General features: G+C 66.3%; 56 protein-coding genes (1 of these 56 only partly in view). 28 read left to right on the plus strand and 28 right to left on the minus strand.

The window, feature by feature from the left end; genetic code table 11:
* The first annotated feature begins 183 nt into the window (after positions 1–183).
* From mog to MHZ91_RS23465, 3 genes are all read left to right on the plus strand, one after another.
* The gene (gene mog, locus MHZ91_RS23455; protein ID WP_239215963.1) at positions 184–816 is read left to right on the plus strand and encodes a molybdopterin adenylyltransferase; all 633 of its coding nucleotides are present in this window, start codon (positions 184–186) and stop codon (positions 814–816) included.
* A 137-nt stretch (positions 817–953) separates the two neighbouring features.
* Positions 954–1,292, plus strand: a complete 339-nt coding sequence (locus tag MHZ91_RS23460) for a hypothetical protein (RefSeq protein ID WP_175125859.1) — start codon at positions 954–956, stop codon at positions 1,290–1,292.
* A 5-nt stretch (positions 1,293–1,297) separates the two neighbouring features.
* Positions 1,298–2,164: a peptidoglycan DD-metalloendopeptidase family protein gene (locus MHZ91_RS23465; RefSeq protein ID WP_239215965.1), complete on the plus strand. Its 867-nt coding sequence runs from the start codon at positions 1,298–1,300 to the stop codon at positions 2,162–2,164.
* 77 nt (positions 2,165–2,241) lie between these two features.
* Here the strand turns inward: MHZ91_RS23465 and MHZ91_RS23470 are convergent, their stop codons facing one another.
* From MHZ91_RS23470 to MHZ91_RS23500, 7 genes are all read right to left on the minus strand, one after another.
* Positions 2,242–2,529: a hypothetical protein gene (locus MHZ91_RS23470; protein WP_175125861.1), complete on the minus strand. Its 288-nt coding sequence runs from the start codon at positions 2,527–2,529 to the stop codon at positions 2,242–2,244.
* 159 nt (positions 2,530–2,688) lie between these two features.
* The gene (gene infA, locus MHZ91_RS23475) at positions 2,689–2,952 is read right to left on the minus strand and encodes a translation initiation factor IF-1 (protein ID WP_056570934.1); all 264 of its coding nucleotides are present in this window, start codon (positions 2,950–2,952) and stop codon (positions 2,689–2,691) included.
* Positions 2,953–3,486: 534 nt separating this feature from the next.
* Positions 3,487–4,026, minus strand: a complete 540-nt coding sequence (locus tag MHZ91_RS23480; protein ID WP_175125862.1) for an SRPBCC family protein — start codon at positions 4,024–4,026, stop codon at positions 3,487–3,489.
* A 36-nt stretch (positions 4,027–4,062) separates the two neighbouring features.
* Complete coding sequence (locus MHZ91_RS23485) at positions 4,063–4,515, minus strand: GFA family protein (protein WP_191575995.1); 453 nt, start codon at positions 4,513–4,515, stop codon at positions 4,063–4,065.
* Positions 4,516–4,780: 265 nt separating this feature from the next.
* Positions 4,781–5,287 carry a GAF domain-containing protein gene (locus tag MHZ91_RS23490; RefSeq protein ID WP_218343139.1) on the minus strand — a complete coding sequence of 169 codons (507 nt, stop codon included), beginning with the start codon at positions 5,285–5,287 and terminating at the stop codon, positions 4,781–4,783.
* Positions 5,284–6,258 (minus strand): tripartite tricarboxylate transporter substrate binding protein, encoded by a 975-nt coding sequence (locus tag MHZ91_RS23495; RefSeq protein ID WP_175125865.1) that lies wholly within the window; start codon positions 6,256–6,258, stop codon positions 5,284–5,286. The genes MHZ91_RS23490 and MHZ91_RS23495 overlap by 4 nt, the downstream gene beginning before the upstream one ends.
* 57 nt (positions 6,259–6,315) lie before the next feature.
* The gene (locus tag MHZ91_RS23500) at positions 6,316–8,151 is read right to left on the minus strand and encodes a gamma-glutamyltransferase family protein (protein ID WP_239215967.1); all 1,836 of its coding nucleotides are present in this window, start codon (positions 8,149–8,151) and stop codon (positions 6,316–6,318) included.
* A gap of 111 nt (positions 8,152–8,262) precedes the next feature.
* Between MHZ91_RS23500 and MHZ91_RS23505 the strand changes: the two genes are divergently transcribed.
* Positions 8,263–9,231, plus strand: a complete 969-nt coding sequence (locus MHZ91_RS23505; RefSeq protein WP_239215968.1) for a LysR family transcriptional regulator — start codon at positions 8,263–8,265, stop codon at positions 9,229–9,231.
* A gap of 186 nt (positions 9,232–9,417) precedes the next feature.
* A complete protein-coding gene (locus tag MHZ91_RS23510; protein WP_175125868.1) occupies positions 9,418–9,852 on the plus strand; it encodes a hypothetical protein in 435 nt (144 codons plus the stop codon).
* 42 nt (positions 9,853–9,894) lie between these two features.
* On the opposite strand, the gene MHZ91_RS23515 is transcribed toward MHZ91_RS23510, so the two are convergent.
* Both MHZ91_RS23515 and MHZ91_RS23520 read right to left on the minus strand, forming a co-directional pair.
* The gene (locus MHZ91_RS23515; protein ID WP_218343143.1) at positions 9,895–10,281 is read right to left on the minus strand and encodes a hypothetical protein; all 387 of its coding nucleotides are present in this window, start codon (positions 10,279–10,281) and stop codon (positions 9,895–9,897) included.
* A 137-nt stretch (positions 10,282–10,418) separates the two neighbouring features.
* Entirely contained in the window at positions 10,419–11,732 is a 1,314-nt protein-coding gene (locus MHZ91_RS23520; RefSeq protein ID WP_218343144.1) for a dicarboxylate/amino acid:cation symporter, read from the minus strand.
* A gap of 271 nt (positions 11,733–12,003) precedes the next feature.
* Here MHZ91_RS23520 and MHZ91_RS23525 point away from each other — a divergent pair, with 271 nt between their 5' ends.
* Positions 12,004–12,903, plus strand: coding sequence for an SMP-30/gluconolactonase/LRE family protein (locus MHZ91_RS23525; RefSeq protein WP_175125871.1), 900 nt, complete (start codon positions 12,004–12,006; stop codon positions 12,901–12,903).
* A gap of 216 nt (positions 12,904–13,119) precedes the next feature.
* Positions 13,120–14,184 (plus strand): class II fructose-bisphosphate aldolase, encoded by a 1,065-nt coding sequence (fba, locus tag MHZ91_RS23530; RefSeq protein WP_239215970.1) that lies wholly within the window; start codon positions 13,120–13,122, stop codon positions 14,182–14,184.
* A gap of 105 nt (positions 14,185–14,289) precedes the next feature.
* On the opposite strand, the gene MHZ91_RS23535 is transcribed toward fba, so the two are convergent.
* Positions 14,290–14,742, minus strand: a complete 453-nt coding sequence (locus MHZ91_RS23535) for a GFA family protein (RefSeq protein WP_239215972.1) — start codon at positions 14,740–14,742, stop codon at positions 14,290–14,292.
* Between the two features lie 243 nt (positions 14,743–14,985).
* Here MHZ91_RS23535 and MHZ91_RS23540 point away from each other — a divergent pair, with 243 nt between their 5' ends.
* The 6 genes from MHZ91_RS23540 (at position 14,986) to MHZ91_RS23565 (ending at position 19,677) form a co-directional block, all read left to right on the plus strand.
* Positions 14,986–15,867, plus strand: coding sequence for a phosphoribosylaminoimidazolesuccinocarboxamide synthase (locus tag MHZ91_RS23540; protein WP_175125873.1), 882 nt, complete (start codon positions 14,986–14,988; stop codon positions 15,865–15,867).
* Positions 15,868–16,053: 186 nt separating this feature from the next.
* Positions 16,054–16,212: a DUF5993 family protein gene (locus tag MHZ91_RS23545; RefSeq protein ID WP_175138208.1), complete on the plus strand. Its 159-nt coding sequence runs from the start codon at positions 16,054–16,056 to the stop codon at positions 16,210–16,212.
* A gap of 10 nt (positions 16,213–16,222) precedes the next feature.
* The gene (locus MHZ91_RS23550; protein ID WP_239215974.1) at positions 16,223–16,789 is read left to right on the plus strand and encodes a disulfide bond formation protein B; all 567 of its coding nucleotides are present in this window, start codon (positions 16,223–16,225) and stop codon (positions 16,787–16,789) included.
* Positions 16,790–16,898: 109 nt separating this feature from the next.
* A complete protein-coding gene (purE, locus tag MHZ91_RS23555; protein ID WP_175125876.1) occupies positions 16,899–17,420 on the plus strand; it encodes a 5-(carboxyamino)imidazole ribonucleotide mutase in 522 nt (173 codons plus the stop codon).
* Positions 17,421–17,425: 5 nt separating this feature from the next.
* The gene (locus MHZ91_RS23560) at positions 17,426–18,616 is read left to right on the plus strand and encodes a 5-(carboxyamino)imidazole ribonucleotide synthase (protein WP_175186257.1); all 1,191 of its coding nucleotides are present in this window, start codon (positions 17,426–17,428) and stop codon (positions 18,614–18,616) included.
* 11 nt (positions 18,617–18,627) lie between these two features.
* Positions 18,628–19,677 carry an L-threonylcarbamoyladenylate synthase gene (locus MHZ91_RS23565; RefSeq protein ID WP_239215976.1) on the plus strand — a complete coding sequence of 350 codons (1,050 nt, stop codon included), beginning with the start codon at positions 18,628–18,630 and terminating at the stop codon, positions 19,675–19,677.
* A 26-nt stretch (positions 19,678–19,703) separates the two neighbouring features.
* Here the strand turns inward: MHZ91_RS23565 and MHZ91_RS23570 are convergent, their stop codons facing one another.
* Genes MHZ91_RS23570 through MHZ91_RS23585 form a run of 4 tightly spaced genes read right to left on the minus strand, consistent with a single transcriptional unit; the run spans position 19,704 to position 22,929 of the window.
* Entirely contained in the window at positions 19,704–20,531 is an 828-nt protein-coding gene (locus MHZ91_RS23570; protein WP_175125879.1) for an IclR family transcriptional regulator C-terminal domain-containing protein, read from the minus strand.
* Positions 20,531–21,172 carry a 3-oxoacid CoA-transferase subunit B gene (locus MHZ91_RS23575; RefSeq protein ID WP_175125880.1) on the minus strand — a complete coding sequence of 214 codons (642 nt, stop codon included), beginning with the start codon at positions 21,170–21,172 and terminating at the stop codon, positions 20,531–20,533. The genes MHZ91_RS23570 and MHZ91_RS23575 overlap by 1 nt, the downstream gene beginning before the upstream one ends.
* Before the next feature lie 25 nt (positions 21,173–21,197).
* Positions 21,198–21,878: a 3-oxoacid CoA-transferase subunit A gene (locus MHZ91_RS23580; protein ID WP_175186261.1), complete on the minus strand. Its 681-nt coding sequence runs from the start codon at positions 21,876–21,878 to the stop codon at positions 21,198–21,200.
* Between the two features lie 43 nt (positions 21,879–21,921).
* Positions 21,922–22,929: a tripartite tricarboxylate transporter substrate binding protein gene (locus MHZ91_RS23585; RefSeq protein WP_239215978.1), complete on the minus strand. Its 1,008-nt coding sequence runs from the start codon at positions 22,927–22,929 to the stop codon at positions 21,922–21,924.
* Between the two features lie 354 nt (positions 22,930–23,283).
* On the opposite strand from MHZ91_RS23585, the gene MHZ91_RS23590 reads away from it, so the two are divergent.
* From MHZ91_RS23590 to MHZ91_RS23610, 5 genes are all read left to right on the plus strand, one after another.
* On the plus strand, positions 23,284–24,306 hold the full coding sequence (locus MHZ91_RS23590) for an amino acid ABC transporter substrate-binding protein (RefSeq protein ID WP_063953202.1): 1,023 nt from the start codon (positions 23,284–23,286) through the stop codon (positions 24,304–24,306).
* Positions 24,307–24,493: 187 nt separating this feature from the next.
* Positions 24,494–25,012 carry a sigma-70 family RNA polymerase sigma factor gene (locus MHZ91_RS23595; protein WP_105240177.1) on the plus strand — a complete coding sequence of 173 codons (519 nt, stop codon included), beginning with the start codon at positions 24,494–24,496 and terminating at the stop codon, positions 25,010–25,012.
* Complete coding sequence (locus tag MHZ91_RS23600) at positions 25,009–25,971, plus strand: FecR domain-containing protein (RefSeq protein WP_239215980.1); 963 nt, start codon at positions 25,009–25,011, stop codon at positions 25,969–25,971. The genes MHZ91_RS23595 and MHZ91_RS23600 overlap by 4 nt, the downstream gene beginning before the upstream one ends.
* 96 nt (positions 25,972–26,067) lie before the next feature.
* Positions 26,068–28,476: a TonB-dependent siderophore receptor gene (locus MHZ91_RS23605; protein WP_239215982.1), complete on the plus strand. Its 2,409-nt coding sequence runs from the start codon at positions 26,068–26,070 to the stop codon at positions 28,474–28,476.
* Positions 28,477–28,674: 198 nt separating this feature from the next.
* A complete protein-coding gene (locus MHZ91_RS23610; protein WP_239215984.1) occupies positions 28,675–30,234 on the plus strand; it encodes an acetolactate synthase large subunit in 1,560 nt (519 codons plus the stop codon).
* Positions 30,235–30,289: 55 nt separating this feature from the next.
* Here the strand turns inward: MHZ91_RS23610 and MHZ91_RS23615 are convergent, their stop codons facing one another.
* From MHZ91_RS23615 to MHZ91_RS23650, 8 genes are all read right to left on the minus strand, one after another.
* Positions 30,290–31,000 carry an ABC transporter ATP-binding protein gene (locus tag MHZ91_RS23615; protein WP_175125886.1) on the minus strand — a complete coding sequence of 237 codons (711 nt, stop codon included), beginning with the start codon at positions 30,998–31,000 and terminating at the stop codon, positions 30,290–30,292.
* Positions 31,000–31,761 (minus strand): ABC transporter ATP-binding protein, encoded by a 762-nt coding sequence (locus MHZ91_RS23620; protein WP_175186265.1) that lies wholly within the window; start codon positions 31,759–31,761, stop codon positions 31,000–31,002. Before MHZ91_RS23620 ends, MHZ91_RS23615 begins: the two co-directional genes overlap by 1 nt.
* Positions 31,754–32,884, minus strand: a complete 1,131-nt coding sequence (locus MHZ91_RS23625) for a branched-chain amino acid ABC transporter permease (RefSeq protein WP_239215986.1) — start codon at positions 32,882–32,884, stop codon at positions 31,754–31,756. The genes MHZ91_RS23620 and MHZ91_RS23625 overlap by 8 nt, the downstream gene beginning before the upstream one ends.
* A 30-nt stretch (positions 32,885–32,914) precedes the next feature.
* Entirely contained in the window at positions 32,915–33,796 is an 882-nt protein-coding gene (locus tag MHZ91_RS23630; protein WP_175138223.1) for a branched-chain amino acid ABC transporter permease, read from the minus strand.
* Between the two features lie 33 nt (positions 33,797–33,829).
* Entirely contained in the window at positions 33,830–34,990 is a 1,161-nt protein-coding gene (locus tag MHZ91_RS23635) for an ABC transporter substrate-binding protein (protein ID WP_175125890.1), read from the minus strand.
* 54 nt (positions 34,991–35,044) lie between these two features.
* Positions 35,045–35,869 carry an alpha/beta fold hydrolase gene (locus tag MHZ91_RS23640; protein WP_239215987.1) on the minus strand — a complete coding sequence of 275 codons (825 nt, stop codon included), beginning with the start codon at positions 35,867–35,869 and terminating at the stop codon, positions 35,045–35,047.
* On the minus strand, positions 35,866–37,425 hold the full coding sequence (locus tag MHZ91_RS23645; RefSeq protein ID WP_239215988.1) for a benzoate-CoA ligase family protein: 1,560 nt from the start codon (positions 37,423–37,425) through the stop codon (positions 35,866–35,868). The genes MHZ91_RS23640 and MHZ91_RS23645 overlap by 4 nt, the downstream gene beginning before the upstream one ends.
* An 80-nt stretch (positions 37,426–37,505) precedes the next feature.
* On the minus strand, positions 37,506–37,979 hold the full coding sequence (locus MHZ91_RS23650) for a DUF4863 family protein (protein WP_239215989.1): 474 nt from the start codon (positions 37,977–37,979) through the stop codon (positions 37,506–37,508).
* Positions 37,980–38,151: 172 nt separating this feature from the next.
* Between MHZ91_RS23650 and MHZ91_RS23655 the strand changes: the two genes are divergently transcribed.
* The 5 genes from MHZ91_RS23655 (at position 38,152) to MHZ91_RS23675 (ending at position 44,282) form a co-directional block, all read left to right on the plus strand.
* The gene (locus tag MHZ91_RS23655) at positions 38,152–39,060 is read left to right on the plus strand and encodes a helix-turn-helix transcriptional regulator (protein WP_175125893.1); all 909 of its coding nucleotides are present in this window, start codon (positions 38,152–38,154) and stop codon (positions 39,058–39,060) included.
* Between the two features lie 206 nt (positions 39,061–39,266).
* The gene (boxC, locus tag MHZ91_RS23660; protein ID WP_239215990.1) at positions 39,267–40,937 is read left to right on the plus strand and encodes a 2,3-epoxybenzoyl-CoA dihydrolase; all 1,671 of its coding nucleotides are present in this window, start codon (positions 39,267–39,269) and stop codon (positions 40,935–40,937) included.
* Between the two features lie 111 nt (positions 40,938–41,048).
* Complete coding sequence (gene boxB, locus MHZ91_RS23665; RefSeq protein ID WP_056570867.1) at positions 41,049–42,476, plus strand: benzoyl-CoA 2,3-epoxidase subunit BoxB; 1,428 nt, start codon at positions 41,049–41,051, stop codon at positions 42,474–42,476.
* 42 nt (positions 42,477–42,518) lie between these two features.
* Positions 42,519–43,769, plus strand: a complete 1,251-nt coding sequence (gene boxA / locus MHZ91_RS23670; RefSeq protein ID WP_175186271.1) for a benzoyl-CoA 2,3-epoxidase subunit BoxA — start codon at positions 42,519–42,521, stop codon at positions 43,767–43,769.
* Between the two features lie 69 nt (positions 43,770–43,838).
* On the plus strand, positions 43,839–44,282 hold the full coding sequence (locus MHZ91_RS23675) for a MaoC family dehydratase (protein WP_175125896.1): 444 nt from the start codon (positions 43,839–43,841) through the stop codon (positions 44,280–44,282).
* 13 nt (positions 44,283–44,295) lie between these two features.
* Here the strand turns inward: MHZ91_RS23675 and MHZ91_RS23680 are convergent, their stop codons facing one another.
* From MHZ91_RS23680 to MHZ91_RS23690, 3 genes are all read right to left on the minus strand, one after another.
* Positions 44,296–45,282 carry a TRAP transporter substrate-binding protein gene (locus MHZ91_RS23680; RefSeq protein ID WP_175125897.1) on the minus strand — a complete coding sequence of 329 codons (987 nt, stop codon included), beginning with the start codon at positions 45,280–45,282 and terminating at the stop codon, positions 44,296–44,298.
* A 170-nt stretch (positions 45,283–45,452) separates the two neighbouring features.
* On the minus strand, positions 45,453–46,646 hold the full coding sequence (locus tag MHZ91_RS23685; protein WP_056570859.1) for an acyl-CoA dehydrogenase: 1,194 nt from the start codon (positions 46,644–46,646) through the stop codon (positions 45,453–45,455).
* Positions 46,647–46,789: 143 nt separating this feature from the next.
* The gene (locus MHZ91_RS23690; RefSeq protein WP_175125898.1) at positions 46,790–48,472 is read right to left on the minus strand and encodes a thiamine pyrophosphate-binding protein; all 1,683 of its coding nucleotides are present in this window, start codon (positions 48,470–48,472) and stop codon (positions 46,790–46,792) included.
* Positions 48,473–48,637: 165 nt separating this feature from the next.
* Between MHZ91_RS23690 and MHZ91_RS23695 the strand changes: the two genes are divergently transcribed.
* From MHZ91_RS23695 to MHZ91_RS23710, 4 genes are all read left to right on the plus strand, one after another.
* Positions 48,638–49,564 (plus strand): LysR substrate-binding domain-containing protein, encoded by a 927-nt coding sequence (locus MHZ91_RS23695; protein ID WP_175125899.1) that lies wholly within the window; start codon positions 48,638–48,640, stop codon positions 49,562–49,564.
* A gap of 9 nt (positions 49,565–49,573) precedes the next feature.
* The gene (gene xerD, locus MHZ91_RS23700; RefSeq protein WP_239215991.1) at positions 49,574–50,557 is read left to right on the plus strand and encodes a site-specific tyrosine recombinase XerD; all 984 of its coding nucleotides are present in this window, start codon (positions 49,574–49,576) and stop codon (positions 50,555–50,557) included.
* A gap of 32 nt (positions 50,558–50,589) precedes the next feature.
* Positions 50,590–51,078, plus strand: a complete 489-nt coding sequence (gene ybaK, locus MHZ91_RS23705) for a Cys-tRNA(Pro) deacylase (RefSeq protein ID WP_175125901.1) — start codon at positions 50,590–50,592, stop codon at positions 51,076–51,078.
* Between the two features lie 134 nt (positions 51,079–51,212).
* On the plus strand, positions 51,213–51,791 hold the full coding sequence (locus tag MHZ91_RS23710; protein WP_175125902.1) for a DJ-1/PfpI family protein: 579 nt from the start codon (positions 51,213–51,215) through the stop codon (positions 51,789–51,791).
* 60 nt (positions 51,792–51,851) lie between these two features.
* Here MHZ91_RS23710 and MHZ91_RS23715 read toward each other — a convergent pair whose 3' ends face one another.
* The 3 genes from MHZ91_RS23715 to MHZ91_RS23725 form a co-directional block, all read right to left on the minus strand.
* Positions 51,852–52,175, minus strand: coding sequence for a multidrug efflux SMR transporter (locus tag MHZ91_RS23715; RefSeq protein ID WP_175125903.1), 324 nt, complete (start codon positions 52,173–52,175; stop codon positions 51,852–51,854).
* Between the two features lie 3 nt (positions 52,176–52,178).
* Entirely contained in the window at positions 52,179–52,844 is a 666-nt protein-coding gene (locus tag MHZ91_RS23720; RefSeq protein WP_239215992.1) for a glutathione S-transferase family protein, read from the minus strand.
* A 192-nt stretch (positions 52,845–53,036) separates the two neighbouring features.
* The gene (locus MHZ91_RS23725; RefSeq protein ID WP_239215993.1) at positions 53,037–53,483 is read right to left on the minus strand and encodes a MarR family winged helix-turn-helix transcriptional regulator; all 447 of its coding nucleotides are present in this window, start codon (positions 53,481–53,483) and stop codon (positions 53,037–53,039) included.
* A gap of 171 nt (positions 53,484–53,654) precedes the next feature.
* Here MHZ91_RS23725 and aceE point away from each other — a divergent pair, with 171 nt between their 5' ends.
* On the plus strand, positions 53,655–54,276 hold the start of the coding sequence (gene aceE, locus MHZ91_RS23730; RefSeq protein WP_239215994.1) for a pyruvate dehydrogenase (acetyl-transferring), homodimeric type. 2,066 nt of this gene lie beyond the right edge of the window; the window shows 622 of its 2,688 coding nt (coding positions 1–622); its start codon is at positions 53,655–53,657; the stop codon falls past the right edge of the window.

The raw sequence follows: 54,276 nt of genomic DNA on the forward strand, positions 1-54,276 counted from the left end.
GCCACTCCGGCCCGCCCCGGTCGCCCTCCGCTCAGACCCCGCCCGCGCCCGCCGCATGCCGCCCAGCAGAATGCCGCCCAGCAGAATGCGATAGCATCGATGTCGCGCGGCCGTCCCGGACCCCTGGCCCGCCGCACCGCCTGCCGCCGCCGCGGCGCTTCACCGCCGGATTTCCCCTTCGCCATGACAGACCTTGCCCGTATCGCCCGCAGCCACCCCGACGAACTCATCGTAGGGCTGGTGTCCGTTTCCGACCGCGCCTCCACTGGCGCCTATCAGGATCAGGGGCTGCCCGCGCTGCGCGAATGGCTGGCCGGCGCGCTGGTGTCGCCGTGGCAGGCGGTTGAGCGGCTGATTCCCGACGAGCCCGCCCGCATCTCCGAGACCCTGATCGAACTGGTCGACGGCTGCGGCTGCGACCTCGTCCTGACCACCGGCGGCACCGGCCCCGCGCGGCGCGACGTCACGCCCGAGGCCACGCTGGCGGTCGGCACCAAGGAAATGCCGGGCTTTGGCGAGCAGATGCGCCAGATCAGCCTGCGTTTCGTGCCCACGGCCATCCTGTCGCGGCAGGTGGCAGTCATCCGCGAAACGGACGGCCATGCCGCCCTGATCGTGAACCTGCCGGGCCAGCCCAAGTCCATCCGCGAGACGCTGGAAGGACTCAAGGGCGACGACGGCGCCGTGCTGGTGCCCGGCATCTTCGCCGCCATTCCGTATTGCATCGACCTCATCGGCGGCCCGTACACCGAAACGCGCCCCGAGGTCATCGCGGCCTTCCGCCCCAAGTCCGCTCGGCGGCCCGCGCAAGCGTAGCGCGGGCGACGACGCTGCATTGCCTTGCGCGGTGGCTGGCCGTTGCGGCACACCATGGCGGGGCCTCGCCCCGCCAAGACCGTGCGGTATAGTTGGCCGCCCCGATCAACCCCTGCTGACCGAGAGTTTTCATCGTCATGAAGGTTCGTACCATCCTGTCCCTTACCGCCCTGGCTGCCCTGACGGCCTGCGCCAATGTCAAAGACGTCCGCGACCGCGATCCCGTGTTCTACGGATCCACGCAGCGCACCGCCCAGGACTACACGCAATGCGTAGCGGAAGCCTGGAAGGGACTGGACGTCAACTTCGAACAGAAGCCGGTGCGCAACGGGTACGAGCTCGTCCTGCACGGCAGCCTGGGCGTCGAGGCCGTCCTGACGACCACGCACTGGAAGGGCAAGACCGAGGCGCGGCTGTCGACGCGCATCGCCCGCCGCGACCAGACCATCATTGAACCGGCCAACCTGTGCCTGTAAACGTCATGGTTGACCGCCGCGACGTCCTGCGCGCCGGGCTGGCCGCCGCTGCCCTGTGCCTGGCCTGGCCCGCGCGGGCGCAGCAGGCCAGCTACATCACCCGCAAGCTCGACGCCCGCGTGCCGGGCGGCGTGGCCGTGCTGGGCCTGGGCGACGGCGCGGCCGCGCCCCAGGTCACCTACCTGGACCGGCCCGTGCTGGTGGTGCGGGAAGCGGGCAAGCAGTGGATCGCCGTGGTCGGCATTCCGCTTACCGTCAAGCCTGGCCAGGAACAGGTGCAGGTCAAGGACGGCGGCGGCACGCGTCAGGTGGCGTTCACGGTCGGCGCCAAGGATTACGTGGCGCAGCACATCACGCTCAAGAACCGGCGTCAGGTGGATCCGAATCCGGACGACCTCAAGCGCATTGAGCGGGAACTGGCCGAACAGGTCGAGGCCTACCGCGGCTTTCGCGCGGGCGTCACGCCCAGCAACCTGATCCTGGATCGTCCGGTCGACGGCGGTCGCCTGTCCAGCCCCTTTGGCCTGCGCCGCTTCTTCAACGGCCAGGAACGCAATCCGCATTCGGGCCTGGATTTCGCCGTGCCGGCCGGTACGCCCATCAAGGCGCCCGCGGCCGGGGTGGTGGTGCTGGTGGGGGATTATTTCTTCAATGGCAAGACGGTGTTCCTGGACCATGGCCAGGGTTTCGTCAGCATGTTCTGCCACATGTCGGCCATCTCCGTGAAGGTCGGCGACGAGGTGCCGCGCGGCGGCGTGGTGGGCAAGGTGGGGGCGACCGGGCGGGCGACGGGGCCGCACCTGCACTGGAACGTCAGCCTGAACGATGCGCGCATCGATCCGGCGATCTTCATCGGGGCGTTCAAGCCCTGACGCGTATGGGCTTTGACGCGTTCAAGGTTTGACGCGTTCAAGTTCTGACGAGTGCCGCGCTGACGGAGCGGCGAAGCTCAGGCCTTCTCGGCCTCGAGCGCGATGCGCTTGAGCACATACTGGTGCATGCGCTCGGCGTATTCCATCTGCTGTTGCACGTTGCGCTGACCGGCTTCCTGGTCATCCAGGCAGTTGTCGTACTTGGTCTTGGCTTCGGCGTAGGTCAGGCCGGTATTGCGCAGGCTGTTGATGAACGCCTCGCGCGACTGGCGCAGCAGGCGCAGGCCTTCCTCGCCCTTTGCGAAACGTCTTCGCGAGAGGGCAAGCTGGTCTGCGGCGGCTTGCAATTCTTCTTTCAGGTCCATCGTGCTTCGTGCGTATCCGGCCTGGCGTTGCGCCAGGCGAGGAGCGCCATTCTTTCATGAACAGGCGATCCACGCATTACGGCAGTGCGCGAATCCTGCTTAAGGATCCGCGAAAAGAGGGAGCCGGGCGCCGGCAAGAAGCCGGCCCGGGCGGCCGGCTTAGCGGCGGTGGTGCTGGGGACGCTGCATCGTGGGGGCGCGCTCGTCCTTGTGGCGGAAATTGATACGGCCCTTGGTCAGGTCGTACGGGGACATTTCCAGGGTGACGCGATCGCCCGCGAGGATGCGGATGCGGTGCTTGCGGATACGGCCCGACGCGTAGGCGCCGACTTCGATGCCGTTGTCCAGTTTGACGCGGTAGCGGCTATCGGGCAGCACTTCGTCAACAATGCCATCCAATTCGATGAGTTCTTCTTTAGCCATCTTCTACTCCTTGATCAAAACGCGCAGGCATGCCTGCGGCATGTCGCGCCGCGCAAGGCGGCAAGCGCGTCGGACTCGGATAAACCGGTCCAGCGGTTTGAACGCAAAAAAACGTTCGGGCAAGCGTGGGTATGGGCCACGGCATCCGGGCGGATGTCTGAAATGGCGGATACTCGCGCCCTGAGGTAAGTGCGCGCGATGCGCGCGGTGGTCGCGGCGGGGGTGCTGCGGGCACCTTGCCGGATGAAGCGGGGTTGCCGAGTCTGCGGCAACGCCGGGCGCCACGGGGACTGCAGCGGCGTTCTGGGCAATGACGGGGTGCACCCAACTGGGGCGGCCCCAATAAAAAACCGGATCTCGTTCGCGTCGCTGACGTTCATTCAGTAGCGCCCTTTCTTGGGCGCTACAGGTTGGCACGCAGGATGACCGAAGTCCGGTTTTTGCGGAAAAATCACGGGTTTATGTTACTGCAAAGCCGGCGGTTTAGCCAGCTTTTATCCCGGATTCGGCCGCGATAGTTGCGCTTGAACGACTCTATCGGCGCGGGATGCGGCGCTGGTATTCGGCTTCCCAGGCGGCGTTGGCCGACCAGAAGGGGCCCGGATCGCGTCCGGCCAGACGGGCTGCCAGCACGTTCAAGTGCGTGTGCCAACCGCCCGCCACGTCCACCATGTCATCCCGCGTGGCGAGCTTGCGATGCGTAAGCACCAGCCGCGCGCCGTCGTCTTCAGGGGACACCTCGAAGGTCACTTCGGACGGGGCGCCCGCCGAGCCGCCCCAGGTGTAACTGAGCACGTGCGGCGGTTCACACCGGGTGATCAGGCCCTGCGTGGTCAGGCCTTCCTCGTAGGGCTTGTAGGCCTCGGGCGTCGGTTCGCGCACGGAGGACAGGTCGGCATGCAGGAAGCGCAGGGTGACGCCGCCGCCCTCCATCAGGTCCATGTCGCCGAATGCCAGCCACTGGCCGCGCTTGTCGGATTCTGTCAGCCAGGCCCACACCTCCTGCACGCTCGCAGGCAGCCTGCGCGTGAATTGCAAGGTGGTCGGGTCCAGTACGACGCCGTAGTCGCTCATATCAGTCTCCTGTGAAGTCCGGAGCCGGACGTGGGTTTATCTTCCGTGCGAAAAGGTCAGCGGCGATACCTGCGGCTCGTGCTCCGGGGCTTCGTCCATGGCGCCGGGGTGCTGGGGCAGCGCGTCCGTGATGTCGTACCACGGCGCCTTGCTGGCGACGTGGTAATGCGCCTCGGGCTTGACGCCCGGATCGTCGTCCAGCGCGCCGAGCGGCAGGCCGTAGACGTCGGGCGTCTGGTCAAAGCGGCTGAGCAGCGGTGTGCCGCAAGCCTCGCAGAATCCCCGGTAATTGCCGGGCGACGACGCGTACCAGGTCACGTGGTCTTCGCCCTGCGTCCAGGCGAAATCCTTCGATTGGACCGTCGCTCGGCTGCGGAAGGCCGCGCCGTGCGTCTTGCGGCACATCACGCAATGGCAGTTGAGGGCATCGGTGAGCGGACCGTTGATCTCGTAGGCAACGCGGCCGCACAGGCAGGAACCTTTGATCATGATGAGCGCCAGGCAATGGGGGAAATAGGTCCAATATACCTGCGGCGCCGTCCCGCGACTTCGGCATTTGTGACAGATGTCTTTCAGATCGTTGCCGGGGCGGGCCTTTCCCGGGGCGGGCCTTTCCCGGGGCGGGCGTTTCCCGCGGCGTGCGATTGCCGTGGCGGGCATTCCCGCGGCGGCAGTTGCCGACGACGGCGGAAGTTTCCGACGGCGGGCGTCGGCGGCAGATACCGTAACGCTCACGGCATCCGCGCCACCCCCTTCACGCCGCCCGCAGCAGCGCCTGGAACGCCGGCAGCGCCAGCAGCCCCGCCACGCGCGCCGCGTGAATGTCGTCGTCCGACACCGCCGGGCGTGGCATCAGGAAGTTGACCGTACCCAGGCACACGCCGTCATACGCGACCGGCACGTTGATGACCGATTGCAGTCCCAGACTGCGGATCGCATCGTGGTCGTTGAAGAATTCGCGGATGGCCGCCTCTCCCTCGCCCACGAACACCCGCTGTTCCAGCAACACGTGCCGGCCCCATGCCGTGCCGGTCTTGTCCTTGCTGCCGCCCGGCGGGTAAGCCTGCGGGTTCGAACTGTACAGGCGCACCACGCGCATGGCGTCGGCATCGTAGCGATTCACGGTGCACAACGCGTGCGCCAGGTGCAGGCGCGCATAGTCGTCGATTGCCTGGAAGGCGGCGGCCGGCTGGCCGTCCGCGTAGGCACGGGCGATGGCCTGCACGCCGGCCAGCGCCGGGCTGGGAGATGCGTCCGTCATTCCGCCGTGATTCCCAGTTCTTTGATCAGCTTGCCGTACTTGTCGGCATCGCGCGCCAGGATCTGGCCGAACTGCTCGGGCGTGGTTTCGGTCAGCAGCACGCCCATGTCGCCCATTTTCTTGATGACGTCGGGCCGCTTGAGGATCACGTTGATCTCGCGGTTCAGCCTGGCAGCCAGTTCCGGCGGCATGCCGGCCGGACCGAACGCCCCGTACCAGACCGCCAGCTCATACCCCGGCAGCGTTTCGGCCACGGTGGGCACGTCGGGCAGCAGCGGCGAGCGTTGTTCCTCGGTGACGGCCAGCAGCTTGAGCTTGCCCGACTGCACGTGCGGCAGCGTCTGCGTGCCGGCGCTGAACAGCACCTGCGTGCGGCCTGCCACCGTATCCAGAACCGCAGGCGCACCGCCGCGATACGGGATGTGCATCATCTTCACGCCGGCGGCCTTTTCGAAGAGCACCGCGCTCAGGTGGTTGGTCGAGCCCTGGCCCGCCGAGGCATACGCCACGGTGTCGGGGTTGGCCTTCGCGTACGCGATGAATTCCTTAAGGTTGGATGCCGGCACCGACGGATGCACCACCATCGTGTTGGTCACAAGGGCCAGCTCGGCGATGGGCGTAAAGTCCTTCACGCCGTCAAACGGCATGTTGGAATAGAGCGCCTGGTTCATCGTGTGCGTGCTCATCGAGCCCACCAGCAGCGTGTAGCCGTCCGGCTTGGCGCGCGCGACGAAGGCGGTGCCGATATTGCCCGATGCGCCCGAGCGGTTCTCGACAATGACCGGCTGGCCCAGCGATTGCGTCAGGCCTTCGGACAGCACGCGCGCCAGGATGTCGGTGGAGCCGCCGGCGGCCCACGGCACGACCAGCGTGATGGGCTTTTCGGGCCAGGCGGCGTGCGATAGGGCGGGCGCGGCCATCGCCAGGCCCAGCGCGAACGTGCGCAGCAGTCGTTTGAAGTGCAGTGTCATGGTGTTTACCCCTTGCGTTGTGTCCGGCTTCTGAGAGCCGGTCGTATGAAAATCGATTCAGCGGCCGACGGCGTATCCCTGCATTCCGCGGGGATTGGCCGCCGCGCGCAGCAGCATCTGTCCGCCCGCGGCCGGCTCGCGCGTGCAGGCGCTGATGCGGCCTTCGGACCAGTCCGGCCCGACCTTGACGTCGTGGCCGGCGGCGCGCAGCGCGTCCAGCGTGGCGGCGGGCATGCGCGATTCCACCGTCAGCCGGTTCAGCGTCTGCGAACGCGGCCAGAACGAGCCGGGAAAGTGATCAATGTGCCAGGACGGCGCGTCGATGGCTGCTTGCAGGTTCATGCCCATGGCATGGCGCAGAAAGAATGCGACGGTCCATTGGTCCTGCTGGTCGCCGCCGGGCGTGCCGAATGCCATGTACGGCAGCCCGTCGCGCAGCGCCAGGCCGGGCGACAGGGTGGTGCAGGGACGCTTGCCCGGCTGCAACTGGCCCGGCACGCCGTCGTCCAGCCAGGTCATCTGCAGACGGGTCGTCAGCGAAAAGCCCAGCTCGGGCACGACGGGGCTGGACGACAGCCAGCCGCCCGATGGTGTGGCGGCCACCATGTTGCCGTCGCGGTCGATGACGTCGATCTGGCAGGTGTCGCCCACGAACAGCTCGCGCGTCGCCCACTCCGAGACGGGCGGCAACGCGGCAAAGGTCGGTTCGCCCACGCCGTAGCGCGTGTCCGACGCGGCCAGCGTGCGGATCGCGGCATCCAGGTCGGGCAGGCGCGGCGCAAGTCCGCCGGGACTGCCGGGCTGCAGCGTGGCCGAGGCGCGTTCGCCGATGCCGGCGGCGCGCGCTCGCGCATAGTCGTCGCTGAGCAGGGCCGCGAGCGGCACCTGGACGTGATCGGGATCGCCATACCAGGCGGTGCGGTCGGCGAATGCCAGCTTGGCGGCCTCGGCGACGCGGTGCACGAACTGCGGCGACAGCGGGTCCAGTTTGTCGACGTCCAGATGGCGCAGCAGCGCGAGCTGTTGCAGGTGCACCGGCCCTTGCGACCACACACCGCATTTGGCCACCGTGTAGCGGCCATATTGCGTGGTCAGCGGCTCGTCGTACGTGGCGCGCCAGTCGGCCAGATCGGATTTGCGCAGCAATCCGGGGTTGCGCTGGCCCGTGGTGTCGAGCACGGCCTCGTTCGTATAGAAGCTGTCGATGGCGTCGGCCACGAAACCGCGATACCAGAGGTCCAGCGCGGCGTCGATGCGGCCGCGCCGGTCGGTGCTGGCGGCGTGCGCTTCATCAAGAATGCGGGTGTAGGTGGTTGCGATGGCGGGCGTGCGGAACAGCGCGTCGGGGGCGGGCACCCGGCCGCCCGGCAGCCAGACGTCGCCCGAGCTCTTCCATTCGTCGCGGAACAGCGCCTGCACCGCCAGAATCGCCTGCGAGATCCGCGGCACCAGCGGAAAGCCGTCGCGCGCATAGCCGATGGCCGGCTGCAGCACGTCGGCCAACTCCCACGTGCCGTAGTCGCGCAGCAGCGTCAGCCAGGCGCCGAACGCGCCGGGCACCGTCGCGGGCAGCAGGCCGATTCCCGGCACCAGGTCCAGCCCCATCTTGCGAAAGTACGCCGGCGTCGCCAGCGCGGGCGCCGGGCCCTGTCCGCACAGCGCGCGCATGCGTTGCTCGCGCTCGCTCCAGAACAGGATGGGGACTTCGCCGCCCGGCCCGTTCAGGTGCGGCTCGACGATCTGCAGGACGAAACCGCCTGCCACGGCGGCGTCGTAGGCATTGCCGCCGCGTTCCAGCACGCTCATCGCCACTTGCGACGCCAGCCAGTGCGTGGACGACACCACGCCGAATGTGCCGCGTATTTCAGGTCGGGTGGTGAAGGACGGATTCATCGGACGGGTCCGCAAGGCTGGAAAGGATGCAAGCAGTATAGGAGCCTGAAATAACTGGTTTTATCTTTGTAGGCATAATTGCATAACCAAATGGTTATTGAAGAAGCCGCAATGAGCCCGGACACCGTTCGTCTTGCCAATCGTCTCAAGCACCGTCATCTGACGCTGCTGGTGAACATCGACCGCCATAAATCGCTGACGCGGGTCGCCGCGCAGACCGGCATCAGCCAACCTGCGGTCACCAAGGCGCTGGCCGAAATGGAGGACATTTTTGGCGCGCCCCTGTTCCTGCGTACGGGCAGCGGGTTGCAGCCGACCGCGCTGGGCAATCTGGCGCTGGTGCGCGCGCGGCACATGCTCAGTGACCTGGATCTGTGGGAGCGCGAGGTCGAGGCGCTGCATGCCGGACGGTCGGCGCATCTGCACGTGGGCGTGGTGCCGTACGTGTCCAGCGCCTTGCTGACCGCCGCCATCAGCCGCCTGCATCAGCGCCACGGCGTGACGCTGAGCCTGCACCGCGCCACGACGGATCACCTGGTGCCGATGCTGCGCCAGCACGAACTGGATTGCATCATCAGCCGCGCCACGTCCACGGTGATGCACGAGGACCTGATGCATCGCGTGCTGTATCGCCAGCGGCCCCGGCTCATCGCGCACGGCCGGCTTGCCCAGCGGCTGGCGCGGCGCAAGCCGGACTGGGCTGCCGTCGCCGCCCTGGACTGGGTGCTGCCGGCGGCCAACACGCCGACGCGGCAATTGATCGTGGAGCATTTCATCCGCGCCGGGCTGCAGCCGCCGTCGCCGGTGCTGGAGGCCTACTCCACGGACGTGATCGAGGGCATCCTGTCGCTGAACGAGTCGTCGATCTCGGTGGTGCCCGAGGACATCGCGCGCGAACTGTGCCAGCGCGGCAGGCTGGGCATGGTGCCATGGGATTTCGGCTGGGAGCTGCCGCCGATCAACCTGATCCGGCGCAAGCGGGAACAGGCGCTGACGGCGGAATCGCAGTTTTCCGACATTCTGCTGGACCTGTGCGCGAATGCGGCGGCGCCTGCGCAGGCGGGAGACGAGGGCAGATAACGCCAGGGGCTGTCCGCGCCTTGCCCCGCGCCGGTCTGGCAAGACGTGCGCATGTCCTAGGCGCAAAAACGTCGCTTCCCGCCACAGACGCAGGAGCCGGCATCTGGTTAAATGGCTGAAAGGTCTCACGGCCTAGGGCAAGCCGCTGCCTTTTCCGGCTTGCCGTTTCAATTTACGGAGCCCCCGATGGCACGATTCAATTTCACCCAGGACCTCGAAGAACCCGATCTGTGGGCGGCGGAAAACGTCCCCGCCGGAGAGGGTCGGCCCCCCATTCACGTCATGATCCAGACCGACGGCGAAGAGCCCCTTGCCGGCGCCTCCAAGGTGGTCAAGGCCATCATTGACAACCTGGACGAACAGATTCTTGCCGCGGCCGAGTTCCTCCTCGACAACTATTCGTACGAGCACTACAAAAAGCTGGGCATCGAAGACGACCAGCTCCTGGCCGAAGAAACCGCCGAAGCCATGGCCGAAAAAGCCGTGCTGCGCGCGCTGTGGCTGTTCGACGAAGACGGCGATGGCTACGAACTGTGGTTCACGCTGCCCTGGGATCCTGTGCACACCTACGACGTGGAATTCGAAGACGGCGCGCCCGTGTCCTGCTCGGTTAATGACTGATACCGCGCGACTGATACCGCGGTCAGGACACCGGGGGCAGGCTCAGCGCGCCAGTTCGTATTTGGTCGCCAGCGTCTGCCCCAGCGATTCGTCGTACTTGTAGCGCACCTTCAAGGGCTTGCCGCGCATAATGTTGCGCGCGGCCACGTTCTCCAGCACCACGTCGACGTCCTTGTTCACGAATTCGGCGCAGTCGGTGTCGGCTCGTTCGCCGTCCGGTATGTCGGCAGCCTTCACCTTCAGCTTGAACAGCACCTGTGTCAGTTCCGTGCCGTCGGTGCGGAATTGGCGGAAGGTGGTGGGAAACGTGGCAACGGTGCCGGCAAGGTCGCACGAAATGCGGGTCCAGCCATGCGCGGCGGGTACTGCCGCAAAAAGGCCGGCGGCAAGCGCGGCGGCCGCGGCCGCCCGGGTAGACAGAAGATTCATGGTGTGCGGGCCAGACGCGGCGCCCATGCGCGCCGCGCCGGTACGTGGTCGAAATGGGCCTTTATGTTGCGCCCGGCCGCCCGCGCCGGTCAAGCGGGCGCCTCCCATGTAAAACGGGCCTTAGCGGCCCGTTTCACTTATGCGTTCTGGCTGGCGGGCCGGCTGGGCGGCGCCTCGTTCGAAGCCTGCGCGGACGCGGCATCATCGGTGCCTTCTTCGCTGCCTTCTTCCTTGCCTTCCAGCTTGGCGATCACGGCCGTGGCCAGGCTATTGCCGACCACGTTCGTGGCGGTGCGGCCCATGTCGAAGAACTGGTCGATGCCCATGATGAGCAGCAGGCCGGCTTCCGGCAGATGGAACATCGGCAGCGTCGCGGCCACCACGACCAGCGAGGCGCGCGCCACGCCAGCCATGCCCTTGCTGGTCACCATCAGCACCAGCAGCAGGGTCAGTTGCTGCGTGAAGCTCATGTCGATGTTGTAGGCCTGCGCGATGAACAGCACCGCGAACGACTGATACATCATCGAGCCGTCCAGGTTGAACGAATAGCCCAGCGGCAGCACGAAGCCCGAGATGCGCTTGGACACGCCAAACCGCGACAGCGCCTCGATCGTCTTCGGATAGGCCGATTCGCTGCTCGCGGTCGAGAACGCCAGCAAGGTCGGTTCCTTGATGAGCCCGCCCAGGCGGAACGTGGACTTGCCCAGGAACAGGTAGCCGACGCCGAACAGAATGGCCCACAGCAGCGCCAGACCCAGGTAGAACTCGCCGATGAGCTTGCCGTAACTGACCAGCACGCCCAGGCCTTCGGTCGTGATGGCGGCGGCCATGGCGGCGAACACGCCCAGCGGCGCAAAGCGCATCACATAGTCGGTCACGCGGAACATGATCTTGGCCAGTTCATCGATCATGTTGTAGATCGTGTTGTGGCCCTTGCCGCGGATGAACGACAGCGCCGCGCCGAAGAACAGCGAGAACACCAGGATCTGCAGGATCTCGTTGTTGGCCATCGCTTCGGCAATGCTCTTGGGGAACACGTGCGCGATGAACGCCTTCAGCGTGAAATCGCCCGTCTTCAGGCCCGAAGTCACGCCCGCGTCCGGGATCGCCAGGTTCATGTGCGCGCCGGGCTGGAAGATGTTGACCAGCGCCAGGCCCAGCAGCAGGGAAATCGCCGAGGCGGCGATAAACCAGATCATGGCGCGCATGCCGATGCGGCCCACCGCGCTGGCGTCGCTCATGCTGGCCAGGCCGGTCACCAGGGTGGCGAACACGAGCGGCGCGATGATCATCTTGATCATGCGCAGGAAGATGTCGGTGATCAGGCTGAAGTACGAGGCGATCTGCTTCGCCTCTTCCGGGGTCTGCGCGAACTTGTTGCAGACATAGCCCACCACGATGCCCAGCACCATGGCGATGCCGATATAACGCGTCAGCTTCTTAGTGTTCATTTGAAAACGGGATAACGGGGAGCCGCCGCTTGGCCCAGAGGGCCAGGCCCGCCGGCATGAGGCGGGGCAGACGGTCCGGTGACGGACATGCCAGGGTCCAGGTGCTGCTCGGGTTAACCCTTGGGGCGCGATGTTAACGCCGTGAACCTGACAGCGAGTTGTCGGTTCGGGGACAGATCAGCCGTGCCAGAATGCCCCTTCCGGCCTCGTCAGGAAGGCCGGGCGCCACCTGGGAACCAGCCCCGCGCGGGGCGACAAAGGAGACAAAGCAATGCCGAATCGCGAATTGTCCGTACTGGCTTCCGGCTACACCTATCTGGAAGGGCTGCGCTGGCACGAAAACCGCCTGTGGGCCTCGGACTTCTATACGGGGCAGGTCATTACCGTGACGCTCCAGGGGGCGGTGGACCGCGTCTGTCTGGTCCCGCAGCAACCGTCGGGGCTGGGTTGGCTGCCCGACGGCCGCCTGCTGATCTCGTCCATGAAAGACCGCAAGGTGCTGCGGCGCGAGGCGGACGGCACGCTGTCGGTGCATGCCGACCTGTCCGCGCTGACCGGCGGCCATATCAATGACATGGTGGTGGACGCGCAGGGCCGCGCCTACGTGGGCAATTTCGGATTCGACATCATGGCGGGCGAACCCGTGCGCACGACGACGCTGGTGCGCGTGGATCCGGACGGTGTGGCGCAGGTGGTGGCGGACGGCCTGTGCTTTCCCAACGGCTCGTTCATCACGCCCGACGGCAAGACCCTGATCGTCAACGAGACCTTCGCCAACCGCATTTCCGAGTTCGACATCGAGCCCAACGGCGTGCTGGGGCCGCGCCGCGACTGGGCCAATTTCGGCGAGCTGCCTGAAACCGACGACCTGACCGCCGTGATCGCGGCGTCCAAGATTGCGCCGGACGGGGGCGCGCTGGACGAAGAGGGCGCGTTGTGGGTGGGCGACGCCATCGGCAAGCGCATCGTGCGCGTGGAACGTGGTGGACGGATTCTCGAGCAGATCGACACCGGCGAATTCGGCATCTTCGCGGCCGCGCTGGGCGGACCGGACGGCAAAACGCTTTTCATGGCGGCCGCGCCGGATTTCGTGGAAGCCAACCGGCGCGCCAAGCCGCAGGCCCGCATCCTGATGACCCGGGTGGATGTGCCGCACGCGGGCAGGCCCTAGGCCACAAGCGGGGGAAAGCAGGGCAAGGGCGCCGCGGCCGTGGGCCGCATGGGCTGGGCCGCAAGGCGGATATTAGCCGGGCTAGGGCGTCCGGTTTCACCTGAATGGATAGGATACCGGCCGTTGCAAGACCTTTCTTCGATTCCCCCGTAAAATCACGCCATTCAGCAAGGCTTCAACCATCTCTCAATAGACAGTACCTAAGGAGGACCACTCATGGCCCTAGTCTCCATGCGCCAGTTGCTCGACCACGCCGCCGAGCACGGCTACGGCATTCCGGCTTTCAACGTCAACAACCTGGAACAGGTCCAGGCCATCATGGAAGCCGCGGCGGAGACCGACAGCCCGGTGATCATGCAGGCCTCGGCCGGCGCGCGCAAATACGCGGGCGAAGGCTTCCTGAAGTATCTGATCCAGGCCGCCGTTGAGTCCTACCCGCACATCCCCGTGGTCATGCACCAGGATCACGGCCAATCGCCCAAGATCTGCCAGGGCGCCATCGACCTGGGCTTCTCCAGCGTCATGATGGACGGCTCGCTGAAAGAAGACGGCAAGACCATCGCCGACTACGACTACAACGTCGAAGTCACCAAGAAGGTCGTGGACATCGCACACAAGCTGGGCGTGACCGTCGAAGGCGAACTCGGCTGCCTGGGTTCCCTGGAAACCATGGAAGGCGACAAGGAAGACGGCCACGGCGCCGACGGCAAGCTGACCATGGATCAGCTGCTGACCGACCCGGAACAAGCCGCCGACTTCGTGCGCCGCACGCAACTGGACGCCCTGGCGATCGCCATCGGCACCAGCCACGGCGCCTACAAGTTCACGCGCAAGCCCACCGGCGACATCCTGTCGATCTCCCGCATCAAGGAAATCCACGCCCGCCTGCCCAACACCCACCTGGTGATGCACGGCAGCTCCAGCGTGCCGCAGGAACTGCTGGCCGAGATCCGTGAATTCGGCGGCAACATGAAGGAAACCTACGGCGTGCCCGTCGAGGAAATCCAGGAAGCCATCAAGTACGGCGTGCGCAAGATCAATATCGACACCGATATCCGTCTGGCCATGACCGGCGCGATCCGCCGCTTCTTCGCCGAGAACCCCGAGAAATTCGACCCGCGCGAATACCTCAAGCCCGCCCGCGCCGCCGCCAAGGCGATCTGTGTCGCTCGCTACACGGAATTCGGCACCGCCGGCAACGCCAGCAAGATCAAGCCGCAGCCGCTGACCGAAATCGCCGCGCAGTACGCGTCGGGCAAGCTGTCGCAAGTGGTGCAATAAGGTCCTCGCCCATGCCGCCTTCTTGCGAAGGCGGCGCAGGCAGAAAAAGAGCTGGTCCTCGCGGGCCAGCTCTTTTTGTTTTTGCGGCCATGACGGACGCGCGCGCTACGCCGGCGAATTCTTCCCGAAGCTCGGCACCGACCGGTCTACGTGATGCCATGACGGCGCCGAGTCCGTCCACAGGCTTGCCTTGGAATGAAACGCTTCGGGGTCATCCAGCGACCCTGCGCGCACGACTTCGTAGCCCATGCCTTCCGAATTGCCGAACAGCGGCGTGCCACACGCCGCACAGAAGCTGCGCATGACGGTGTGGCCGGAGTCGCCCTGGTAGCGGTGTTCCTTGGGTTGTCCGCGCAGCAGCGTGACGGCGCCCGCGGGAAAGATCAGGGCGTGGGCCGGCGCGCCGCCGCTGGAGTACTGGCAGTCGCGGCAGTGACAGGTGGCGGCGGTGATGGGCTCGTCGGTGAGGGCGTAGCGGATGGCGCCGCACTGGCAGCCGCCTGTCATGTGGACCTGCGCGTCGGCGTGGGGCATGCGTTTGGGGGAAGCATCCTGCATACGGCTTTGTCTCCGGGCGGTGTTGCGCCGTGACGCTCGGGGCGGCCGGCGCGAATCATGGATGGGAAAGAAAGCCTACCCCGCGCCCGGAGCGGCGGCAAGACGAACTTATTTGCAGTAATCTATGCGCTTTGCGGAAGCTGCCGTCCGGCGCCGCCTCCGCCTGGTGCCCGATTTCGTTTCCCTTCCCGCCCTGGCGTCCGCCCGCGGCGGGAATGTTCATTTTTGCCATAGGCCATTCCCGTGACTTCTGCTTTGCATGAATCCAGCATCAAGTCCCTGCCGCTGCTGGGACGCGGCAAGGTGCGCGATATGTACGCGGTCGGCGACGACAAGTTGCTGATCGTCGCGTCGGATCGCATCTCCGCATTTGACGTGATCCTTGACGACCCCATTCCCGGCAAGGGACAGGTGCTGACCGAACTGACCGAATTCTGGTTGCAGAAGCTGTCGCACATCCTGCCCAACCACTCGACCGGCGTGAAGCCCGAAGACGTGGTGGCGCCCGACGAAGTGGATCAGGTGCGCGGCCGCGCCGTGGTGGTCAAGCGTCTGAAGCCCATCCTGGTGGAAGCGGTTGCCCGCGGCTACCTGATCGGGTCGGGCTGGAAGGACTACCAGGCCACCGGCGCGGTGTGCGGCATCAAGCTGCCGGCCGGCCTGCAACAGGCCAGCAAGCTGCCCGAGCCCATCTTCACGCCCGCCGCCAAGGCCGAGTTCGGCATGCACGACGAGAACGTGGACTTCGCGCACGTGGTCAAGGAAGTCGGCCAGGAAATGGCCGAGCGCATCCGCGACGTGACGCTCAAGCTGTACGCCGAAGCCGCCGCCTTTGCCGCCACCAAGGGCATCATCATCGCCGACACCAAGTTCGAGTTCGGCCTGGACGACAACGGCACGCTGCACCTGATGGACGAAGTGCTGACGCCCGATTCGTCGCGCTTCTGGCCCGCCGACGGTTACCGCGTCGGCATCAGCCCCCCGTCGTTCGACAAGCAGTTCGTGCGCGACTGGCTCGAGACGCAAACGTGGGACAAGACCCCGCCCGCGCCGCGCCTGCCGCAGGAAGTGCTGGAAAAGACGGCCGCGAAGTACCGCGAAGCCCTGGACCGCCTGATCGCCTGATCGCGTCCACACCAAAAAAGCCGCTCGTCGTCCGAGCGGTTTTTTTTCGCCGGCGGGTCTCGACGTGGCGCCGCAGGCTGACGCACCCCACGGGCAAACCCGCATTTTCAGCGCGAAATTATTTCGGATTGTTACGCTATACTCGTCCGCTGCTTGATACGGGATTTCCGAGAAAAGGAGCGCCGCATGGTGATGATGCTGCCCTTTGTGACTGGGACGCTGGCAGTGTGGTTTGGACTCGTGGGCCGGCGCCGTCCGTGCGTGACCTTCTGGCTGCTGACCCTGGCCATCTTTGCCGCCTGGTGCAAATACCATATGACCAGCCCGCTGGCGTTGTCCCTGTGAAGCGGCAGCGATGATCTTTTCCAGCAATCCGGCGCGCGGCTCGCGCATCCTCAATGCCCTGGCGCTGCTCGGGGTCACCGGCATCCTCTGCATCGCCTTCGCCTGGCAATTCGCCTACGACGAATTGCCGTGCCCGTTATGCCTGCTGCAGCGCGTGGCGCTGATCCTTGCGGGTGTGGGTTTCCTCTTGAACCTGCGACTCGGACCGTCGCCGATGCACTATGCAATGAGCATTGCCGGCGCGCTGGCCGGCATGCTGGCCGCGGGACGCCAGGTGCTGCTGCACATTGCCCCGGGCGACGCGGGCTACGGCACGCCCTTTCTGGGCGTGCACTTCTATACCTGGGCCTTCGTTGCCTTCACGGCGATCATCGTGTTCTGCGTCGTCATGCTGTGCGTGGACCGCAAGTGGGGCGACAGCATGCTCAAAAAGCCCGTCTCGATGCTGGGCATGGTGGTCATGGCCCTGTTTTTCGTCGTCGCCCTGGCCAACGCCGGCAGCACCACGCTGCAGTGCGGTTTCGGACCGTGCCCCGACGATCCGGTCAGCTACCTTTGGCTGAAAAGCGCCGCGTAGCCATAACGGTCTCCGGCGCCGGGTAAAATACCGGGTTTCGCGGGCTGGTCCCGCGGTCCCCCGACATTTCGCGGCGCGTGCGCCGTGTCTCAACTACTAGACACCGGTTATGACAGACCAGACTTCCGCAGCGGCGCAAGCCTCCCCCGTGGTGGGCGTGATTATGGGATCTTCCAGCGATTGGGAGGTCATGAAGCACGCGGTGACGATGCTGGAGGATTTCGGCGTGGCCTACGAGGCGCGCGTCATCTCCGCGCACCGCATGCCGCAGGACATGGCCGAGTACGGCGCCGCGGCGCACCAGCGCGGCCTGCGCGGCATCATCGCCGGCGCCGGCGGCGCGGCGCACCTGCCGGGCATGATGGCTGCCCTGACCGAAGTGCCGGTGTTCGGCGTGCCGGTCCCCTCCAAATACCTGCGCGGCGAAGACTCGCTGCTGTCCATCGTGCAGATGCCCAAGGGCGTGCCGGTGGCCACCTTTGCCATCGGCGAAGCCGGCGCCGCCAACGCCGCGCTGCACGTGATCGCCACGCTGGCGGGCACCGATGCCGGCCTGCACGCAAAGCTGGTGGCGTTCCGCGCCCGCCAGACGCAGGTCGCGCGCGACATGAAGGTTCCGCCCGAGGCCTGATGCGAATGACTCAATCGACTCCTTTCCTGATCGCGCCCGGCGGCTGGCTGGGCATGCTGGGCGGCGGCCAACTGGGCCGCATGTTCTGTCACGCGGCGCAAAGCCTGGGCTACAAGGTCGCGGTGCTGGACCCGGCCGCAGAATGCCCGGCCGGCATGGTGGCCGACCTGCACATCCAGGCCGCCTATGACGACGAGGCCGGTCTGGCCCGCCTGGCGCAGACGTGCCAGGCCGTCACCACCGAATTCGAAAACGTTCCCGCCGACAGCCTGCGCGCGCTGGCTACCCAATGCCGCGTCAGCCCGGCTGGTGACGCCGTGGCCATCGTGCAGGACCGCATCGCTGAAAAGACCTTCATCGCCGCGCAAGGCATCCCGGTCGCGCCGCACGCTGCCATCCGCAGCGAAGCCGATCTGAACGCCGCATCGGACGCGCTGTTCCCCGGCATCCTCAAGGTGGCGCGCCTGGGATACGACGGCAAGGGCCAGGCCCGCATCAACACCCGCGAAGAAGCCATCGCCGCCTTCGCCGAATTCGGCGGTGTCGCTTGCGTGCTGGAAGCGCTGATGCCGCTGGACTACGAAATCTCGGTCGTGCTGGCGCGCGGCTTTGATGGTGCCAGCGTGGTGTTTCCCGTGGCGCGCAACGTGCATGTCGACGGCATCCTCGCCGTGTCCACCGCGGCGCCCGTGCAGCAGGACGCGGCCCACGCCGAACGCCAGGCCCGCGCCACCGAAGCCGCGCAGGCCATTGCGCAGGGGCTGGGCTATCACGGCGTGCTGTGCGTGGAATTCTTCGTGCTCAAGGACGGCAGTCTGATCGTCAACGAGATCGCGCCGCGTCCGCACAACAGCGGCCACTACACGATCGACGCCTGCGTCACCAGCCAGTTCGAGCAGCAGGCGCGCGCCATGGCCGGGCTGCCGCTGGGCGGCACCGACCTGCTGGCGCCCGCCGTCATGCTGAACATCCTGGGCGACATCTGGTACGCCGACGCCACGGGCGACGCCCAACGCGAGCCCGATTGGGCGGCCGCGCTGGCCGTGCCCTCGGCCAAGCTGCACCTGTACGGCAAGCGCGAGGCGCGCCGTGGCCGCAAGATGGGCCACATCACGATCGTGGCGGCCACCTTGCAGCAGGCCCGCGACGACGCCGCCCGCGTGGCCGCCGCGCTGGGCATGCAGGCGCCCGAGTAAGCGGCAAACCGATGTCCTCATCTTCGTCCGTCTCCGCCAGCGCCGCGGAAATCGCCCACGCCGCCCAGCGCATGCTGGACGGCGAACTGGCCGCCTTTCCGACCGAGACCGTCTACGGCCTGGGCGCGGACGCTGAAAACCCGCAGGCCGTCGCCAAGATCTACGCGGCCAAGGGCCGGCCCTCGAACCATCCCGTCATCGTGCATATCGCGCCGCAGGGCGACGTGGCGTATTGGGCGGCGCACGTGCCGCCCGAAGCACAATTGCTGATCGACGCGTTCTGGCCGGGTCCGCTGACCTTGATCCTGAAGCGCGCGCCGCACATCGTCGACACGGTGAGCGGCGGGCAGGACAGCATCGGCATCCGTTGTCCGTCGCATCCGGTGGCGCAGGCGCTGCTGGCGGCGTTTGCGGCCGGCAAGCCGAACGGGGAGGGCGGTGTGGCGGCGCCATCGGCCAACAAGTTCGGCCAGGTGTCGCCCACCCGCGCCGAGCACGTCCGTAACGAGTTCCCCGACGAAGTCGCGGCCGGCATGCCCGTGCTGGAAGGCGGCGCCTCGGACGTTGGCATCGAATCCACCATTCTCGACCTGTCGCGCCTGGATCGCGGCGCGGGGCCCGTGCTGCTGCGGCCCGGCCACATCAGCGCCGCGCAGATCGAGGCCGTGCTGGGCGTGCAGGTCTTTGCGCCCGACGCCGCGGCGCCGCGCGCGTCCGGCACGTTGAAGGCCCATTACGCGCCGCGCACGCCGCTGGAACTGGCCAACGAGGCCCGCATGAACGATGTGCTGGCCGGACGCAATCTGCCCGAAGGCCGCGTGGTGCTGGTGGCCTACGGCCCGCAACCCGCCGCAGCCGATCCCCGCGTGCAGTGGCAACCGGTATCCGCGGACCCGGCGCGCTATGCGCAGGCGCTGTACGGCCTGCTGCGCGATCTGGATGGTCAGGGCTATGCGCGCATCATCGTGCAGGCGCCGCCCGCCACCGATGACTGGCACGCGGTCAACGACCGCATCGGCCGCGCCGCCGCGGCCTTCACGCTGGACACCACCGGCCTGTAGCCTGCTGGCCGCTCACACCTGACCGCTCACGCGGCCAGGAATTCCCCGATCCGTTCCACGGCCTGCCGCAAGGGCGGCAGGAAGTCGTCTTGCAGGCGGCTGAGCGGCACGCGCGCCGCCTTCACGCTGACATTCACCGCCCCGCAGGCCTTGCCGCTGGCCGATCGCACGGCCACCGAGATCGCGCGCACGTTCAATTCCAGTTCCTGGTCGACGACCGCATAGCCCTGCTCGCGGATGCGCGCCAGCTCCGCGCGCAACTTTGCCTCGGTGGTCAGCGTGAACTCGGTATAGGGCTGCAGGTCGGTCGCCGCGAAATACCGCGCCAGGGCAGGCTCCGGCAGTTCCGCCAGCAGCACGCGCCCGATCGACGTGCAATACGCGGGCAGGCGGCTTCCCAACCCCATCGACGTGGCCAGCAGGCGGTTCACCTCGGACCGCGCGAGGTAAAGCATTTCATGGCCTTCCATGATGGCGAGCGCGCAGGTCTCGTTCACGGTCGCGCTCAATTCTTCCAGCACGGGCTGCGCCAGCGAAACGAACGGCGTGGACGAAAAGTACGCGTAGCCCAGCCCCAGAATGCGCGGCGTCAGCACGTAAAGCCTGCCGTGCTGCTCGGCCATGCCCAAGAGGATCAGCGTGTGCAGGCAGCGTTGCACGACGGCGCGCGGCAGGCCGGCGCGCCGGCTCAGTTCGGCCGCGGTCTGCGGATGGCGGCGCGTGCCGAAGGCGCGGATGACGTGCAGGCCGCGCGCCAGCGTCAGCATATAGTCCGGATCGCCGCGCAACTGGTCCGGATGGTCTTCGGCCGTGGGCGGCGCGGCGTAGCCGGGAGCGGGCAGGTTGGGCAGCATCAGGCTGCGCGCAGGGGCGCGCCGGTGCGCGTCTGCAGTTCGGTCAGCGTCATGCCGTCGATCATATCCCGGACCACCAGGCCGTCCGGCGTGACGTCGATGACCGCGAGGTCCGTGTAGATGCGGTCCACCACGCCCGCGCCGGTCAGCGGATAGGTGCAGCGTTCGACGATCTTGGGATCACCGTTCTTGCTGTTGTGCTCCATCATGATGAACACGCTGCGCGCGCCCACGGCCAGATCCATCGCGCCGCCGACGGCCGGCGCTTCGCCGGGCTTGTTCAGCGACCAGTTCGCCAGATCGCCGTTGGCCGCAACCTGCATGCCCCCCATCACGCAAATGTCCAGATGGCCGCCGCGCATCATCGCGAACGAGTCCGCGTGATGGAAATACGATCCGCCGGTCAGCAAGGTCACCGGTTGCTTGCCGGCGTTGATGAGGTCCAGGTTGATGTCGGCCTCGGCCGGGGGCGGCCCCATGCCGAGGATGCCGTTCTCGCTGTGAAGCACGATCTCTCGGCCCTCGGGTAGATGGGCGGCCACCAGCACCGGCATGCCGATGCCCAGGTTCACGTAGCTGCCGTCGGGAATGTCCAAGGCCAGGCGGCGCGCCATGGCTTCGCGGGTCAGGGGATGAAACATGCGGACTCCTTCAAGCGGAATGGCGTCAACTGGAAAAGGCGGCGTTGGGCACTTCGGTCACGCGCTTGACGAAGATGCCCGGCGTCACCACGGCCTCGGGCGGCAGTTCGCCCAGTTCAGCCTTGGCGCGCACCTGCACGATGGTCGTCTTGGCGGCCATGCACATGATGGGGCCGAAGTTGCGCGCGCTCATGTTGTAGGTCAGGTTGCCCCAGCGGTCGCCGCGGTCGGCCTTGACCAGCGCAAAGTCGCCATGCAGCGGCTCCTCGAACACGTGGCCGCGGCCGTTGATGATGCGGGTCTCCTTGCCGCGCGCAAGCTCGGTGCCGTAGGCGGTGGGCGTGAAGAAGCCGCCCAGTCCCGCGCCGGCCGCGCGCAGGCGTTCGGCGATGGTGCCTTGCGGCACGCATTCGAGCTCGATGCGGCCTTGCCGGTAGAGTTCGTCGAAGACCCAGGAGTGCGAGGCCTTCGGAAACGAGCAGATCACCTTGCGCACGCGTCCGGCCTTGACCAGCGCGGCCAGGCCCGTCTCGCGATTGCCGGCGTTGTTGCTGACCACGGTGAGTTCGCGCGCGCCTTGGTCGATGAGGGCGTGGATCAGTTCGGTGGGCATGCCGGCGCCGCCGAACCCGCTGATGAGCACGATGGCGCCGTCATGCACATCCGCAACGGCGGCTTCCGGCGTGTCGATGAACTTGTCGATCATGGGAGGGCTCCGATGAGGCGGACGCCGCGGCGCCCGGCCCCGCTCAGTTCACGGTGATGTTGGCCTGCTTGATGATCTCGGCGTAGCGCGCCGAGTCCTTCTTCATCAAATCGGCAAACTCCGCCGGTGTGCCGCCCACCGGCAGAAAGCCCGCATCCACGAACTTCTGGCGCACGTCCGGCTCCTTGACGATCTCGCTGATCTCGCGCGCCATGCGTTCGATGATCGGCTTGGGCGTGTTGGCCGGCGCCATCAGGCCGGCCCATGAGCCGGTGACAAAGCCCGGCATGCCGGCTTCTTCCATGGTGGGAATGTCCGGTTCCGTGGGCCAGCGTTCCTTGCCCGTGAACGCCAGCGCCTTCAGCCGGTTCTGCTTCACGTATTGCATCGGCACCAGCACGGGATCGAACACCATGCTCACGCGGTTGCCCAGGATGTCGGTCAGGATCGGCGCGCTGCCCTTGTACGCCACGTGGGTCATCGTGATTTTGTTCTGCAGCGCAAAGTCGGCGCCGGTCAGGTGCGCGCTGGAGCCGTTGCCGCTGGATGCGTAGGTGAGCTTGTCCGGATTCTTGCGGGCATAAGCGACCAGCTCCGCCACGGTCTTGACGGGAAGCTCGTTCGCCACGAACAGGAACAGCGGCAGGTCCGCCATCTGCACAACGGGCGTCAGGTCCGCGGGCGTGTAACCCAGCTTGTAGAGATGGAAGTTGATGATGTAGGCCGGCAGCATCGACAGGAACGTATAGCCGTCGGGTTCCGCCTTGGCGGCTAGCGCCGACCCCAGGCTGCTGTTTGCGCCGGGGCGATTCTCGACAACGATGGTCTGGTTCAGCCGCGGTCCCAGCTTTTCCATCACGATGTCGGTGGAACCGCCCGGCGTGTACGGCACGATGATCTTGATCGGCTTGCTGGGCCAGTTATCGGCCGCGTGGGCGGGGCCGGTGGCCAGGCCGGCCGCCGCCAGTGTGGCGAACAGCACGTGTTTGATAACGCGGCGGCGGTCAGTGGCCGCCGGGTGATGAGGCTGCGACTTGCATGCATGTGCCATGGACTTGTCTCCTCCATGAATCGGCCGATTTGCCGCTGCGCGTCCGGGTTTTTATGTGACGCGACGGCTTTTAGGGGGCTGCGGCTTTGCCGGCTATCGGACAAATACGCAAAAAAAGTATGGCACGGGGAAATCGGCACCACGGCGCATCTCCCCGCCAAAAAAGTTCGATCACCGGACAAGGGGTTCGCGTTCACCGGTGCGCCATTTTTACGGGTTTTCACTAGGGATCGGCGCGTTGTTCACGCTGTGGACATGCCTTAATCTGGCGGCCGGTCCGGTAAGGCAGGACCTGGTTTCAACTGTCCCCGGCTACAAGCCCAGGGCGGTCATCTATCTCAGGAGAAGCAGAACATGAAGCGGAAATTGATGGTTGCGGCCGGCGCGATTGCCCTGGCCTGCGCGTCCCAGGCGGCGATGGCCGGTCCCACGCTGGACGCGGTGAAAAAGAAGGGATTCGTGCAATGCGGCCTGACGGACGGCGTCTCCGGATTCTCCGCGACGAACAGCAAGGGCGAATGGGAAGGCATGGACGTGGACATCTGCCGCGCGGTGGCGGCGGCGGTGTTCGGCGATGCCTCGAAGTTCAAGGGCACCGCGCTGTCCACCCAGCAGCGCTTCACCGCGCTGCAATCGGGCGAGGTCGACGTGCTGCTGCGCACCGTGACGCTGACCCAGACGCGCGACACGTCGCTGGGCCTGTCTGCAGTTGCCGCCAGTTTCTATGACGGCCAGGGCATCCTGGTGAGCAAGAAGCTGGGCGTCAAGAGCGCCAAGGAACTGAACGGCGCCACGGTCTGCGTGCAGCCGGGCACCACCACCGAACTGAACCTGGCCGACTGGTTCCGCGCCAACAACATCGAGTTCAAGCCGGTCGTGATCGACAAGGTGACCGAAGTCGTGCGCGCCTTTGAATCCGGCCGCTGCGACGCCTTCACCGACGACGCCTCGCAACTGGCCGCCGTGCGCGCCACGCAGGTCGCCAATCCCAACGACTACGAGATCCTGCCGGAGCGCTTCTCCAAGGAGCCGCTGGGCCCCATGGTGCGCCAGGGCGACGAGAACTGGCTGGGCATCGTGCGCTGGACGCTGTTTGCGCTGCTGGAAGCCGAGGAATACGGCATCACGCAGAAGAACGTGGACGAAATGCTCAAGAGCAAGAACCCCAACGTGCTGCGCATCCTGGGCGTGACGCCAGGCGCCGGCAAGAACATGGGGCTGGATGAGAAGTGGGCCTACAACGCCATCAAGGCGGTCGGCAACTACAGCGAGGTGTTCGAGCGCAATGTGGGCAAGGACAGCAAGCTGGGCCTGCAACGCGGCACGAACGCGCTGTGGAACCAGGGCGGCGCGATGTATCCGTGGCCGATCCGTTGATGCGTAAGCACCTATAGCGCACGGACAAACCCGTCCGATGCGATCGCGCAAGGCCTCCCTCGGGAGGCCTTGCCGTTTCCGGGCGCGACCCGAACGTGAACAAAGGGCGCCTCGGAAACGGGACGCCCTGGCACGTCTGCGATAGAATGCGAGCGATTCCCATTTGCAGATAACCGCCCGCCGCGCCATGCTTCCGCCTTCCACGCTTACCTCGGACCATCCTCTGCTGGCCCGGATCTACACCGAAGACAGGCCATGGCTGCTGGGCCGCCTTTACACCCGGCTGCGCAACCTCGAAGACGCCGAAGACGTCGCGGGCGACACGTTCGTGCAGCTCATCCAGACGCCGCGGCTCGCCTCCGTGCGCGAGCCGCGCGCCCTCATCATCACCATCGCGAAACGTCTGGTCTGGAAACTGTGGCGCCGCCGCGAGCTGGAAGCCGCGTGGCTGGAAAGCCTGTTCCATCAGGGCGAGCAGTTTGCGCCGTCGCCGCAGGAACAGCTTGCCATCCTGCAGACGCTGCAGCAGGTGGACCAGATGCTCGATGGCCTGTCGGCGAAGGCGCGCGCGGCATTCCTGTACAGCCAGCTCGACGGCCTGACGCACAAGGAAATCGCCGCCGCGCTGGGCGTGTCGGTCAGCATGGTGCGCCAGTACATCGCGCAGGCGCTGCAGCGCTGCTACGCGCTGGCGGACGCGCCATGAGACGCGAGCAAAGCGCGGCCGAGGCCGGGGACCGCGCGATCGGCTTCTGGGTCAAGCTGACCTCGGGCGAGGCGACCGACGCCGATCACGCCGCCTGTGCCGCCTGGCGCGCGGCCGACCCGGTCCATGAACATGCCTGGGCGCGGCTGCAGCAGGGCCTGAGCCAGTCGGTGGGGCGGCTGGAAACGGTCATGAAGAACGAGCATCACGCGTTGCGGCGCACGCTGGTGCGCCCGGCGCGTCGCCGCGTGCTGCTCAACGCGGCCGCCTTGGCCGGCGCCGCAGCGGCCGGCGGCTGGGTGGCCAACCGCATCACGCCGTTGGGCAATCTGACGGCCGATCTGGGTACGGCCACGGGTGAACGCCGGACCTTCACGCTGCCGGACGGCAGCCTGCTGACCCTGGACGCGCGCAGCCGCGTGGATCTGGATTTCACGGCGGACGCGCGCAACGTGCGGCTGCTGGAGGGGGCGCTGGTGGTGCAACCGCGCACCGGTCTTTCGTCGATGTTCGCGGTGCATACGGCGCACGGGCAGGTCCGCAGCGCGGGCGCGGGCTGCATGGTGCGGCTGGAACAAGAGGCCAGCCTGGCCGTGGCCTTGCAGAACAGCATCGAGGTCCTGCCGCGCGAATCTGCGCCCCTGACGCTGGCGATGGGGCAGGGCGCGCGCTTCGGCGAGGGCTGGGCGGACCGTCCGCAACCGATGGACGACGCCGCCGCGTGGCGCGAGGGGTGGCTGAAGGCGCGCGACCAGCCGCTGGGCGAAATTGCCGCGGCGCTGGCCAGCTACCGCACGGGCGTGCTGCGCGTCAGCCCGCAGGCCGCCCGCCTGGCCGTGTCCGGTCTCTATCCGCTGGACGACACCGACCGCGCGCTGAGCGCGTTGGAGCATACGTTGCCGATCACCGTCAGCCGCTACACGCGCTGGCTGACCGTGATCGACGTCCGCGCCGCCTGAACAGCCTTTTTCATTTTTTTCGCACGAGGACTGTCACTTTTCCGATCTCGCGGCACATACCCACATATCACTGTGCGCAACGTATCGGAGACCCTCATGCGCGTTTTGCCTGTTCCCCACGTCCTTAGCCTTGCCGTGGTCCTGGCGGCATCCAGCCTGGGCCAGCCGGCCCACGCCCAGCCGCGGGCGCCCATCGCGTTCGACCTGCCCGCCGGCAGCCTGGACGCCACGCTGACCGAAATCGCGCGGTTGACCCGGACCGTGGTGTCCTACGATCCGCAGCTCGTGCGCGGCCTGAATGCCCCGGCCGTGCAGGGCGTCTATACGATGGATGCGGCGCTGCGCGTCGCACTGGCCGGCAGCGGCCTGGAATCCACCCGGGCCGCCGACGGCACGCTGACCTTGCGGCGCGCGCCGGCCGCGCAGACCACGACGCTGGCGCCGGTAACCGTATCCGGCATGCTGCCGCCGGTGGACACCAGCGGCACGTACGTGGTGCAGGTCACCAACAGCGCCACGCGCCTGAACCTGTCGCCGCGCGAAACGCCGCAGTCCGTCACGGTGGTGACGCGCCAGCGCATGGACGATCAGTCCATGCAGAACCTGGACGACGTGCTGCAGGCAACCACCGGCATTTCGGTGGTGCAGAACGGCTCCGAACGCTCGGTGTACCAGGCGCGCGGCCAGTTAATCGACAACCTGCAGATCGACGGCGTGCCGGCCAACATCAGCAACGCGTATTCGTTTGACGCCATCAACAAACCCACCACCGAGATCTATGACCGTGTGGAGGTCGTGCGCGGCGCCACGGGCCTGTTGGAAGGGGCGGGCAATCCGGCCGCCGCCATCAATCTGGTGCGCAAGCGGCCCGGCTACGAGACCACGGGCGTCATGACGCTGTCGGCGGGGTCGTGGGACGACTATCGCACCATGCTGGACGTGTCCTCGCCCTTGAACGAGGCCAAGACGCTGCGCGGCCGTGCGGTGGTGGCCTACACCAACGCGGGCGACTTCCAGCAACGGGCGGGCAAGGAGAACTCGCTCTTCTACGGCATCCTGGAGGCCGACATCACGCCCGCCACCACGGTGACGGCGGGCCTGACCTACCAGAAGGACCGCAATCAGGGCTACGACTGGTCCGGACTGCCGACACGGGCTGATGGTTCGTTCTACCCGATGTCGCGCAAGACCGCCCTCGTCGGCGACTGGAATTACCTGAACAAGCGCAACACCAATCTGTTCGCCGACATCAAGCACGAATTCGGCAATGGCTGGAAGCTGACCGTAGCCGGCAACTGGCTGTCCGCCAAGTCGGACTTCCTGGGCAACTACACGCAGCGCACGACGGGCGATATCTTCACGCTGAATCCGCGCCTGTTCCAGTACGACGACACGCAGTGGGGCGTGGACGCCTACGCGTCCGGCCCGTTCCAGCTGCTGGGCCGCCAGCATGAGCTGGTGGTGGGCGCCACCACCCGCAAGGACGATTTCAGCTATCACGGCGGGCGCGACGCCGGCTATCGCTATCTGGTCGACATGAATGACCTGGGCGCCTTCAATCCGCCCGCGCCGACCGGGCTGGACGCGCATATGTGGCAGTACAACATCACGCAGAAGCAGCAGGGCATCTACACCGCGGGCCGCTTCAGCCTGACCGACAGCACGACCTTCATCCTGGGCGCGCGCATGAGCTGGTTCGAATTCGACCGCTTTGCGCAGACCACCGTGCGCACCGAAAGCCGGTACGAGCAGCGCGGCAAGGTCACGCCGTATGCGGGCGTGGTGCAGGACCTGAACGAAAACCTGTCGGCCTACGCCAGCTATACCGAAATCTTCAAGCCGCAGGAAAACATCGGCGTCGATGGCGGCGTGCTGCCGCCGATGACGGGGCAGAACTACGAAATCGGGTTGAAGGGCGAGTTCATGGACCGCCGCGTGAACGCCGCGCTGGCGCTGTTCCAGACGGACCAGAAGGGCCGGGCCGACCTGATCCAGGACAGCGACCTGTGCCCGCCGGGCATCTTCTCCTGCTATCGCGCTGCCGAGAAGGTGCGCAACCGCGGGGTGGACTTCGAGGTCAACGGCGCCATCACGCCAGCCTGGAACGTCAGCCTGGGCTACACCTACACGCAATCGAAGTACGCGCAGGGGCCGCAGTCCGGCCAGGTGTTTGCCAGCACCTACCCCCGCCACCTGCTGAAGGTGTCCACCGACTACCGTCTGCCGGACCAGTGGAACAAGCTGCGCGTGGGCGGCTCGGTGTACGCGCAGAGCGGCATCTTCAACGCCAGCGGCCCGGACGAAGACGAGTACAAGATCTCGCAGGGCGCGTACACGCTGGTCGGCCTGCATGCGGTCTACGACGTCAACAAGAACCTGGCGGTGCAGTTCAACGTGGACAACCTGTTCGACCGGAATTATTACCAGTCCGTGGGCAACACCAACTACTGGAACTACTTCGGCCAGCCGCGCACCTTCCGCCTCGCGCTGCGCGCCACGTTCTGACGGCACCCGAACCTGGCGCGGCCGTCCGCTCCCCGGACGCCGCCCGGGTTTGTTCCGCCAGGCGGAACCCTGCCGGGAATGGTTCCATGCGCGCAAGCGGAAATGGCACTATCGCGAATCCGCCAGGCTCCCTATGATGTCCGTTGCGCGGGTGGCCTTGCCACCCGCCTGCCATTGATAACTACCAGGGAAACAACGATGAACGGCGCCGACAGCCTCTGCGACACCTTGCTTGCCAATGATGTGGACGTTTGCTTTGCAAATCCGGGCACATCCGAGATGCACTTTGTGGCGGCCCTGGATCGCAAGCCCAAGATGCGCTGCGTGCTGGGCCTGTTCGAAGGCGTGGTGACGGGCGCGGCCGACGGCTATGCGCGCATGGCCGATAAGCCGGCAGCCACGCTGCTGCACCTGGGCCCGGGCCTGGGCAACGGTCTGGCGAACCTGCACAACGCCAAGCGCGCCCGCACCCCCATGGTCAACATCGTGGGCGACCACGCCACCTATCACGTCCAGTACGACGCGCCGCTGACCAGCGACGTCGAAGGCGTGGCGCGGCCGATGTCGCACTGGGTCAAGCGCACGATGACGGCATCGGCCCTGTCCGCGGATGCCGCCGAGGCCGTGGCCGTGGCGCGCCGTTCGCCGGGCAACATCGCTACTCTGATCCTGCCCGCCGACACGGCCTGGACCGAACTGCCCGACAACGCGCCCGCGCCCATCGTGGCCAAGGACGAGCCGCTGGCGCAGACCACGGCTGAGGCCGTGCGCGCCGCCGCCGCCGCCATCCGTTCGGGTGAAGTCACCGTGCTGATGCTGGGCGGCGCCGCGCTGCGCGAGCGCGCCCTGAATGCCGCCGGCCGCATCGCGCGGGCCACGGGCGTGCGCCTGGTGTCGGAAACGTCGAACCGTCGCATCGAGCGTGGCGGTGCGCGCACCCCGGTGGACCGTCTGCCGTATCCGATCGACCTGGCCGTGGCCAAGCTGAAGGATGTGAAGCATCTGGTGCTGGCGGGTGCAAAGTCGCCGGTCGGCTTCTTTGCCTACCCCGGCAAGCCCAGCCTGCTGGCCCCGCAGGACAGCAACCAGCTCGTGCTGGCCACCGCCGACCAGGACCTGCCGCACGCGCTGGAATGGCTGGCCGACGAACTGGGCATCGCCGCCGACGCGCCGCGGCTGGTGGCGCCCGCGCCCAGCTACGAAGTGCCTGCGTCCGGCAAGCTGACCGGCGCCGCGGTCAACATCCTGGTCGCGCACCACCTGCCCGAACAGGCCATCGTCTGCGACGAGTCCATCACGCAGGGCCGCGAATTTCCGCTCTACAGCGTCAACAGCGCACCGCACGACTGGCTGATGCTGACCGGCGGTGCCATCGGCATCGGCCTGCCGATGGCGACGGGCGCGGCAGTGGCGTGCCCCGATCGCAAGGTTGTGACCCTGCAGGCGGACGGCAGCGGCATGTACACCTTGCAGGCCTTGTGGACGCAGGCGCGCGAGAATCTGGATTGCCTGACCATCATCCTCGCCAATCGTTCCTACGCCACGCTGCACGGCGAGATGAAGAACGTGGGCGTGCAGGAGCCGGGCCGCAACGCGCGCCGCATGCTGGACCTGCAGGATCCGCATCTGGAATGGACGCATCTGGCGCGCGGCATGGGCGTCGAAGCCGTCAGCGTGGATACGGTCGAAGGCTTTGCGCGCGCGCTGGCCGAAGGCTTGAAGCGCCGCGGCCCCTTCCTGATCGAAGCGGTGATCTGACGATTGCCGCATTGGCGCGGGCGCTTGGCGAACAGTCTTCGCACGCGCCCCGCTGCTACACCCCCAGATAGCGCGTCAACTGCTCCGGCTGCCGGGCCAGCGATGCGCTATCGCCATCCTGCACGATCAATCCCTTCTCCATGACCAGACACCGATCGGTGTGTTCCAGCACCGCGCGGTAGTTGCGGTCCACGATCAGCGTGGACATGCCGGTCGCGCGGATGTCGCGGATGATGCGCCAGATCTCTGCCACGATCAGCGGCGCAAGGCCTTCGGTGGCCTCGTCCAGGATCAAGAGGTCGGGATTGGTCATCAACGCCCGGCCGATGGCCAGCATCTGCTGCTCGCCGCCCGACAACTGCTGACCGCCGTGGCCCAGGCGCTCGCGCAGGCGCGGAAACGTGTCCAGCACGCGCGCATACGTCCAGTCCTGGCCGGCGCGCTTGCCCGGCCTTGCGGCGACCTGCAGGTTCTCGCGCACGTTCAGATTGGGAAAGATGCCGCGCCCCTCGGGCACGTAGGCCACACCCATACGCGCAATCGCGTGCGGCTGCGCATGCGTGCAGTCGCTGCCCCGCACCCGCACGTTGCCCTGCGCGCTTTTCACATGGCCCATCAGGCTGCGGATGAGCGTGGTCTTGCCCATGCCATTGCGGCCCACCAGACCCACGGATTCGCCCGGTGCGATGTGCATGTCCACGCCTCGCAACACATGGCTGGCGCCGTAGTAGACGTGCAGGCCGCCGGCTTCGATCAGCGTGTGCATCAATGCGCTCCTTGTCCGTCTTCGCCCAGGTAGGCGGTGCGCACCTCGGGATTGGCGCGGATCTGAGCCGGCGCGCCGCTGGCGATCGCGCTGCCGTTGACCATCACGGTGATGGTTTCGGCGATGCGGAACACCGCGTCCATGTCGTGTTCGACCAGCAGGATCGCGTGGCCGGCCTTCAGCGTTTGCAGCAGGTCGAGGATACGGTCGGTTTCTTCGGGGCCCATGCCCGCCAGCGGTTCGTCCAGCAGCAGCACCTGCGGTTCGCCCGCCAGGCACATCGCGATCTCCAGCTGGCGCTTGCGGCCGTGGGCCAGCAGACCGGCGGGTTGCATCGCGTCTCCCGTCAGGCCCGTGCGGTCCAGCGCCTCGCCGGCCAGGTCGGCGCTGCGGCGGCAGCTCGCGGCGTCGCGCCACCAGTGCCAGAAGCGCTGCCGGCTGGCCTGCGCCGCAAGCCTGCAGTTCTCGAACACGCTCAGTTCGGGAAAGATCGTGGATCGCTGGTAGCTGCGGCCCAGCCCGGCGCGTGCACGCTCGGGCTGCGGCCAGGCGGTGATGTCGCGGCCCGCCAGCGTGACCTGCCCGCTGCTGGCCGCCAGTTCGCCCGACAGGATGTTGATGAGCGTGGACTTGCCCGCCCCATTGGTGCCGATGACGGCGTGCACCTGGCCGCGCTGCAATTGCAGCGACACGCCGTTGACCGCCGTGAGACCGCCGAATCGGCGCGTGACCGCGGTGGCGGCGAGCAGGACATCAGACATGGCGTTCTCCCTGAATCGGCAGGCGGGGTGCGGGCGTTTTGGAGGGCGCGCGTGACGGCGTGATGGCGTCTCGGCCGGGGTCGCTTCGGGTGTCGCTTCGGTTGTCGATTCGGGTGTCCTTGCCTGCGCCCTTTCCAGCATCCGCCAAGCGTGCCTGCCGGCGCTCGCGCCATTGCGCCGGCAATCCTGCCAGCCCGTTCGGCAGCAACGCCACCAGCGCAATGATCGCGATGCCCAGCGGCAGATGCCAGTGGCGCGCGTAGTCGCCAAACAACTCCTGCGACTGGAACAGTTCCTGCAGCAGCACCATCGTCACCGTGCCCAGCACCGCGCCGCCCAGACTGCCCATGCCGCCCAGGATGACCATCAGCAGCACCAAGCCGGACTGTTCCCACGCCAGCAGTTCGGGCGTGACGAAGCCGTCCTTCAACGCAAACAGAAAGCCCGCCAGCGCTGCGAGCGTGGCGCCGATGACGTACGCGGCCAGCTTGTACGGATAGGTCGAATAGCCCGCCGCGCGCATGCGCTGTTCGTTGATGCGAATGCCGGCCAGCGCCGCGCCGAAGGGCGAGCGCCGCAGCAGCGCCAGAAACCCCCACGCCAGCGCCAGGCACGCCAGGACGAAGAAGTAGAACGTGCTGCCATTGCTTAAATCGAACGGCATCCAGCCGCCCAGCGAGAGTTCGGGCCGGAAGTACAGATAGATGCCGTCGCTGCCGCCGCCGATCTTGGTGTCGTGGAAGACGTAGTAGGCCATCTGCGAGAAGGCCAGCGTGACCATGATGAAGTACACGCCGCGCGTGCGTAGCGCGAGCGCGCCGGTGACCAGCGCATAGGCGGCGGCTGCGAGCAGGGCGGCTGGCAGCAGCCACCACAGCCCGGCCGCTTCCGACTCCGGCGACAGCAGCGCCGCCACGTACGCGCCGATGCCGAAGAACGCGGCGTGTCCCAGGCTGACCAGCCCGGCGCCGCCGACCAGCAGTTGCAGGCTCAGCGCGAAGATCGCGTAGATCATGATCTTCACCGCAAGGCCGGTGTAGTAATCACTGCCGCTGAACGAAAAGGCGGCCAGCGCCAGCAGCGCGGCAAAGGGTAGAAGTCGGTTGAGCAGAGGCGTGCGCATGCGAGAGGGTCCTTTTGATGTCGACAGGACCTAGCCCTGTTTGAACAGCCCTTCGGGCTTGCATAGCAGAATGAAGGCCATCAGCAGATAGACCAGCACGCCCGCCGCGGAAGGGAACAGCACCTGGCCGAAGGTCTCGGCAAAGCCCACCAGCATCGCGGCCAGGAAGGCGCCGCGGATCGACCCGATGCCGCCGATCACCACCACCACGAAGCAGATGATGAGCACGCCGTTGCCCATGCCGGGATAGACCGACGACACGGGCGCGGCAATGCTGCCGGCCAGCGCCGCCAGCGCCACGCCCGCCGCGAACACCACACGGTAAAGCTTGTTGATGTCGATGCCCAGCGAGCTGATCATCTCGCGGTTGCTGGCCCCGGCACGCAGCATCATGCCCAGCCGCGTGCGCGAGATGACCCAGTACAGCAGCAGCGCCACCGCAATGCCCACGGCCGAGATGAAGAGCCGGTAGACGGGATATGTCATCACGTCGCCCAGCGCAATGCTGCCCTGCAGCCACGATGGCAGCGGCACCCCGTGCACGTCGTTGCCGACAAGAATGCTGCGCAGCTCCTCGAACACCAGGATCAGGCCGTAGGTCATCAGCACCTGCTGCAAGTGGTTGCGCTTGTACAGGTAGCTGAAGAACGCGGCTTCCAGCAGGTAGCCCAGTACGGCGGCGGCCAGCACGCAGACCGCCAGCGTCGTGAGAAAGCCGCCGCCCAGCCAGCGGTCCACCACCGGACCCAGCGCAAACGCCATGTACGCGCCGATCATGTAGAAACTGCCGTGGGCCAGATTGATGATGCCCATGATCCCGAAGATCAGCGTGAGTCCGCTGGCCACCAGGAACAGCAGCAAGCCGTACTGGAATGCGTTCAGGCTCTGAATGAGCAGGATGCTGATGTCCATGGGGCCTCCCTGTGGCGGACGCGGTGCGTGGCGTTACAGCTTGCAGCCGCGGGCGGGGTCGGCCAGCTTCTGAACCGCGACTTCGACGACCTTGTTCTCCAGGCCATCGACGCGGCGCAGGTAGATGTCCTGCACCGGGTTGCCCGCCTTGGACAGCGTGAACGAGCCGCGCGGGCTGTCGACGGTTGCCGTGCGCATGGCGCTGCGAAAGGCTTCCTTCTTCGAGAAATCGCCCTTCACGGCCGTGAGGCCCGACTGCATGAGCTGCGCGGCGTCATAGCCTTGCACCGCATAGACGTCCGGCTGCATCTTGTACGCCTTGGAATAGTCGGCACGGAACGCGTTGTCGCGCGGCGTGTTCAGGCCGTCGGCATAGTGCAGCGTGGTCAGCAGCCCCTGCGCGGATGCGCCCTGCGCCTGCAGCGTGCCGTCCGTCAGGAAACCCGAGCCGTACAGCGGAATCGTCTTGTCCAGGCCGGCCGCGTGGTAGTCCTGCACGAATTTCACGGCGCCGCCGCCCGCAAAGAAGGTGAAGACCATGTCGGGCTTGAGCGCGGCAATCTCCGTCAGCAGCGACTGGAACTCCACGTTGGGAAACGGCAGGCTCAGTTCGCGCACGACCTTGCCGCCGGCCTTCTCGAAGCCTTCCTTGAAGCCGCCGATGGCCTCGTCGCCCGCCGCGTATTTCCACGTGATTGTCACGGCCGTCTTGTGGCCCTTGGCATAGGCCACCGGTCCCATCGCATAGGCCGGTTGCCAGTTGGTGAACGAGGTGCGGAAGATGCCGGGGCCGCACAGCGGGCCGGTGATCGCGTTCGCCCCGGCGTTGGTCACGATGAGTGTGGTGTCGGCGTCCTTGGCCGCCTTGGCCAGCGCCATCGCCACGCCCGAATGCACCGTGCCGATCAGCACGTCCACCTGGTCGCGCTTGATGAGGCGGTTGGCGTTCTCCGCAGCCTTGGCCGGATTGGATTCGTCGTCCACCTTGAAGTATTCGATCTCGCGCCCGCCCAGCTTGCCGCCCTGCTCGGCGACGTAGAGCTTGAAGCCGTTCTCGATGGCGTTGCCCAGCGCGGCGAAGGTGCCGCTGTAGGGCAGCATGAAGCCGACCTTGAGCTTATCGTCGGCATGCGCGCCGCTTGCGGCGATCGTCAGGGCGGCGGCCAGCGCAGCCCGGGTCAGGACGTGGTTCATGGTTTGTCTCCGTGCTTGTTATGGGCTAACGCCGGGCCGATCGCGCGGCCTGGGTCAACCGGGTTTTTCCAGCGCGCCCACAAAGCGTGCGACGGCCTGGACAACGGTGGTGGGTTGATCCCGGTGCGGCGAATGCCCGCACGCCGGTATCTCCAGCAATTCGGTCTGCGGCGCGCGCCGGCGGATGCCGCGCACCTGCTCCAGCGTGCCGTATTCGTCGTCCATGCCCTGGATGGCCAGCACGGGACAGGTGATACGGTTCAGTTCGCCTTCGATGTTCCACGCGCGGAATTCGGGCTTCAACCAGATGTCGTTCCAGCCCCAGAATGCCGAGTCCACATCCTGGTGATGACGCCCCAGCCGCGCACGCAGGTCCGATTCCAGATAGGCCTGCCGCGCCTGCGCGATGCTGGCCACCGAGATGTCCTCGACAAAGATGTGGGGCGCGGCCGCGACCACGCCGGCGACCTTATCCGGATACCGCGCGGCGTACAGCAATGCGATCGAGCCGCCGTCGCTATGGCCGAACAACACGGGCTTGTCGTGGTGCGCGTTCACGCCCAAAACTTCAAGCAGGGCGGACAGCACCTCGTGCGCCTCGCGATGCATGAAGTCCACAGGCCAGGCTTCGCGCAGCGGGCGCGCGGTGGACTGGCCATAGCCGTAGCGCGAATACACCAGGCCGCGGCAGCCGGCCGCCTCGCAGACGCGTTGCGGAAAGTCCTTCCACATCGACACCGATCCCAGCCCCTCGTGCAGGAACACGATGAGCGGCGTATGAACGCGTTCCGGCGCGATCCACGCGCATTCCAGCCGCATGTCGCGGCCGCGCGCGTGGAGGGTGGCAAAGACCGTGGCAGCCCCGGTGGCGGTGGTCATAGCGCGGCCTCTTCCAGCGCGCGCAGGCGGAACCGCTGGATCTTACCGGTGGCGGTCTTGGGCAGTTCTTCCAGGAAATCGATCTGGCGCGGGTACTTGAACGGCGCCAGATGCTGCTTCACGTAATGCTGCAAGGCGGCGCCAGTCTGCGCGTCGGGCTCGAAGCCGGCGCGCAGCACCACATAGGCCTTCGTCTTGACCAGGCCGTCGTGATCCGGCACGCCGATCACAGCGGCTTCCAGCACCGCCTCGTGCTGGATCAGGATGTTCTCGACTTCCACCGGCGACACGTACTGGCCGCTGACCTTGATCATGTCGTCGCTGCGGCCGGCGTAGGTGTAGTAGCCGTCTGGATCGCACACGTACTTGTCGCCGCTTTTCAGCCAGTCGCCCAGGAAGCACTGACGCGTCTTGTCGCGGTTGTTCCAGTACATCAGCGCGGCGCTGGGGCCCTTGATGTAGAGATCGCCGATGGCGCCCGGCGCAACCGGCGCGCCATTGTCGTCGCGCAATTGCACCTCGTAGCCGGGCACGGGCTTGCCCGTGGTGCCGTAGCGCAACTGGCCTGCGCGGTTCGAAATAAAGATGTGCAGCATCTCGGTCGAGCCGATGCCGTCCAGGATTTCGCAACCGAAATGGCGCGTGAAGCGCTCGCCGATGTCGCGCGGCAGGGCTTCGCCGGCGGACGTGCAGACGCGCATGGCCACCTGCTCGCGGGCGGGCAGGTCGGGCGAGGCCAGCATGCTGGCATACAGCGTCGGCACGCCATAAAAAACCGTGGGACGATGCCGGACCAGACGCTGGAACACGGCCTGCGGCGTGGGGCGCTCGGCCATCAGCACGACGGTGGCGCCCACCGACAGCGGAAACGTCAGGCCATTGCCCAGGCCGTACGCAAAGAACAGCTTCGCAGCCGAGAACGCCACGTCGTCTTCGCGGATGCCGAGCACGGGTTTGGCATAGAGTTCGGCCGTGTGCCAGAGATTGCCGTGCGTGTGCACCACGCCCTTGGGCTTGCCCGTGGACCCGGACGAGTACAGCCAGAACGCAATCTCGTCGGACAGCGTCCGCGCGGCGGGCGCGAGCGGGGCGGCCGCCAGCAGGGATTCGAATTCGTGGGCGCCGTCCGGCAGGTTTGCGCCCGGCTGCGAAACGACCAGGTGTTCGATATCCGCCGGGGCCTGGGCCAGCGCCGATTGCAGCACCGGCAGCAATGCGCCCGACACGAACACGGCCCGAACGCGGCTGTGCGCAATGATGTAGGCGTAGTCGTCGGCGGTGAGCAGCGTGTTCACGGCCACCGGCACCACGCCGGCGTGCAGCGCGCCCAGGAACACCACCGGCCAGTCGGCCGTGTCCTGCATCAGCAACAGGATGCGTTCCTCGCGGCGCAGGCCCAGATTGCGCAGTGCTCCGGCCATGCGGGCCACGCGCTCGGCCAGATCTCCGTACGTGAGCTGGCGGGTGTCGTCGATGTAGGCCAGCTTGTTGGCGCGCGGCGCGTTCAGCGCTGCCAGGTGGCTGGCGAAATTCAGTTCGGCGGGGCAGGTGTTCACGGTTGTCTCCTGATGTCCTGGTGGGCGGACGCCGTGCCTGTGGTTGTTGTTGGCGGCAGGGCGGGTCTCCGAACCGGCTGTCAGCCGGGGCGCGTGAATTCGATGGCCCCGCCGGGCAGCAGATACAGCACCAGGGCGCGGCCCTGCGTCACGGTGGGACAGTGCGCCGACCCCGGGCCGTAGACCAGCCAGCCGGCCCCGTGGCCATCAAAGCGGGCGTCTTCGGTGAGCGGCATGATCATGTCGATCTCGCCATTGGGATGCGCGTGGTGCGGGCCGGCCAGGTCGATCATGTCGACGACGTCCACCGAGCAGCCGCCCAGGTCATCGGCGGGCTTGATGACCCGGCCGTACTTGATGCCGCCGCCTTCGCGGTTGCACATCCAGCCGTCGGCCACGCCCTGCCTACAGGTGGCAAAGATGTCCTGGAACAGCGCGCTGTCCGGACCGGCCGCGTCATTGAGCCGGGCCTGCAGCGCTGCATCCAGCGGCTGGCCGGCCGTCAGACGCGTCACGTCGCGCATCAGGGCATGGAATTGGTCAGGCGTACTCACCAGGCGGCTCCTTTACACTGTCGGCGCTCGGCAGTCCTGTGGACTGCTGTTTTTTTGCACCGGATCGGCTGTGGACTCGTTGGATGGAAAAATAGTGCTTCCGTTGATGTGGGTCAAGCACTATAGTGCATAAAAGAGCGGTAATCAGGGTTTTTGCGGAGTCAGTCGAACCATGAATCAAGCGCTAGACACGGCGCCCATCGAACCCCGGCGCGAGCCCTTTCTGATCGCCCTGGGCGAGCGCGTGCGCCGCCTGCGCGCCATCCGCGGCATGACGCGCAAGGGGCTGTCCCAGGCGACCGGCGTGTCCGAACGCCACCTGGCCAATCTGGAGCACGGCGTCGGCAACGCGTCGATCCTGGTGTTGCTGCAGATTGCGCGCGCCTTCAATTGCGCGCTGGCCGAACTGGTTGGCGACGTGACCACGGAATCGCCCGACTGGTTGCTGATCCGGGAATTGCTCAGCGGGCGCACCGAATCCGATCTGCAGCGTGCGCGCGAGGCGCTGACGCAATTGTTTGGCGTGGGCGCCGGAGCCCAGCGCCCAAACCGTACGCAGCGCGTGGCGCTCATCGGCCTGCGCGGTGCGGGCAAGTCGACGCTGGGCCAGATGTTGGCCGACGATCTTGGCTACCCCTTCGTGGAACTGAACCGCGAGATCGAGCGGGTGGCCGGCTGCGGCATCCTGGAGATCCACAACCTTTACGGTCCCAATGCCTATCGCCGCTACGAACGGCGCGCGCTGGAAGAGGCCGTGCAGATCTACCCGGAAATGGTGCTGGCGACGCCTGGCGGTCTGGTGTCCGAACCCGCAACCTTGAACCTGCTGCTGACCCACTGCTATACGGTCTGGCTGCGCGCCACGCCCGAAGAGCACATGAGCCGCGTCATGGCGCAGGGCGACTTCCGCCCGATGTCGGGCAACAACGAAGCGATGGCTGACTTGAAGCGCATCCTGGCCGGACGCGAAGCGTTCTATGCCAAGGCCGATCTGACCTGGGTGACCAGCAATCTGGAAGTGCCCGAAAGCTTTGCCGGTCTGCGTACGCAGGTGCGCAAGGCTTGCGGGCTGCCGCTATAGCGCTGCACCGCCCGCTCGCCCGGTTGATGTGCGATAAGGCCGCCCCTTCGAGGGCGGCCTTTTGCTTTCCGCCTCCCGTCCTTCGGGATCTGCACTTTTCTGCATATTCCGCTTGACGCTCCAAATCGCCTGCACTAATCTGCATAATAATTCATGTGGTGCAGTATTTTTCCTGTCCGAGCACAGGGCGTATGAGGAGACACACTATGAGCAGCCCCATCAGCCGGGTCGACTTTCGAACCGATCCCGCCCAGTACCGGCATTGGCGCCTGGCCTTCGACGGTGCGGTCGCGACATTGGCCATGGATGTCGCCGAAGACGGCGGCCTGCGCCCCGGCTACAAGCTCAAGCTCAATTCGTACGACCTGGGCGTCGACATCGAACTGCATGACGCCCTGCAGCGCATCCGTTTCGAACACCCCGAAGTGCGCAGCGTGGTCGTCACCAGCATGAAGGACCGGATCTTCTGTTCCGGCGCCAACATCTTCATGCTGGGCTTGTCCACCCACGCCTGGAAGGTGAACTTCTGCAAGTTCACCAACGAAACCCGTAACGGCATTGAAGACTCCAGCCGCCACGGCGGCTTGAAGTTCATTGCCGCGCTGAACGGCGCGTGCGCGGGCGGCGGGTACGAACTGGCGCTGGCCTGCGACGAAATCCTGCTGATCGACGACCGTTCGTCGTCCGTGGCCCTGCCCGAAGTGCCGCTGCTGGGCGTGCTGCCCGGCACGGGCGGCCTGACCCGCGTCACGGACAAGCGCCGCGTGCGGCACGATCATGCCGACATCTTCTGCACGCTGGTCGAGGGCGTGCGCGGGCAACGCGCCAAGGACTGGCGGCTGGTGGACGACGTGGTCAAGCCAGCCCGCTTCGAGGAAGAAGTCCGCGCCCGCGCACTGGCGCTGGCGCAGGACAGCCACCGCCCGGCGGACGAGCAGGGCGTGTCGCTGACGCCGCTGCAACGCACCGAGACCGAGACCAGCCTGTCCTATCGCTACGTCGACGTGCAACTTGACCGCGAAAAGCGTCAGGCGACGTGGACGGTTCGCGCGCCGCAAGGCCGCGTCGAAACGGAATTGCAGGCCATCGTTGCCGCGGGCGCCGCCTGGTGGCCGCTGCAGATGGCGCGCGAACTGGATGACGCCATCCTGTCGATGCGCACCAACGAGCTGGACATCGGCACCTGGATCCTGAAGACCGAGGGCGACGCCGAGGCGGTGCTTGCGGCCGACGCGGCGCTGGAACGGCACGCCGACCACTGGTTCGTGCGCGAGACCGCCGGCATGCTGCGCCGCACGCTGGCGCGGCTGGACGTGACGTCGCGCAGCCTGTTCGCGCTGATCGAACCGGGCTCGTGCTTTGCGGGCACGCTGCTGGAACTGGCGCTGGCTGCGGACCGCAGCTACATGCTGGACGTGGAGGACGACGAAGCCATCGACGCCCCGCCGCCGCAGATCGTGGTGGGCGAGCGCAATTTTGGCGCGTACCCCATGGTGAACGGCCAGAGCCGCCTGCAACGGCGCTTTTACGGCGAGACGCAGCCGCTGGAAGCGGTGCGCGCGCAGGCCGGCCGCAGCCTGCCGGCATCCGCCGCGCTGGAGCTGGGCCTCATCACCTACGCGCCCGACAGCATCGACTGGGACGACGAAGTGCGGCTGGCGCTGGAAGAGCGCCGCGCGCTGTCGCCCGATGCGTTGACCGGCCTGGAAGCCAACTTGCGTTTCGGCGGGCAGGAAACCATGGAAACCCGCATCTTCGGCCGGCTGACCGCCTGGCAGAACTGGATCTTCAACCGCCCCAACGCAGCGGGCGACAAGGGTGCGCTCAAGCTGTACGGCAAGGGCGAGCAGGCGGCATTCGACTGGAACCGCGTCTAGGCGGCTAGCGTTCGGCCAACGGGCGGCCAGGCGTCATGCGCGCCGGCCCGGTGGTCCTGAGACCCAAGCGCCGCGCGGCTGGCGCCCCATTCCAAGAATCAGGAGAGAGACATGTCCGGCATCAACTACACCGACAAGATTCCCAACAACGTCAACCTGTCCGGCGACCGTACGTTGCAGCGTGCGCTGGAGCACTGGCAGCCCAATTACCTGCAATGGTGGCAGGACATGGGGCCTGATGGCTCGCATGGTTTCGACGTCTATCTGCGCACGGCGGTCAGCGTCGAGCCCGACGGCTGGGCGCACTTCAACCATGTGCGCATGCCGGATTACCGCTGGGGCATCTTCCTGGCGCCGCAGGACGGGCAGCGCAAGATCCATTTCGGCGAAAACATCGGCCGCGACGTGTGGCAGGACGTGCCGGGCGAGCATCGCGCCAACCTGCGCCGCATCATCGTCACGCAGGGCGACACGGAACCGGCCTCGATCGAGCAGCAGCGCCATCTGGGCCTGACCGCGCCGTCGCAGTACGACCTGCGCAACCTGTTCCAGATCAACGTCGAAGAAGGGCGGCATCTTTGGGCGATGGTGTACCTGCTGCACCGTTACTTTGGACGCGACGGACGCGAGGAAGCCGATGCGCTGCTGCAGCGCAGCTCGGGCGATTCCGACAACCCGCGCATCCTGGGCGCCTTCAACGAGAAGACGCCCGACTGGCTGGCGTTCTACATGTTCACGTACTTCACCGACCGCGACGGCAAGTTCCAGTTGTGCGCGCTGGCCGAATCCAGCTTCGATCCGCTGGCCCGCACGACCAAGTTCATGCTGACCGAGGAAGCGCACCACATGTTCGTCGGCGAGTCCGGCATCTCGCGCGTCATCCAGCGCACCTGCGAAGTGATGAAGGAACTGAAGACCGACGATCCGCAAGCCGTGCGCGCGGCCGGCGTGATCGACCTGCCCACCATCCAGCGCTACCTGAACTTCCACTACAGCGTCACCATTGACCTCTTCGGCGCGGACCAGTCGTCCAACGCAGCCATCTTCTACGGATCGGGCCTGAAGGGCCGCTACGAAGAGACCAAGCGCAACGACGACCATCAGCTCAAGAACGACACGTACCGCGTGCTGAACGTCAGCAACGGCAAGCTGACGGAGATCGAGGTGCCGATGCTGAACGCGCTGAACGAAGTGCTGCGCGATGACTTCATCCGCGACTCGGTTGCCGGCATCGGCCGCTGGAACAAGGTCATCGAAAAGAGCGGCCTGGCCTTTCGCCTGCAGGTGCCGCACAAGGCGTTCAACCGCCAGATCGGCACGCTGGCCGGCATCCGCATGTCGCCCGAAGGCGAGATCGTGTCCGAATCGCAATGGCAGGCCAACCAGCACAAGTGGCTGCCCACACCGGAAGATCGCGCGTTCGTTGCGTCGCTGATGGGCCGGGTCACGGAACCGGGCAAATTCGCCAACTGGATCGCGCCGCCCGTCATGGGCGTCAACCGCCAGCCGGTGAATTTCGAGTACGTGCGTTTCAACTGATGGCCGCGCGGGCCACGTGCCCGCGCGTTTGGGAGGACGGCGATGAACGCCCCATTACCGGTGGAAGTCCTGAAGCAGCATCTGATCGATCCCGAGATCTGCATCCGCTGCAATACCTGCGAAGAGACCTGTCCGGTCGATGCGATCACGCACGATTCGAACAACTACGTGGTGGATCCGGAGATCTGCAACGGCTGCATGGCCTGCGTGCCGCCGTGCCCGACGGGTTCCATCGACAACTGGCGGCTGGTGGTGCGCGCCGAGGCCTATTCCGTGCAGGACCAGTTTGGCTGGGAAGAGCTGCCGCAGGAAAAGTCGTTGCCATTGGACGTTGCGGTTGCGGACGATGGCGCGCAGCAGGTCGCCGCGGACCCGCAGGCTGAACCGGCAACGCCGCCGGCGACGCTTGTGACGCCCGGCGCGGCAGTCCCCCCGTGGTCTGCCGCGCACCCCTATGTGAATCTCTACACGCACAAGACGCCGATTACCGCGACGGTGGTGGGCAACTACCGCGTCACCGGCGCCGACACGGAAAGCGACATCCACCACATCGTGCTGGATTTCGGCGAGCAGCCGTTTCCGGTGCTGGAAGGGCAGTCGATCGGCATCCTGCCGCCGGGCGTGGACGCGATGGGCCGGCCGCATCACGCGCGCCAGTATTCGCTGGCCAGCCCGCGCGATGGCGAACGCGCGGGCTACAACAACCTGTCGCTGACGGTAAAGCGCGTCACGCAGGATCACGGTGGAGAGGCCGCGCACGGCGTCTGCTCAAACTATCTGTGCGACCTGGCGAAGAACGACACGGTGCAGGTGATTGGCCCGTTCGGCCACACCTTCCTGATGCCGAATCATCCGAAGGCCAACCTCATCATGATCTGCACGGGCACAGGTTCCGCGCCGATGCGCGCCATGACGGAGCGCAGCCGCCGCCTGATCGGCACGGCGGACATCGGCAAGCTCATGCTTTTCTTCGGCGCGCGCACCGAACGCGAGCTGCCGTACTTCGGGCCGTTGATGAAGCTGCCGCGTGATTTCATCGACATCAACCTGGCGCTCTCGCGCGAACCCGGCCAGCCCAAGCGCTACGTGCAGGATCTGATCCGCGAGCGCGCCGCGCAGGTCCGTGGTTTGCTGGCGGACCGCAACACCTGCATCTACGTCTGCGGCCTGAAGGGCATGGAGGTCGGCGTGCTGGACGCGCTGCGCGAAGTGGTGGTGCAGTCGGGCGAGGATTGGTCTATCCTGCATGAAGCGCTGCGCCGTGAAGGCCGGCTGCACTTCGAGACTTACTGACCACAACAACAGTTGCGTGACGATCGGCGCGCCTGGGCGCGCCGTTTCGTTTGCACGGGGAAAAACAACATGAAGTTCGCGGAATTCAAGGACGGCATGGTGATCAAGGGCGGGCCGGTCACCGTGACGGAAGCGGAGATCCTGGCGTTTGCCCGCCAATTCGATCCTCAGTGGTTTCACACCGATCCGCAGCGCGCCGCGGAAGGCCGGTGGGGCGGCCTCATCGCCAGCGGTTGGCACACCTGCGCGCTGGCCATGCGCATGGCGGTCGACGCCGCCCTGCATGATTCCGAATCCTTCGGTTCGCCCGGCCTGGGCGAAGTCCGCTGGCGCACGCCGGTCCGCCCTGGCGATACCCTGCACTTGCACGCGCGCGTGCAAGGCGCGCGCCACTCGTCCTCGCGCCCGGATCTGGGCATCATCAACTGGGCGTGGACGGTCGTGAACCAGCACGACGAAAGCGTGCTGGAAATGGACGCGACCAGCCTGTTCGACCTGTCCGGCAACAACTAGGCGCGGCTTTTGTCTACCGCTTGCTCGCCTGCTTGAGAATGGCGGCCCCTTCCGGGCCGGCCGCCGCTTTCCAGGCGTTGATCGATTCCTTGGATGCGTCCTGCAACGCCTTGCGCACCGCGGGCGGCACAGCGGTGTTGATGGCCACGCCGTTTTTGCGCATGTTCGCGTAGTTCTGCTGCAGGCGGCCTTCGATGCGTTTCCACTGCTCGGTCTCGGTCTGCGCGGCCGCCTGGTCGATGGCCTTGCGCGACCGCGCATCCAGCGCCTCGTACGCCTTCAGATTCATCGTCGCTACCGAGATCGGCATGGCGTAGTTGATCTCCGCGAAGTGGGGCAGGTACTCCCACAACTTGCGGCCCGCGCCGCCGTCGCCGGAGGACAGCACCGCATTGACCTCGCCCGACGCGATGCGCGGCATGGCGTCCGCAAACGAGATGTTCTCCGCGCGCGCGCCGGCACGCTGCATGACGTCCTGCGACGTGGCGTCATAGGTGCGGATGGTCAGGCGCTTCAGCGCTGCCACGCTGTCCACCTTCTGCTTGGACCAGATGCCCGACGCCGGCCACGGCGTGGTGTAGAGCAGCTTCTGGCCATGCGCAGCCAGCAGCTTCTCGTACGCCGGACGGGCGGCCTTGTTGAGGTTGCGCGCCTTGGACAGCGAGTCCGCCAGGAAGGGCAGGGACGACACGCCGAACAGCGGATACTTCGTGGCCAGCGCGCCGGCGAAGGCGTCGCCCGCATCCACCTTGCGCGTTTGAACCGCGTCAATCATGTCGCCGGACTTGATGCCCTTGGCCGCGTCGAAACTCGTGTCGATGATGACGTTGCCCGCCGACTTGGCGCGCACCAGCTCGGCAAACGTGGACACGCCTTGGCCCGGCATGGAAGTCGCCGGGTACTCGGTGGTCATGGTGAGCGTCGTGGCGGCCTGAGCGCCGTGGGCGACGAAAGCCATGGCGATGACTGCCGCCAGGCGCAGGGGGGTGATGCCTTGCATGCGCGACTCCTCGGAAAGGGACCGGTAAAGCGTACGAGGTGTACAGGCGTACGCCTAGTCGGGCTTACGGCAATGGGCAGGCGGGGCGGGATCGGGCGTATGGCTTATTGCATTCGGACATAAAAAAGCCGCCTAAGCAGGCGGCTTTCTTCGCTACATGAGGCAGGCGATCAATAAAACGCCTGGATGCCCGTCTGCGCACGGCCCAGGATGAGGGCGTGCACGTCGTGGGTGCCTTCGTAGGTGTTGACCACTTCCAGGTTCACCAGGTGGCGGGCGACGCCGAACTCGTCGGAGATGCCGTTGCCGCCGAGCATGTCGCGCGCCAGGCGGGCGATGTCCAGCGCCTTGCCGCACGAGTTGCGCTTCATGATCGAGGTGATTTCGACGGCGGCGGTGCCTTCGTCCTTCATGCGGCCCAGACGCAGGCAGCCTTGCAGGGCCAGCGTGATTTCGGTTTGCATGTCAGCCAGCTTCTTCTGGATGAGCTGGTTGGCGGCCAGGGGGCGGCCGAACTGTTTGCGGTCCAGGGTGTACTGGCGGGCGGTGTGCCAGCAGGCCTCGGCGGCGCCGACAGCGCCCCAGGCGATGCCGTAGCGGGCGGAGTTCAGGCAGGTGAACGGACCCTTCAGGCCGGACACGCCGGGCATCATCTGGTCGGCGGACACTTCCACTTCGTCCATGACGATTTCGCCGGTGATCGACGCGCGCAGGCCGACCTTGCCGTGGATGGCGGGGGCCGACAGGCCCTTCATGCCCTTTTCAAGGATGAAGCCGCGGATCTTGCCGTCGAAGTCGCCGCCGACGCACTTGGCCCACACCACGAACACGTCCGCGATGGGCGAGTTGGTGATCCACATCTTGTTGCCGCTGACCTTGTAGCCGTCGGCCGTCTTGACGGCGCGAGTTTCCATGCCGTTGGGGTCGGAGCCGTGGTTGGGTTCGGTCAGGCCGAAGCAGCCGATCCATTCACCGCGCGCCAGCTTGGGCAGGTACTTCTTCTTTTGTTCTTCGGAGCCGAATTCGTTGATCGGCACCATCACCAGCGAGGACTGCACGCTCATCATCGAGCGGTAGCCGGAGTCGACGCGTTCGACTTCACGGGCGATCAGGCCGTAGCTGACGTAGTTCAGGCCGGCGCCACCGTATTCGACGGGGATCGTGGCGCCCAGGAGGCCCAGTTCGCCCATTTCGGAGAAGATCTCGGGATCGGTCTTCTCGTTGCGGAAGGCGTTGAGCACGCGGGGAGCCAGCTTGTCCTGCGAGTAGGCGTAGGCGGCATCGCGCACCATACGCTCTTCGTCGGTCAGTTGCTGGTCCAGCAACAGAGGATCTTGCCAGTGGAATGAGGGGTTCGAGGACATGCTGGGTCTCCGCTATGGATTTCCGTGATCGGAATCTGGAAAGTTTAAACTTAAAATAATTCGGGCGGCAAGTTGGGGTTTGCACGGCGGTGCGCCTGGGCGCCCCGCCGGTGGGGTTGCCGGCTATTCCGCCCGTGCAGGGTTCAGTGTTGGGCCTTCAGCGCCGCCTCGCGGATCTTCTCGAGGGTCGTGGACGGGCTGATGGTTTCCGGGTCGATGAAGCAGTGCAGGATCGCGGGCTTGCCGCTGGCCAATGCCCGTTCAAAGGCCGGACCGAACTGTTCGGTGGTTTCCACGCGTTCGCCGTGGCCGCCAAAGGCGCGCGCGTAGTCGGCGAAATCGGGGTTCTTGAGCTCGGTCGCGGAAATGCGGCCCGGATAGTGCTTTTCCTGGTGCATGCGGATCGTGCCGTACATCCCGTTGTCCACCAGGATCACGACGATGGGCAGGTCATACTGCACCGCCGTGGCGAATTCCTGGCCATGCATCAGGAAGCAGCCGTCGCCCGCAAAGCACACGACGGTCTTGTCGGGCCACACGCGCTTGGCGCCCACGGCCGCCGGCAGGCCGTAGCCCATGGATCCGGATGTGGGGGCCAGTTGAGTGCCAAAGCGCGTGAAGCGGTGGAAGCGATGCAGCCAGGTGGCGTAGTTGCCCGCGCCGTTGGTCATGATGGCATCGGCCGGCAACGTCTTTTCCAGGTACGCCATCACTTGGCCCAACTGCAGCGCACCGGGCGTGGTAACGGTTTCGGGGTCGCTCCATTTCAGGTACGACTCGCGCATGGCCTTGGTGCCATCGGCCCAGACCGGAGTGGCGGGCGCCTTCAGGTCCGCCAGCGACGCGGCAAAGGCGGACGGCGATGTGTTGATGGCCAGGGTAGGGCGGTACACCCGGCCCAGCTCGGCGGCATCGGGATGCACGTGCACCAGCTTTTGCTTGGGCACCGGAATATCCAGCAGCGTGTACGCCTGGCTGGGGTTTTCCGACATGCGGCCGCCCACCAGCAGGATCAGATCGGCGTCGGCCACGCGCTTGAGCAGGGCGGGATTGATGCCCAGGCCCACGTCGCCGATGAAGCACGGATGATCGGCCGGGAACAGCATCTGGCGGCGGAACGACACGGCGGTCGGCAGCGCATGGCGTTGTGCGAAGTCGGCAAACTCCTGCACGGCGCGCGCGTCCCAGCGCGTGCCGCCCAGAATGGCGACCGGGTTCTTCGCATCGGCCAGCAGTTTTTCCAGGTCGGCCAGCTGGCCGGCGGTGGGGGCGGATTCAATCACTTCGTAGCGCGGCGCGTCGGCCACCTTGGCGGCCTCGACCAGCATGTCTTCCGGCAGCGCGATCACCACCGGGCCGGGGCGGCCGGACGTGGCGATGTGGAAGGCGCGCGAGATCAGTTCGGGAATGCGTTCGACCTGATCGATCTCGGTTACCCACTTGGCCTGCGTGCCGAACACGGCGCGGTAGTCCATTTCCTGGAAGGCTTCGCGCTCGCGCATGCCGCGCTCGATCTGGCCCACGAACAGGATCATCGGCGACGAGTCCTGCTTGGAAATGTGCACACCGGCCAGCGCATTGGAGGCGCCCGGACCGCGCGTCACCATGCAGATGCCGGGCTCGCCGGTCAGCTTGCCGTGCGCGTCGGCCATCATGGCCGCGCCGCCTTCCTGACGGCACACCGTGACCTTGATGTCGGCATCGTGCAGGCCGTCCAGCACCGCCAGATAGCTTTCGCCGGGGACACAAAAGACATGTTTGACGCCATGGGCGACCAGTTGGTCGACCAGAATGTGACCGCCAAGGCGGGAATCTTGCTGGGGCATGGTGGTGTCGTGGTTAGCCTAGGGTAGAACTCCCGAGCATATGTTCCCTGGGCGCACAACGCAATTGATAAAATTGCACATTCTGTTGATCCCCCGGCACGTGGCGGCTGGTGCGCCGCCGCATGCGGGCGCACGGCGGCGGGCCGGACTTCCGGCGGTATTTCCATGAGAAACGGCATCCCCAATCTGACGGCCCTGCAGGCGTTCGAGGCCTCGGCCCGGCTGGGCAGCTTTTCGCGCGCCGCCGAAGAACTGTCGCTGACGCACAGCGCCGTCTACCGTCAGGTGGCCAGCCTGGAAGCGCGGCTGGGCGTGCAACTGTTCACGCGGGTGCGCCGCCGCATCGTGCTGACCGATCACGGCGCCGAATACGCCGGCCGGATCCGTCACCATCTTGATCAGATCGAGAAAGACACCTTTGGTCTCGTCAGCCGGACCGGCATGGGGCGCAGCATCCACATCGCCGTGGTGCCCACGCTGGCCACCACCTGGCTGATCCCGCGTCTGGCTGACTTCCAACGCGAACACGGCGACATCACCGTCAGCTTGTCCGTGCGCACCCTGCCGTTTCAATTCAAGGACCAGCCGTTCGACGGCGCGCTGTATCACGGGGACGGACTCTGGCCCGGCACGCAGGGAGGGCTGCTGTTTCCGGAACGCGAACTGGTGCCGGTCTGCGCGCCCGAATTGGCGGCGCGCGTGGCGGAGCAGGGCGGCGGCGCGCTGACCGGGATGACACATCTGCATCTGGCCTCGCGGCCCGATGCCTGGCGCCAGTGGTACACGGCCAATGGATATCTGTATGGACCGCAGGCGGCTGGCGGCCCGCGCTACGAGCTCTTCACCATGGTGATGGCGGCGGTGCAAGCCGGACTTGGCGTCGGGCTGATGCCGCGCTTTCTGGCGCAGCCCGCGCTGGACCAGGGCGCGCTTGCCATGCCGGTGCCGCAGTCGCTGGCGGTCAGCCAGGGGTATTACTTCGGCTATCCGCAACGCAGCGAACGGTCCGATGCGCTGAAGGTATTCGAGGCCTGGCTCAAGTCCGCCGCCGCAGGCGTGGGCGAGCGCCTGCCCGGCCGCGCCGCGCCGTAGAATCCCGCCATGTCCACCGCCCGCCAGCCGCTTGCCTCCCAGGCCGATATCGACGCCTTCATCGACGCCGTGTGGCTCGAAGACGGCCTGTCCGCCAACACCCTGGCCGCCTACCGGCGCGACCTGACCGGTTTTGCCCGCTGGCTTGAAGACCCCGACGCCTACGCCCGGGAACTGGCCGACCGGCACGGCGAGCCGGCGCGTGCCCAGATCCTGCCCGCCGGCCCGGCCAAGCCGATCCGCGATGCGCAGAAGGCCGATATCGAGGCCTGGTTTGCCTTCCGTCACGAAGAAACCCGGGCCACCACCGCCAACCGCCGGCTGGCCGCGCTGCGCCGCTTCTACACCTGGGCGCTGCGCGAACACCGCGCCGAGCGCGATCCCTGCCTGACGCTGGTCGCCGCCAAGCAGCCGCCGCGCATGCCCAAGACGCTGTCCGAGCAACAGGTGGACGCGCTGCTGCGCGCGCCCGACGTCAGCCAGCCGCGCGGGCTGCGCGACCGCGCCATGCTCGAAACCCTGTACGCCACGGGCCTGCGTGTGTCCGAGCTGGTCGGCGTGCGTGCCTTGGACGTCAGCCTGAACGAAGGCGTGGTGCGCGTGGTCCTGGGCAAGGGCGGCAAGGACCGCCTCGTGCCGCTGGGCGCCGAAGCCGCGCACTGGATTTCGCAGTACCTGGCCACGGCACGCCCCGAATTGGCCGCCGGCCGCGTCAGCGATGCGCTTTTCATCACCAGCCGCGCCGAGGCGATGTCGCGGCAGGCGTTCTGGCAACTCGTCAAGAAGTACGCTGTGCTCGCCGGCGTCAATGCGCCCTTGTCGCCCCATGTGCTGCGCCACGCCTTCGCCACGCATCTGCTGAACCATGGCGCCGACCTGCGCGTCGTGCAGATGCTGCTGGGCCACGCGGACATTTCCACCACGCAGATCTACACCCATGTGGCGCGCGAACGCCTGAAGGCGCTGCACGCGGCCCATCACCCACGCGGCTGACCGCCGCCATCTCCCTACCCACCGGCACAAAAATGAGCAAAGCCCGCCACGTCTCCGAAACGCCCGCCACCCAATTCCTCAAGCAGCACAAGGTGGCCTATTCCGAACACACGTATGACTACGTCGATCACGGCGGCGCCGGCGAAGCCGCGCGCCAGCTCGGTCTGGACCCGCACGCTGTCGTGAAGACGCTTGTGATGGAGGACGAATCGGCCAAGCCGCTGATCGTGGTCATGCACGGCGACCGCGAGGTCTCCACCAAGAACCTGGCGCGCCAGGCCGGCCTGAAAAAGGTCGAGCCCTGCAAGCCCGAGGTTGCGCAGCGCCATTCCGGCTATCAGGTGGGCGGCACGTCGCCGTTCGGCACGCGCAAGAAGATGCCGGTGTGGGTGGAAGCCGACGTGCTGGAGTATCCCGTGGTCTACATCAACGGCGGGCGGCGCGGCTATCTGGTGGGCATCGATCCGAAGGTGCTGGTGGACCTGCTGGGCGCGAAACCGGTGACGGTGGCGCTGGAGTAGAGAGGGAACCCGGTGGTATCCCGCTACCACCTGGTCCGCTGGCGCGGCGGGCACAATGGGTCAAGAACATCAAGAACCGGAGCCCGATCCGCGGGCAAGCAACCGGACGCCACCCTCATCCCACGGAGACAATCATGAGCAAACGACTGTTGATGCTGGTCGGCGACTACGCCGAAGACTACGAAACCATGGTGCCGTTCCAGACGCTGCTGACCGTCGGCCACACGGTGCATGCGGTCTGCCCGGACAAGAAGGCGGGTGACACGGTGGCCACGTCGATCCATGATTTCGAAGGCGCACAGACCTACACCGAAAAGCGCGGCCACAACTTCACGCTGAACTACGACTTCGATCGCGTCGAGCCCTCGTCCTACGACGGCCTGGTGATCCCCGGCGGGCGCGCGCCCGAGTACCTTCGCCTGAATGAAAAGGTGCTCGAGATCGTGCGGCATTTCGACAAGGCCAATAAGCCCATCGCCGCCGTCTGCCACGGCGCGCAGATCCTGGCTGCGGCCGACGTGCTGAAAGGCAGGACCTGCTCGGCATACCCCGCCTGCGCACCCGAGGTCCGGCTGGCGGGCGGCACCTACGCCGAGATTGCCGTCGACCAGGCCTACACGGATGGCAACCTGGTATCGGCGCCCGCCTGGCCCGCGCATCCGGCCTGGATGGCGCAGTTCCTGGCAGTGCTGGGCACCAAGATCACGCACTGACCGGGATCACGCACTGAGCGCGGCGCGCGGGCGCCGCGCTCAGCTGTCGACGTTCATTTCTTACGCCGCTGCCTCCGAGAAGCGCAGTCCAACGATTCCGATGAACGCCAGGCCAAGGAAGCAGGCCCGGGTCCAGTTCATCTCATCCTGAAACACCAGCACGCCGACAAGCACCAGCCCGATCGTTCCAATGCCGGTCCAGATGGCATAAGCCATCCCCATGGGCAATGCGCGCAAGGCCAGCGCCAGCAGGTAGATGCTGCCTAACCCCGCCATCACGGCGATGATGCTTGGCCCCGGTTTCGTCCAACCTGCATTCAGTTTGAGCGAAAGACCCATCACTATCTCCAAGGCTGCGGCAAGGAACAGATAAGTCCACGCCATGGCTCAGCCCTCGGTGGAGACAGAACGGTCTGGGGCAGCACGGGAAGCGGGCTTGTTTGCCAGAAGCCCCGCCTGTACCGCAGGCCGCGCAGCGATCACATCCAGCCAGCGCTGGACGTGGGAGTAGGATCTGATGTCCAGGTCCAACTCTTCCCAGGTCCTCAGCCAGGTGAATGCGGCGATATCGGCGATGCTGTAGTTTTCCGAGGCGATGAAGGCGGATTCGCTCAGGCGGGTATCCACGACCTGGTAAAGCCGAAGCGATTGCTTCCGGTATCGCTGTATCGCCTCGGCATTTCCCGTTGTCGAGGCATGCAGAAACCACCACAGCTGCCCCAGCATCGGGCCTATGCCGCCAATCTGGAAATGCAGCCACTGCTGCACAGCAACGCTTTCGGCCTGCGTTTCGGGCTGCAGACACCCCGTTTGCGACGACAGATAGGAAAGGATGGCGCCCGACTCGAAGACGGCGAGGCGGGCTTGTCGATCAACGATGGCGGGAATCTTGCCGTTCGGGTTGATCTTGAGGAACTCGGGTTGATGCTGGTCGCCCTTTTCAAGATCAAGATCGAACTGCTCATAGGTCAGTCCGGCTTCTTTGAGAAAGATGCTGACCTTCTGCCCGTTGGGGGTGTCTGCGGTGTACAACGCGAGATCGGCCTGTGTCATGTCTATCCTTGTTGATGAATAGCGTTGCATTTGCAATCGTTGCAAATGCAATCGTATGGCACGATGCCGCGTCGTGCAAGTGGGCCATCAACAGAGGTCAGCCATGCGTTCGCAGCGTCTTCGCTCGCCCGCATTCACGCCGCCAAGCGGGCGGGCGGCGTCTGCATGTCTTGAACAACTTGTCTGCCAGCTTCAGTTGCCTTGCGCGCGGGCAACGGCAGCGGCCTGGTCCAGCGCCGCGGCAAACTTGCCTTGCTCGTCTGCACTGAACTGGCTCAGAAACACTTCGGCAACGGTTCCTTCGTAGACCTTCCACATCTTCTTGCGCAGCGCGCGGCCTTCCTTCGTGATGGTGGCGAACGCGGCGCGGCCATCTTCAGCCGAGCGCGCGCGCTGGACCAGGCCCTCTTGCTCCAGGCGGTCGACCAGCCGCGTGAGGTTGTAGCGTTCGATCGCCAGCGCGTCGGCCAGTTCGTGCATCCGCCGTGTGCCGCCTGGCCCGCTTTCCAGTCCCCAAAGAACGTCGTACCAGGCATAGACGGGCAGCTTGGCCGCTGCCAGGCGGCTTTCGACCTCGCGGATCATCAAACGATGGGCGCGCACAAACGAGAACCAAAGATCCGCTCCGTCTTTCGCCATGGCAGGCTCCTTTCGAGTTTTAGTTGCATTTGCAATTCTAGCTGAACTAGAATTGCGCTCCATACGATTGCATTTGCAATTCATGGAGTGAATGTGGGTGACTGCGCCACGCCCGTCTGGCTGGTCGGCCGCAGCCCCGCTTCAACCCGTCATTTTCCCTGGAGGACCGCCATGAATCACCCCCTCGCCCTGGTCGACGTCGACCCGCTGGAAACTCGAGAGTGGCTGGAAGCGCTGGAGGCTGTCACGACGGTCGAAGGCCGTTCGCGCGCTCACTACCTGATCGACCGGCTTACCGACTTCGACGCCAGCCGGCACGGTGATATGCATGGCCGCGTCACCAGCGCCTACGTCAACACCATCGGCAAAGACCGGCAGCCCGCCTACCCCGGCGACATCGGCATCGAGCAGCGCCTGAATGCCTACATCCGCTGGAATGCGATGGTCATGGTGTTGCGCGCCGGCAAGCATTCCAACGTCGGCGGACACATTGCCACCTACCAGTCCGCCGCCGTGCTCTATGACGTGGGTTTCAACCACTTCTTCCGGGGACGTACCGAAACATTCGGCGGCGACATGGTCTACATCCAGGGCCATTCCGCACCGGGCATTTACGGGCGCGCCTATCTGGAGGGGCGCATCACCGAAGCGCAGCTGGACAACTTCCGCCGCGAGGCGGGACGCGATGGCCTGTCGTCTTACCCCCACCCGCGCCTCATGCCCGACTTCTGGCAGTTCCCCACCGTGTCGATGGGCCTGGGTCCGCTGACCGCCGCCTACCAGGCGCGGTTCA

Source organism: Achromobacter sp. ACRQX, from assembly GCF_022346505.1.
In the GTDB taxonomy this organism is placed as follows: Bacteria; Pseudomonadota; Gammaproteobacteria; order Burkholderiales; family Burkholderiaceae_B; genus Achromobacter; species Achromobacter animicus.

What these genes read in the sequence shown, in the direction of transcription:
- MHZ91_RS23630 (WP_175138223.1), bottom strand. Translation starts at nt 33,796, where the DNA reads ATGGACATCAGCATCCTGCTCATTCAGAGCCTGAACGCATTCCAGTAC.
- xerD (WP_239215991.1), top strand. Translation starts at nt 49,574, where the DNA reads ATGTCCACCGCCCGCCAGCCGCTTGCCTCCCAGGCCGATATCGACGCC.
- purE (WP_175125876.1), top strand. Translation starts at nt 16,899, where the DNA reads ATGACAGACCAGACTTCCGCAGCGGCGCAAGCCTCCCCCGTGGTGGGC.
- MHZ91_RS23620 (WP_175186265.1), bottom strand. Translation starts at nt 31,761, where the DNA reads ATGTCTGATGTCCTGCTCGCCGCCACCGCGGTCACGCGCCGATTCGGC.
- MHZ91_RS23610 (WP_239215984.1), top strand. Translation starts at nt 28,675, where the DNA reads ATGAACGGCGCCGACAGCCTCTGCGACACCTTGCTTGCCAATGATGTG.
- MHZ91_RS23655 (WP_175125893.1), top strand. Translation starts at nt 38,152, where the DNA reads ATGAATCAAGCGCTAGACACGGCGCCCATCGAACCCCGGCGCGAGCCC.
- MHZ91_RS23575 (WP_175125880.1), bottom strand. Translation starts at nt 21,172, where the DNA reads ATGTTTCATCCCCTGACCCGCGAAGCCATGGCGCGCCGCCTGGCCTTG.
- MHZ91_RS23695 (WP_175125899.1), top strand. Translation starts at nt 48,638, where the DNA reads ATGAGAAACGGCATCCCCAATCTGACGGCCCTGCAGGCGTTCGAGGCC.
- fba (WP_239215970.1), top strand. Translation starts at nt 13,120, where the DNA reads ATGGCCCTAGTCTCCATGCGCCAGTTGCTCGACCACGCCGCCGAGCAC.
- MHZ91_RS23525 (WP_175125871.1), top strand. Translation starts at nt 12,004, where the DNA reads ATGCCGAATCGCGAATTGTCCGTACTGGCTTCCGGCTACACCTATCTG.
- MHZ91_RS23690 (WP_175125898.1), bottom strand. Translation starts at nt 48,472, where the DNA reads ATGCCCCAGCAAGATTCCCGCCTTGGCGGTCACATTCTGGTCGACCAA.
- MHZ91_RS23710 (WP_175125902.1), top strand. Translation starts at nt 51,213, where the DNA reads ATGAGCAAACGACTGTTGATGCTGGTCGGCGACTACGCCGAAGACTAC.
- MHZ91_RS23515 (WP_218343143.1), bottom strand. Translation starts at nt 10,281, where the DNA reads ATGAATCTTCTGTCTACCCGGGCGGCCGCGGCCGCCGCGCTTGCCGCC.
- MHZ91_RS23495 (WP_175125865.1), bottom strand. Translation starts at nt 6,258, where the DNA reads ATGACACTGCACTTCAAACGACTGCTGCGCACGTTCGCGCTGGGCCTG.
- MHZ91_RS23570 (WP_175125879.1), bottom strand. Translation starts at nt 20,531, where the DNA reads ATGCTGCCCAACCTGCCCGCTCCCGGCTACGCCGCGCCGCCCACGGCC.
- MHZ91_RS23490 (WP_218343139.1), bottom strand. Translation starts at nt 5,287, where the DNA reads ATGACGGACGCATCTCCCAGCCCGGCGCTGGCCGGCGTGCAGGCCATC.
- MHZ91_RS23615 (WP_175125886.1), bottom strand. Translation starts at nt 31,000, where the DNA reads ATGCACACGCTGATCGAAGCCGGCGGCCTGCACGTCTACTACGGCGCC.
- MHZ91_RS23725 (WP_239215993.1), bottom strand. Translation starts at nt 53,483, where the DNA reads ATGGCGAAAGACGGAGCGGATCTTTGGTTCTCGTTTGTGCGCGCCCAT.
- infA (WP_056570934.1), bottom strand. Translation starts at nt 2,952, where the DNA reads ATGGCTAAAGAAGAACTCATCGAATTGGATGGCATTGTTGACGAAGTG.
- MHZ91_RS23675 (WP_175125896.1), top strand. Translation starts at nt 43,839, where the DNA reads ATGAAGTTCGCGGAATTCAAGGACGGCATGGTGATCAAGGGCGGGCCG.
- MHZ91_RS23470 (WP_175125861.1), bottom strand. Translation starts at nt 2,529, where the DNA reads ATGGACCTGAAAGAAGAATTGCAAGCCGCCGCAGACCAGCTTGCCCTC.
- MHZ91_RS23715 (WP_175125903.1), bottom strand. Translation starts at nt 52,175, where the DNA reads ATGGCGTGGACTTATCTGTTCCTTGCCGCAGCCTTGGAGATAGTGATG.
- MHZ91_RS23625 (WP_239215986.1), bottom strand. Translation starts at nt 32,884, where the DNA reads ATGCGCACGCCTCTGCTCAACCGACTTCTACCCTTTGCCGCGCTGCTG.
- MHZ91_RS23685 (WP_056570859.1), bottom strand. Translation starts at nt 46,646, where the DNA reads ATGTCCTCGAACCCCTCATTCCACTGGCAAGATCCTCTGTTGCTGGAC.
- boxC (WP_239215990.1), top strand. Translation starts at nt 39,267, where the DNA reads ATGAGCAGCCCCATCAGCCGGGTCGACTTTCGAACCGATCCCGCCCAG.
- MHZ91_RS23680 (WP_175125897.1), bottom strand. Translation starts at nt 45,282, where the DNA reads ATGCAAGGCATCACCCCCCTGCGCCTGGCGGCAGTCATCGCCATGGCT.
- MHZ91_RS23595 (WP_105240177.1), top strand. Translation starts at nt 24,494, where the DNA reads ATGCTTCCGCCTTCCACGCTTACCTCGGACCATCCTCTGCTGGCCCGG.
- MHZ91_RS23520 (WP_218343144.1), bottom strand. Translation starts at nt 11,732, where the DNA reads ATGAACACTAAGAAGCTGACGCGTTATATCGGCATCGCCATGGTGCTG.
- MHZ91_RS23560 (WP_175186257.1), top strand. Translation starts at nt 17,426, where the DNA reads ATGACTCAATCGACTCCTTTCCTGATCGCGCCCGGCGGCTGGCTGGGC.
- MHZ91_RS23505 (WP_239215968.1), top strand. Translation starts at nt 8,263, where the DNA reads ATGAGCCCGGACACCGTTCGTCTTGCCAATCGTCTCAAGCACCGTCAT.
- MHZ91_RS23485 (WP_191575995.1), bottom strand. Translation starts at nt 4,515, where the DNA reads ATGATCAAAGGTTCCTGCCTGTGCGGCCGCGTTGCCTACGAGATCAAC.
- MHZ91_RS23545 (WP_175138208.1), top strand. Translation starts at nt 16,054, where the DNA reads ATGGTGATGATGCTGCCCTTTGTGACTGGGACGCTGGCAGTGTGGTTT.
- MHZ91_RS23465 (WP_239215965.1), top strand. Translation starts at nt 1,298, where the DNA reads ATGGTTGACCGCCGCGACGTCCTGCGCGCCGGGCTGGCCGCCGCTGCC.
- mog (WP_239215963.1), top strand. Translation starts at nt 184, where the DNA reads ATGACAGACCTTGCCCGTATCGCCCGCAGCCACCCCGACGAACTCATC.
- MHZ91_RS23600 (WP_239215980.1), top strand. Translation starts at nt 25,009, where the DNA reads ATGAGACGCGAGCAAAGCGCGGCCGAGGCCGGGGACCGCGCGATCGGC.
- MHZ91_RS23500 (WP_239215967.1), bottom strand. Translation starts at nt 8,151, where the DNA reads ATGAATCCGTCCTTCACCACCCGACCTGAAATACGCGGCACATTCGGC.
- MHZ91_RS23550 (WP_239215974.1), top strand. Translation starts at nt 16,223, where the DNA reads ATGATCTTTTCCAGCAATCCGGCGCGCGGCTCGCGCATCCTCAATGCC.
- ybaK (WP_175125901.1), top strand. Translation starts at nt 50,590, where the DNA reads ATGAGCAAAGCCCGCCACGTCTCCGAAACGCCCGCCACCCAATTCCTC.
- MHZ91_RS23535 (WP_239215972.1), bottom strand. Translation starts at nt 14,742, where the DNA reads ATGCAGGATGCTTCCCCCAAACGCATGCCCCACGCCGACGCGCAGGTC.
- MHZ91_RS23460 (WP_175125859.1), top strand. Translation starts at nt 954, where the DNA reads ATGAAGGTTCGTACCATCCTGTCCCTTACCGCCCTGGCTGCCCTGACG.
- MHZ91_RS23590 (WP_063953202.1), top strand. Translation starts at nt 23,284, where the DNA reads ATGAAGCGGAAATTGATGGTTGCGGCCGGCGCGATTGCCCTGGCCTGC.
- MHZ91_RS23585 (WP_239215978.1), bottom strand. Translation starts at nt 22,929, where the DNA reads ATGGCACATGCATGCAAGTCGCAGCCTCATCACCCGGCGGCCACTGAC.
- MHZ91_RS23565 (WP_239215976.1), top strand. Translation starts at nt 18,628, where the DNA reads ATGTCCTCATCTTCGTCCGTCTCCGCCAGCGCCGCGGAAATCGCCCAC.
- boxA (WP_175186271.1), top strand. Translation starts at nt 42,519, where the DNA reads ATGAACGCCCCATTACCGGTGGAAGTCCTGAAGCAGCATCTGATCGAT.
- MHZ91_RS23640 (WP_239215987.1), bottom strand. Translation starts at nt 35,869, where the DNA reads ATGACCACCGCCACCGGGGCTGCCACGGTCTTTGCCACCCTCCACGCG.
- MHZ91_RS23580 (WP_175186261.1), bottom strand. Translation starts at nt 21,878, where the DNA reads ATGATCGACAAGTTCATCGACACGCCGGAAGCCGCCGTTGCGGATGTG.
- MHZ91_RS23635 (WP_175125890.1), bottom strand. Translation starts at nt 34,990, where the DNA reads ATGAACCACGTCCTGACCCGGGCTGCGCTGGCCGCCGCCCTGACGATC.
- MHZ91_RS23480 (WP_175125862.1), bottom strand. Translation starts at nt 4,026, where the DNA reads ATGAGCGACTACGGCGTCGTACTGGACCCGACCACCTTGCAATTCACG.
- MHZ91_RS23720 (WP_239215992.1), bottom strand. Translation starts at nt 52,844, where the DNA reads ATGACACAGGCCGATCTCGCGTTGTACACCGCAGACACCCCCAACGGG.
- boxB (WP_056570867.1), top strand. Translation starts at nt 41,049, where the DNA reads ATGTCCGGCATCAACTACACCGACAAGATTCCCAACAACGTCAACCTG.
- MHZ91_RS23510 (WP_175125868.1), top strand. Translation starts at nt 9,418, where the DNA reads ATGGCACGATTCAATTTCACCCAGGACCTCGAAGAACCCGATCTGTGG.
- MHZ91_RS23605 (WP_239215982.1), top strand. Translation starts at nt 26,068, where the DNA reads ATGCGCGTTTTGCCTGTTCCCCACGTCCTTAGCCTTGCCGTGGTCCTG.